The organism is Microcoleus sp. N3A4 (assembly GCF_036701805.1).
Taxonomy (GTDB): Bacteria; Cyanobacteriota; Cyanobacteriia; order Cyanobacteriales; family Microcoleaceae; genus Microcoleus.
In genome coordinates this window covers 1-57,671 of sequence record NZ_JAUBRJ010000008.1, presented here as the reverse complement: position 1 = coordinate 57,671, position 57,671 = coordinate 1, and the positions used below count along the sequence as shown (strand labels likewise).

The following is a 57,671-nucleotide window of genomic DNA, read 5'->3' as shown; positions in this document are numbered from 1 at the left end:
TATGCCGTAATTTTTCAATTGGAGGGCTTGTTGATTCAGCAAGTAATCAATTTCGCGATCGAGCATTGTTTCGGGAATTTCCACTTCTATTAGCTGCACGAGTGCTGCTGATATAGCTTTTTCCTTATTAGCTGATGTCTTGTTTTCTTGGTCTGCTTTAAACCGAGTTTCGAGGGACTCGCGCAGTTCTGCTAAAGTTTCAAACTCGCTGACTTCTTGGGCGAAATCGTCGTCCAACTCCGGCAATTCTTTTTCCTTAAGTTCTTTGAGGGTAATCGTAAAGACTGCCGGTTTTCCCGCTAATTCTTCACTGCTGTACTCCGGAGGGAACTGCACGGAAACTTCTCTAGTTTCTCCCGGATTCATTCCGATCATGCCTTGGATAAAGCCCGGTACAAACTGATTTTCCGACAGTTCTACTTGAAAGTCTTCTGCATCGCCGCCGGGAATTTCTGCGGGAGTTTCGCCTTCGGGTGCTTCCGCAAATCTACCGGAGAAATCAACCAAAGCCGTGTCTCCCAACTGAGCCGGCCGGCTTTCTACGGGGATTAAAGTAGCTTTGTCCGATCGATACTTTTCCAATACCTCATCTACCTGAGTCTCATCATACTTAGCTTCTTCTGCTTGAAGCTGCAAACCGGTGTACTGACCCATTTTCACTTCGGGTTCTACGTCAACCTTAGCCGAAAAAATCAGAGGCTGTTCTGGATCGAACTTAGCTAGTAATTCTTCAAACTCGGTGCGAAGTTCAAAACTGCCAATTGCCGGAATTTTTTCTTGTTCGAGGGCTTTTTGCAGCGAATCGTTAATCAAATTTTCCAAAGCCGTCGCCTTCAAGCGAGTCTGGCCTAGGCGCTGTAGCAAAACTTGGCGGGGAACTTTGCCTTTGCGGAACCCAGGAATATTGACCTCGCGAGCGAATTGTTTAATTACTTGCTCGTAAGCTTGTTTTGACTTTTCTGATGGAATTTCGATTTCCAGACCAATTTGGCTGGCTGGAAGTTTTTCCTGGGTTACTTTCATCGGCTTTTTTGATATTTAACAATAGTAATAAAATACATACAAATCTGACTTTGCCTGCATTTTAATTTTGTACGCTTTGACTCGTAACGGCACAACTACAAACACCTTTACCGGATGAGACTGTAAGTCGTTGCCGGCTACTTTTTTGGCTCTTGCCAAATAGTTTTGGTCTGAGGAAACTAGCTTTTGCTGCTAAGAATGTGGAGGTTAAGTCCACTAATTGCCGATGCACCATAGCACATATCGCTCTGTGATGTCAATCTTGCTGGCGGCAGCGATCGGTCAAAAGTCAATGGATGCGCCTGCTAAAATGCAGATATATCCCAAAACCTAACCGGATGCGGATTGGGCGCGGGCGATCCTCTTCAAGGGCTTCGCTAACGGCAAAAGATGCTAAACTTGTATTGGGTACGATCGCGCGTCGCAATTGGGAAGTCCGATCGCCCGTTTCAGTTAACTGCACCATTGCTATCCTCTCATGCTCCTGATATCGCATAACATTAATTAAGTTTGATATTGAGAATTGCAGTTATTTAAATTTTTGATTTGGATCGTTTAGACTCTAATTTGTGGAGGAAACTAATTTGTCTCAATCCTATCGAGTTGCCATTTTAGGAGCCACCGGCGCCGTCGGTGCCGAGTTGCTAGAACTCCTGCACAGCAGGAGTTTTCCGATTTCTAACTTGAAGCTGCTGGCTTCGGAACGTTCAGCAGGCACTACCTTGCCTTTTGGCGGCGAGATGCTGCCGGTCGAAGCAGTTTCGGCGCGATCGTTTGATAATGTAGATATAGTGCTCGCCTCCGCCGGTGGCTCTACTTCTAAATTTTGGGCTCCCAAAGCAGTAGCAGCCGGAGCAGTGGTAATTGACAATTCTAGCGCTTTCCGCATGGATGCGACCGTACCGCTAGTGGTTCCCGAAGTCAATCCCCAGGCGGCGGCAGCTCACCGAGGTATAATTGCTAATCCCAACTGCACGACGATTTTGATGGCAGTTGCTGTTTGGCCGCTTCACAAAGTTAGGCCGGTACAGCGCATAGTTGTAGCGACTTACCAGTCTGCCAGTGGCGCGGGCGCGAGGGCAATGGAGGAAATGAAAGCTCAAGCAAGAGCAATTTTGCAGGGGGAAACGCCCAAAACAGATATATTTCCCTACCCTCTAGCATTTAATTTGTTTCCGCACAACACCCCGATTAACGATTTGGGGTATTGTGAGGAAGAGATGAAAATGGTAAACGAAACTCGGAAGATATTTGGTACGGACGAGATTAAAATTACTGCAACTTGTGTCCGGGTTCCCGTACTGCGCGCTCATTCGGAAGCGATTAATCTAGAGTTTGCAGAGCCTTTTAGCCCGATCGAGGCCAGGGAAATCTTAAAGCAGGCAAGCGGGGTTAAGCTGGTAGAAGACTGGCAAGCAAATCATTTCCCGATGCCTGCCGAGGCCAGCGGTAAGGATGAGGTGTTAGTCGGCAGGATTCGCCAAGATATTTCTCACCCCTGCGGGTTGGAGATGTGGCTGTCGGGCGATCAAATCCGCAAAGGGGCAGCTTTAAATGCGGTGCAGATAGCTGAGTTGCTGGTAGACAAAGATTTGTTGCGAACCCAAGCGGCGGCGGCTTCTAATTAGGGGGAACCCTGGCAATTTGGAAATTGAAATTGGGGATTTTAGATAAACCTTTCATCTGAAATCAAAAATTTAAAATCAAACATCAACAGTCTAAAATCGGAGAAAGTGTGGTAAAGTTTGGACGGGTTCTGACTGCAATGATTACGCCGTTTAAGGAAGACGGCAGCGTTAACTATGCGGTAGCAGAACAATTGGCAGTTCATTTAGCCGATCGCGGTACGGATAGCTTGGTAGTGTGCGGAACTACTGGCGAGTCTCCCACTATGACCTGGGATGAAGAGTACGAATTATTTCAGGTGGTACAAAAGGCGGTGGCCGGTAAGGCGTTGGTAATCGCAGGAGCGGGATCTAATTCTACTTCAGAAGCAGTCGCAGCTACGAAAAAAGCAGCTAAACTAGGGTTAGATGGTTGTTTGCAGGTGGTTCCTTATTACAACAAGCCGCCGCAAGAAGGTTTGTACAATCATTTTCGGGCGATCGCGCAATCTGTTCCTGAATTGCCTATAATGTTATATAACATCCCCGGTCGCACCGGCCAAAATATGTTGCCGGAGACGGTGGCTCGATTGGCCGAAATCCCCAATATTGTGGCCGTAAAAGAAGCAAGTGGCAACTTGGATCAAGCAAGTCAAATTCGGTGCTTGACATCCCCTGAATTTGCCATTTATTCTGGAGATGATTCCCTAACTTTGCCGATGTTGGCGGTAGGAGGATCTGGTGTAGTTAGCGTAGCCAGCCATCTGGTAGGAGAACAACTGCAACAGATGATCGAAGCTTTCGAGACCGGTCAAGTTCAAGTCGCTACCCAGATTCACTTGCAACTTTTTGACCTGTTTAAAGCTCTTTTTCTCACCACAAATCCCATTCTGGTCAAGACAGCTCTTAAACTTCAAGGCTGGGATGTAGGTTCCACCCGTCTGCCCCTGTGCGATCCGCCCGTTGAGATGACTCAAAAGTTAAAGGACGTACTGAGCCAGCTAGCCGCAGTATCAGCTATCAAGAGGGGCGAGAACGAGTTTTCAGACAACTGAATATTGGTTGTGATAAGTCATTAGTTGTTAGTCATCAGTCATTAGTAATTAACTGTTAGTAATTAGCTAACAGTCAAAAATTCAAGACTGAGGATTAAAGACTGAAGGCAAAAGACAACTGACTGTACGGGATAGTAAAACCCGCTGGGGAGTTTTCCATAAATATTTGGAAAAATATTGCCCTACCAACGAACAGCAGACGACAGACGACAGACGACAGACGACAGACGACAGACAACAGACAACAGACAAATAACAAAAATAACTAACAAAGGATACGCATGATCAAAAATACAACTGCACCTGCTCTAAAAGTTATTCCCCTCGGCGGGCTGCACGAAATCGGTAAAAACACTTGTGTGTTCGAGTACGGCGACGAAATAATTCTTTTAGATGCAGGTTTAGCGTTCCCGACAGATGGAATGCACGGTGTAAATATTGTCCTCCCAGACATGACTTACCTGCGGGAAAACAGCCACAAAATTAAAGGTATGATCGTCACTCACGGTCACGAAGACCACATTGGCGGCATCCCCTATCACCTCAAACAATTTGAAATTCCGGTGATTTACGGGCCGCGTTTGGCGATGGCTTTGCTAGCCGGAAAATTGGAAGAAGCGGGAGTGTCTCACCGCACAGAATTGAGGACAGTTAGACCCCGCGACACGGTAAGAATTGGCAAGCATTTTTTAGTCGAATACATTCGCAACACTCACTCGATGGCCGACAGTTTCACGGTGGCAATTCACACTCCAGTGGGAATTTTGATCCATACCGGAGACTTTAAAATTGACCACACTCCTGTGGACGGCGAACATTTTGACTTGCAGAAACTGGCGGAGTACGGCGAAAAAGGCGTGCTGTGCTTGATCAGCGATTCTACTAACTCGGAAGTTCCCGGTTTTACTGCTTCAGAACGTTCGGTTGCTCCGAATTTAGACAGAATTATCGCTCAAGCAACGGGACGGGTAATGATCACGACTTTTGCTTCGTCGGTACACCGTTTGCAAATTGTTTTAGAATTGGCTAAGAAAAACAATCGGTATGTAGGAGTAGTTGGTCGATCGATGCTTAACGTCATCGCTCACTGCCGCAATCTCGGCTACATCAAATGCGAAGATAGTCTTTTCAAACCTCTCAAAGAAATCCGCAATTTACCCGATGACAAGGTTCTGATTTTAACCACAGGTTCCCAAGGCGAACCGATGGCGGCGATGACTCGCATTGCTAACGGCGAACATCACGAACTGAAGATCAGAAAAGGCGATACAGTCATATTCTCAGCTAACCCAATTCCGGGAAATACGATCGCAGTGGTAAACACGATCGATAAACTGATGATGCTGGGAGCAAACGTGGTTTACGGCCGCGACAAAGGCATTCACGTTTCGGGACACGGCTGTCAAGAAGACCAAAAGTTAATGATTAACATGACTCGTCCCAAGTTCTTCTTGCCGGTACACGGGGAACACCGGATGCTGGTTCAGCATTCCAAGACGGCTCAAAGCATGGGCATTCCCGCTAGCAATATGGTGATTATTGACAACGGCGATGTCGTAGAATTAACTGAAAATTCGATGCGACTTGGGGCTAAAGTGCCTTCAGGAATTGAATTAGTAGACTCTTCTCGATCGGGAGTTGTCAAAGCGAACGTCCTCAAAGAACGCCAGCAGTTGGCTGGAGATGGCGCCGTAACTGTAGCGGCGGCGTTGAACTGGGAAGGCAAGTTGGTTGCCAAACCAGAAGTCCACTTGAAAGGTGTAGTGACCTCAGCCGATCGCGAAGTTGTGATCAAATTAATCACTCAAACCATTGAAACAGTTTTGAGCGATCGCTGGTCAGAATTTGTAAAACCCGCAACTCCTGACTCACAAGTTGATGTTGACTGGGTAGGAGTTCAAACGCAAATAGAAAAAGCAATTGGGCGAGTGCTGCGCCGGGAACTGCAAAGCAATCCGATGCTGGTATTCCTGATGCAAATTCCTGAAGAAGCAGTGCGATCTGAAACTGTTCAAACATCTCAGCTTTCCATAGAAGCGCCTAAACTAGCATCATCAGTAGCATCACCAGTAGCAGCCCCAGTACCAGCCCCTGTGAATAAAGTAACAGGCCGCCGCCGTCCCCGGACTGCTGCAAAAGTAGCTTCCGTCGCCTCCTAGTTCGATCGTAATTTGCAACCGCAGATCGACGCAAATAAACGCAGATAGATTAAATTAAATCATTATCTGCGTTCATCTGTGTCGATCTGCCCCATCTGCAGTTCAAAAACAATCAGAGGAATTAAAACGGGAGCATCCCATTTTTGCTTTCAGATCGTGGACGGTTGCATCAGAATAATATATTTCGATGATATAGCAATCCTCGCATCAGCCGCCTCTCTCGAGCGAGACCAGAATCCTTGCAGTGCGAGCCAGAAAGCTCGCGTATAATGCAAGCAAATCATTTAGGATTGCTATATAGCGCGCTCACGTCGTCCATAGCGAACGGCATAGGTCGCGAGCGAGACGCTCGCACTCCTAAAAAACGGCTTTTTACCAAATTGGGATGCTCCCATTAAAACTTTGATTTGCAACTGCGGATAAACGCAAATGAACGCAGATAGATTCAATAACTATCTGCGTTCATCAGTGTTTATCTGCCTGCATCTGCGGTCACAAATCAACCACCAGCAACCGCCGGTACAATACTCACTTCATCGCCATCTTGAAGAGCAGTTTCTGTACCTTCCAAAAACCGGATGTCTTCACTGTTGACGTAGAAGTTGAGAAATCTGCGAGGTGTTCCTTGTTCGTCGCACAGGCTCTTTTTAATGCCGGGACAATTTGTTTCCAGCGATTCAATCAGTTCGGAAATATTGCCGCCGCCGCATTCTATTGTGGCTTGATTGTTGGTGAATTTTTGCAGGGGAGTGGGAATTAAAACTTTAACAGTCATTTTTTTAGTCCTTAGTCCTTAGTCAGTAGTCAGTAGTCAGTAGTCAGTTGTTAGTTGTTAGTTGTTAGTTGTCGGTTGTTAGTTGTCAGTTGTCGGTTGTCGATCCCAATAACCAATAACTAATAACTAATGACTAATAACTGTTAAACCGAAACTTGTTGCCATTCTAAACGTTCGAGTGTGCGGGCGCGCTCTAGGGCACGCTCGAAGGCTTCTATTTTTGGTTCGAGGGTGATGGGTTCGCCGATGTAACCTTGGACGGCTTCTTGGGTTTTTAAGCCGTTGCCGGTAATGTAGGCGACGGTAGTTTCGTCGGGGTCGATTTTACCTGCTTCTACGAGTTTCTTCAAGACTGCGATTGTCGTGCCGCCTGCGGTTTCTGTGAAAATGCCTTCGGTTTCTGCTAGGAGTTTCATGCCTTCGATGATTTCGGTGTCGCTGACGGATTCGATGTTGCCACCTGTTTTGCGGGCGATGTCGAGGGCGTACATACCGTCGGCTGGATTGCCGATCGCGATCGACTTAGCAATTGTATTCGGTTTCACCGGTTTGACGAAATCGCGGCCTTCGCGGAAGGCTTGGGCGATGGGGGAACAGCCGTCAGCTTGGGCGCCGCTGAATCTGACTTTCTTTTCATCCACTAAACCGACTTCGGTAAATTCTTGAAAACCTTTGTAAATTTTTGTGAACAAAGAGCCGGAAGCTAGGGGAGCGACGATGTGATCGGGCAATTGCCAGCCTAGCTGTTCGGCAACTTCGTACCCGAGGGTTTTCGAGCCTTCGGAGTAGTAGGGACGCAAGTTGATATTGACAAATCCCCAGCCGTGTGTATTGGCGACTTCGCAGCAGAGGCGGTTAACTTGGTCGTAGTTGCCGTGAACTGCCATGACAGTGGGATTGTAAATCAGAGTGCCTAGGACTTTGCCTGCTTCTAAGTCTGAGGGGATGAAGACTACGCAGTCGAGTCCGGCGTGGGCGGCGATCGCAGCCGTAGAGTTAGCTAAATTGCCGGTGCTGGCACAGGATACCGTTGTGAAACCCAATTCTCTCGCTCTGCTCAGGGCGACTGACACCACTCTGTCTTTAAAGCTGAGAGTGGGCATATTGACGGCATCGTTTTTAATATAAAGATTTTTTAGACCGAGGCGGCGCGCCAAGCGGTGGGATTTTAGTAGAGGAGTCATCCCCGTGCCGACATCGATGACGTTATCTGTAGCAACTGGTAAAAATGCGCGGTAGCGCCAGATCGAGTTGGGGCCGGCTTGGATGGTTTGGCGAGTGACGGTGCGGCGGATGGCGTCGTAGTCGTACTTGACTTCAAGCGGGCCAAAACAGCAATCGCAGACGTGCTTGGCTTGGAGTTCGTACTCTTCGCCGCATTCTTTACATTTGAGGGCTGTGAAGGTTGCTGCTGTGGATTGGGTTCTGGTTGCCTGGGTCATAGCTCAACTCTCTAGTTTTGCGATGTTTTCTTAGTCTTGTGCAAGATTAGCACGGTCAATTTACCCCGTCAACCATACCCGATTTTTTTAGTCGGGATTGATTTTTTAGTTAAACAGCGGTGTATTTAACTTTGATATTTGGGCGGGCGGGACGCCCAACCCCTACTCCCCACAAGGATTTGACTTGTTTTCAGGATCGGGCTGGGAATCCTGATTGTCAGGCCCGCACGCGAGCCCGATCGAACTCAAGGATGATTGGCCGACGGAATTGTTACAAAACTTAATAAATCTTTTTGGGGCTAACAATTGGGCAGTCGTGCGATCGAACACAACTACAAAACCTCGAATTTTTGATTAACTCAGATGTTGCAACATTCTCAAGAACAGGCAAGATGCCTGTGAAGCGAGAGATGAATTTTCTCGCTTCACAGGCCGAAAAGCCTGTTCATAAATAGCTTATTGAGAATGGTGCAACATTTCAGATTAACCAACTTAGCCTATCCACCGCTGACGGGGGGGATAAGTACAACTTCGTCGCCGTCTTGGAGGATGGTGTCGGGGGAGACGAATTCCAGGTTGATGCCGAAGCGGGTGCGCGATCGCCATTGTTCTAATTGAGGATATTGGGCGATCGAGCTTTCGAGCACTTGAGACACTGGGGTTTCGGGAGGAAGTTCTACTGTAAGTTCCGAAACGCCGTAGGCTTCACTGAAGGCGGCGAACAGTTTAACGGTGACGGTAATCGAAGAGTTTGACACGGCAGTTTAGTGCGATCGACAGTTTGGCAATTATCAACTACACCATACAATTAATTGGGAATTAGGCGCGCTGAGGCTTAAAATTGAAAGCGGCAATCTCTAGTTAAGTTTTACCCCATCCGGCAAAAATGACAGTTGATTGCAGCAAAAAGTCCGAACAGGATTGTATGCCGATCGCTCTCACCAACCGAGGGTTATAAGCCGTTGGCATCCACTTAGATGCAGCTAGCTAAGCTCTAGTTGGCTGCTGTTGATGCAACTGAGAGACTAATTTTTGACGTTGCGGTGTAAATACTTTACGGTAATTGTGGGATAGTACAAAAACCTCGCACTAAATTTAGCAGGCAACAACGCAGACAAGGCCCTGCCAACCGCTTATCTGACCACAAATCAGGTTTTAAAATGCGGCTTGGATTTTCCAAACCTTTCTCCTGCAAAGCAAGTATGCCGTTTTATCTAAGAATAATTCGGAAATAATTAACGCGATCGAGATATATATGGCAAATAATGATTTTAAAGTGCTTCAAATTATTGAAGCTAAAGGCTGGTATGCCTTTGGGAGTACGAAGCAAAACCAGCACGTTGAGAGGTGGGTAAGACCTGTCGTGTGTTGGGTTTTAATAGAAGATAAGAAAAAGCGGCGGATTGTGACTGCTACCGCTAGCTATCAGATCGAGATTGACGACAAAGAAGTCGAGTTTTTTGCCCACGAAAGCGAAATTCAAGATATGGAGAGTCTCCCGAAGTCTGTCTCGGTATCGGAATTTCTGAAAACAGAAGATTGAGAGAAGGGCAAAAGGAGATCGTTTAACAAGTTATTAATTATTCCTTAGTGCTTCCTTAAACTTGCTGTCGGATTCTATTTCAATTAGAAGCAGAAGCTCTAGATTGGGGAGAGGGGCAGATGCGGACAGGGGGAGAATTTATATTTTTGCCTTGCCTTTTGCATCTTGTGCCGAATGCCTGAAGTAGCCCAAAAAATAAAGAGGTCGGAAGATTGCAGGCAATGCCAACACGCTTCCGACCTTGCTGAATAACAGGGTATGCATATGTTTTTAAAGTATGGCAGCCAGGCTTTTGAGATATCAAGAGGACTATTGCAATCACCCACTTTTGCTTTCAGGATGTGTTTGCAAGGCTCCTAATATTTTAGACTGAAAATTTGAAAATTGAGAGGGGTGAGGGTTACAGGTTAAGGATTCTAGCTGTTTATCTGTAGCGGGTGCTACAAAAAATGGTGGCATTCGCGGACGATCGCACCTTCTCCCTAAATTGTTTGCACTCAAAGCTGAAAGTTCGATCGTCCGCTGCAACTGCTGCGACTTTAAACCCCAGTAGCGACAGGTTCCGGCCTCTGCTGCCGCATCCGCCGCCCCAGCAGGGCCATCCGCACGCCGCCGGCCGGCCCTAAAGTCACCCCTCGGCGTTTTGCCTGTACGGGCTTTTTCTCGGCCAATACTAGGTCAAAATTCCGCAAAATGGTTCCCAGCACCAGTTTCATCTCCAACTGCGCCAGCGCCAAGCCGATACAGCGGCGGCTGCCGCCCCCAAAGGGCAAATATTCGTAAGGCGAGAATTGCCTCTCCAAAAACCGTTCCGGTTTAAATTGCAGCGGTTCTGGATACAAATCTTCCCGTCTGTGGGTCAAATAAATCGAGCCGAAAACAACCGTACCCGGTTCGAGTTGATGTCCCATCAGTTCCACTGGCTGACGCACTACTCGCGGAAACGTCAGCATTCCCACCGGGTAAATTCGCAGCGTCTCCTGACAAACTGCACTCAGATAAGGCAAGCGGGAAATCTCCATCGGGTCGGGATTTTCCCCCAAACTGTCCAATTCTTGCAGCAACTTCTGGCGCACCGAGGGCAAACTGTGAATCCAGTAAAATGCCCAAGCTAGGGCCGTTGCTGTGGTTTCGTGGCCTGCAAACAGCAGCGTCATCAACTCGTCGCGCAATTCGACCTTCGTCATCGGTTGCCCGTTTTCGTCGCGCGCGGCCATCATTAAGCTGAGAATATCGGTGCGGTTTTCGTCTGGTTGCAGTCTGCGTTCGGCAATTTCCGCGTCCATCAGTTCGTTAATTTTTCGCTGCTGCTGTTTCATCCGTCCCCAAGGACTCCAAGATCCCCAATCTTGCTGCATCCAAGGCAGAAATAGCATACTCGATCGCAAAGGAGAGTCGATCGTATCAATAATCGCAGCCAGCAGCGGGGACAGTTGCTGCAACCGCGGGCCGTCATCCAGACCGAAGACAGCTTGCAAAATTACCCGCATGGTGACTTCCTGCATAGCGGTGCGGGCCACAAAAGGTCGATCGACCGACCATTTACTGGCGACATCAGCAGCGATATCGCAAATTTGTTGACCGTAATTCCGCATCCGTTCCCCGTGAAAGGGCGGCATCAATAATTGGCGGTCGCGTTTGTGCTTTTCTCCAGAGATCACAATCATGGATTGTTCTCCCAGCAAGGGTTTGAGAATACCGTTGATATCGCCTGGAGCGTCAAAAGCTTTGCTGTTGAGCATTTGCTCGATCGCTTGCGAGTTGTGAATCATCACAAATGGTTTGAGGTTGCTCCATCGAGCGGTGAAAATCTCCCCGTACTTTTTGGCACATACATCCAGGTATGTCAGCGGATCGGCAATCCATTGAATTAGCTGCACGAAGCGGGGGTTTTTGGGGCCGTCAGGTAGTGTCATAGAAATTGTGGTTGTCGTAGGACTTGAGGAACATCAATACTCTTAGGCGCAAAAACCGGGTTTTTCTAGGAAAAAACATCGCGCTTTGCGATCGGCCTTGGTTAGAAAAACCCGGTTTCTGGAGTTTTTGTGCGTAAGTCGCGATCGACAACAATCAAAGGCTTTGAACGTTTATTCAAAGTCTCCGAACTCCGCTTTTTTAAGCGGAAATTGGGTAAGTCCTATCTTCAATAATTTTAATAGATTATTCTCGAACGGTGTTCAAAATATCCTCTCCAAGCTCTGTAAAACGCACAGTTTTGATTTGCCAAGGAGCATAACTGGTTAAAGTTTGGCGCACGCCCCCGAACAAACCTAACATCTGACAACTCGACAGATTTTGCAATTTCTGGCGGGAAGTCCCGGAGGCTCGCAGATCCACGGTAGCTATTCCGAGGTCGCGATCGATCTTGAGGCGATAACCAGCCAAACCAAGACTATCGAAAATCTGCTGCTTTAACACTTCATTAACCGCCGATGACATTAACTGGTTCTCTGGGCCAGTAACTGTTTCCGGCTTCAGAGTTTGACACAGATTGTCTACCTTATAAACCCTAACGGTGACAGTATTCTCTGAGACTGCCGCACTGCCTAAAACTGACGCAACAGAGTTAGAAGGCTGCGTTAATTGACTCGATCGAGCCTCAATTTGATTTCCCGTTAGCTGTAGGTGTTGGAACTGACGGGCGCTTGCTGGGAGTCGGCTCTGGTTTTCGGTCGAGGTAGCTGCATCTGAGCTAGAACAACTGCTACCGCCCATCAAAATTAACCACACGCCTAAATATCCGAACTGTTTGCAGATACGATTCATAGTTTTTAATACTCTACTAAATGTCAGTGTATGGAGGGTGAATTTTGGTGGTAGAAAGCACTTAATCCCTGATTACACTCACTTAGAAGTATTTCCCGCAGTACGGAGATGAAAACAAGTTAAGAGTTCTTGTTAATACCTTGATTTTAGTGTTAGATAAACTATGAGGGGTTTTACCCCCTCATAGGTGCAACCCTACAGTCTTCGTATCTCAGCAGATCGAGCTCGCGACTCAGCTCGCAAGTGATATCAAATACCTTGTCAGTGGTGTGATGTACCGTTCCAACTCGAGCCGTCCCAAGGTCTGAGGTGAAAAGCCTCTTTCCGGTTGGTAAAAGCCTGAGTTTGATTAGTAGTAATCAGGACAGAATTCAGACTGGCGCGCGTATTTTAAGCTCGCCTTTGGCGCGGTTTTTGAACGGCGTCGAAAGCGCGGTTAGAGGGAATGCGCCAGTCGCGAACAATATCAAAACTTACGCATCAAGAGCGAAGAAACCGGGTTTTTTAACCAGGCATAAGGGCTGCAACGAAGTGTTTTCGTAAAAAAACTGGTTTCTGGTCAATCGATTTGAGATTTGAGATTTGAGATTTGAGATTTGAGATTTGAAGCATTCACCCCACGAATAAATTCGGGGGCTCCTCGATCGGATACAGGTTTTTTATTTCTGGACGGATGAATCCGGGGGCTTATATCCTGGATGCTTTCGGTCAAGTCGCGAATAACATTATTCCGAAGTCAGCGGATCTTTCACGAACAGGCGTGTCAAGAGGGTTATCGCAGCATTCGGTGATTTTTGTCCCGAATCCTCTAAAAAAGAGTCAAAATATCATGAAACAGCAATTATTGACAAAAGTTTTGGTGGCAACAGCGATCGGCCTCAGCGGCCTGACGGTTGCTTCTCAACCGAGTTACGGTCGGCGAGCACCGGGGGAAAGTGGATTTCGGTGCAGCACCTCGACCGGTGCGCCGGTGACGGTGTACCAAAACCCTCAAGGTGCCGTAGAGCCTTGGATTGAGTGGACTTCGGATTATTTCTCCGGTTCTGGCTACAATCCGGCAACTCGGTGCCAATTAGTCAGCCAACGCCTCGAAACCTATCGCCGCCAACGGGTGCTCAAGTACATTACTGCAGGCCAGATGAACGGCCAGAACGTCATCTGCACGGCGAATCAAGTCAATGGGCTGTGTCAAAATTTGATTTATACCCTCAGACCCGGCCAAGACCCGATCGGCTCTTTGTATAATTTGTTGGCTTGGCGCCAAGGATATGTCGGGATGCCGTCTTTTGATGAAACCAGTAAAATTCCTTACATTGATGTCAGGGAAAAACTAGGGGAAAACACTGCCGATGGGGCGCAGCAGCCCCCTTTTTCCCCGCCGTCCGAACTGCCTTAAGGATTGGCGAATTTTCCATCCCATCGCCAATTCCAAGGGTTGAGGTGGAAAACTTGGCGCGTCAAACAGCGGTACGCATCCAGACGGGGAAATCTTCTGGTTCTGGGACGATCGTCCGGCGGCAGGGGCAAACCTATACGGTGCTGACTAATTGGCACGTTGTGGCTTTCAACAGGGGCGATCGGACAATTGTCACAGGCGACGGCCTGATTCACCGATCGCTGGGAGTTCCGAAGCGGCTGGGCGATACCGATCTGGCGATCGCTCTGTTTCGCAGCGCGATCGAGTATAAAGTAGCACCGATCGGCGCCTCGCCGGCAGCGGTCGGAGAGCCGCTGCTGGCGGCCGGATTCCCTGCGGGTGCTGAGGTGTTGACTGTAGCGCGGGGGTTCGTAGAACTGCTGCTGTCGAAATCTTTACCTCAAGGCTATAGCTTGGGCTATACAAATGAGGTTAAAATCGGCATGAGCGGCGGCCCGATTTTTAATGCCAAAGGTTTTTTGGTTGGGATTAACGGTCGAGGCAAGTATCGAGAACCCGATTTTGGCGTCTATGCTTTTGAAGATGGAAGCGAACCGACGCCAGAATTATTGGAAAAAATGGTTAAATCCAGTTGGGGAATTCCTATCAGTATATATTTGCAGTTTGTCTCGTCCGATCTAGGAGTTAGCGATGAATTCGTGGGGTTTGCGGTTTGACGCGCTGACAGTCATCTTGACAGGTGCATTAACGGTGACGGCGGTTGTTGGCCAACAATATGCTGCTTGTGCCAAAACAGCCCAAGAAATTGCCCAGCTAGCGATGTTCACAACGGTGGAAGTCAATAATACGCTGGGTTTTTCTACTAGCGGCTCAGGAGTAATTATTGCTAAACAGGGCAATATTTACACTGTTCTGACGGCGAATCACGTAGTGGCAAGCCTCGCCCAAGAATACAGCATTCGCACTCATTTAGAAAAAGATTATACTGCCATCAGAATACAGCGACTGCCGAAAAACGACCGGGATATAGACTTAGCTTTGATACAGTTTCAGAGCCGAGAACAGTATCCAGTAGCCCCAATGGGCGAGTCGGAACGTGCTGTTGTCGGTTCTACTATTTACGTTGCTGGCTATCCGCTGCCCATTGCCTTTGGATCTGAAAGAAAACTGGAGTTTACTGGTGGTATTGTCTCTTCTCGCCTCGGCAGCGCATCATCGGGGTACGGACTGCGCTATCAAGCTGTGACAAGGCGCGGTATGAGCGGCGGGCCTGTATTTGATGCTGATGGGAGAGTTGTGGGAATTCACGGCCAGGGAGATACTGTCGGCACGGTGATCGGCCAGTGGAACGGTCAGATAGAGGAGATTAAAACCGGGTTGAATGCAGCAATCCCGATCGATGCTTTTACGGTGTTGCTGTCACAAACTAAGCCTAGCGGGTTTGATATTCTCAGCAATATTTCTATCAGCCGCGCCTCTAGCCAAAGCCAACCGAACCTCAGTCAAGGGGGCTTTGTGTGCGATACCTCGACGGGCGATCCGGTGACTGTATATCAAAATCCGCAAGGGTTCAGGGAGCCTTGGATTCGCTGGAATTCTAATTTCTTTTCTAGTTCTGGTTACGATCCTCTGACTCGCTGCAAACAAGTGACTCAGCGCCTGGAAAATTACAGCCGCAACCAACAGCTAAATTATGTAACTGTCGGTATAGTCAACAATCAGAAAGCTATTTGCACGAGCAGTCGCGTTAACGGGCCTTGCGAAGGTTTGATCTACACCCTCCGCCGCGATCAAGATCCTGCTCCTGCACTCAGCAGTTTTTTTGTTTGGCTGACTAATCAAAAGGCTAGACCTTCTCTTTTTGAAAGCAGCACTGTGATTTATATTAATGTCGGGGAACGGCTGGGGTTAGATATTAGCAAACCCTAATTGGTACTGGGCAATGATTTTTTTTTGCGGAATTGCTCCGATTGTATTGTTGAAATACGGGGCGCTCTCACCTTCAAGTTTGAGATATTTTAATTATTTATCATTCGATATAGCAGAAGTGATGATTTTTTGCAACAAGAAAGCTATAAAATTACTGTTACATTAATCTAATTCAAAATTTTCAGGTATAAAGCATGACTGCAACTACGCCGAAGGCAACGTCAGCAATTCCCAGTTTTTGCGAAGGAATCCAGTATTTCTCCGAGAGTGTGCCTGGTTTTGAGACTTACGGGAAAGCACCTGCGATCGCCGAGGGAAACAAGTCGATCGCCGATCCTGCCGATCCTGCAGCCGTCTTTCAAACGATGCTGGGAGCAGACGCCCTGCGTTACCTGACACTGCAAGTCACCGCCAGCAAGGCATCGGGACATCCAGGGGGTTTTGCTAGCCAAGCTGAGGCTTATGCCGCTTTGGTGATGCTCGGACACAAGAACATTGTCACCGAAGTCGGCCATCACGCGCCCGGATTTTACAGTGCCATGTTTCTCGATCGATCTTTGGAGGATATGGGAATTGTTAACGTGCAGCAAGTGCGCGATAAATTCCGAGAAAAAGACGGTTTGTTAGGACATCTTTCCGGTTTCATTCCCGGCCTTTTAGCGCCGGCCGGGCCCCTCGGACAAGGGCAGCATTTCGCAATGGCAGGAGCGCTTTTGCACCGCGAAAAACTGTTTGCTTTCACAATGGGCGACGGCGGCATGGGCGAACCCTATCCGATGAGCAGCATGGCGCATTTTCACACTGCTTATCCGAGCGTTACTAACTTTTTGCCTGTGTTGGTTTGGAACGGATATTCTCAGGAACATCACAGCATGGTTTCGACTAAAACTAATGCTGAAATGATTGCTTATTGGCAAGGAAACGGTTTTGAAGAAGTTATCTTAGTTGATGCTAAGGAATTTGACGATCAAAATCAAACGGAAGATTATGTTGACAGCACTGCTTTTTCGCTCGAACAGCGCATGGCATTTACCAAAGCTGTTTTACAAGGAGTTGACAAAGCGGCAAAATCTGCTCTCGGCGGCAAATTAACTGTATTTATCATCAAACAGTTGAAAGGTGCCGGTGTCCACGCGCGCGGCGCAAAATCTCACAACCTTTATCCGAAAGATACGCTGGATGCTCCGCACATTATCAGTGCTTTAAAAGAGCGCGCTTTGACTGTGGAAGCTTGGCAGTTGGTGCGGACAAATGCTGAACGCGCCGGCGGCGGGCCGGCGGCGAAAACAGTTGTTACTGAGTTTACATTGCCGCTGGCAGATTTAGGCGAATTGCCTTTAGAAGAATTTGCAGTTGGGGGAGAATCGAAGATTTCGACAACAGCAATGGGGGTTTTGGTAGGGAAAGTTGGCGAGCGCGATCGTACTTTTCTTGTCACTAATGCTGACGGCAATGAAGCATCGGCAATTGCCAATATCAACCAAGCTCTCAAAATTATTCACCCGACGACAGATGACCTGTACAATCAATCGCCAAACGGTCAAGTTTACGAACCTTTGAGCGAAGATGCTTGCGCGGGTTTAGCCGTAGGTTTGTCGCTATTCGGAGCGCGGAGTTTGTGGTGTTCCTACGAATCTTTTGCCATCAACGGTTTACCAATTTGGCAAACTGTAACCCAAGCAATGGCAGAATTGCGCCGTCCAACTCCGGCAACAGTCACCTTATTTACAGCGGGTGCATTGGAACAAGGCCGCAACGGTTGGACGCACCAACGCCCGGAAATTGAGGCTTATTTTGCGGCGATGATGCGGAACGGAAATGTGTTTCCTTTGTTTCCACCGGATGCTAACAGCATTCAAGCTTGTTACGAGTGGGCTTTGACTGCTAAGAATAAGGGAGTTGTGATTACAGCGAGCAAGTCGCCGCTGCCAATTCGCACCACATTTGAACAGACTCGCCAAGGTTTGCAAGACGGTGCAATAGTGCTGCACGAAGTCGATTCTCCTCAAGCTGCCCACAATCAAGGAGAGAGCAAGAAAGTTGTGTTTGCTGTTGTCGGCGACATGACTTTAATACCAGTGTTTGAAGCGGCGGCATTTTTGGAAACAGAAGGCATTGGAGTGCGGATTGTTTCTATTATCAATCCCCGGCGTTTGTACCGCCCAACAGACGTTGCTTGGGATACTTGTTCGGAAGCTGACGGCGGCTTTTTGAGCGATGAGAAATTTGCCGAAATGTTTGGCGGAGATGCTTTGATTGGCGTGACAGGCGGTGCTTCTGGGATGCTGGAACCTGTGATGCTACGCAGCAATTGCCAGCGGGATACTTTCGCTTGGAAGCGGGGGGAAACTACTGCTAGTGCTGGTCAATTAATGGCGTTTAACGGGTTGACTGCTGAGGCGTTGACTAAAAGGGCGATCGAGCTAGTTCATTAAGTTAGAATGTGAGTGAATGCCCCTGCCTGGTTTGTGCTAGGTAGGGGCTAGCAATATTTAAAATAGGATGGTGATACCTGTGACTGCAAAAATTTTAGAAGAAATAGGTACGCTTGCAGAACAGCGATTGATTCTCCCCGCTTATTATACTTGGGAGCAATTTGAGGATCTCGACTCTTTGATGGCAGACTCTCCTGGTTTGCGGATAACTTATCTTGATGGGTGGATCGAGTTTATGACAGTGGGCGAAGCACATGAAAGCTTTAAAAAAGCGATCGCTATATTACTGGAAGCATACTTTTTTGAACTTGGAATTGAATTCTTTCCTGTAGGGAGTGCAACTCGCAGAGACCGGGCAAGAAATGTATCATTTGAACCAGACGAGTCTTATTATATAGGTTCAAGAAAAGAGCATCCCGATTTAGCCGTCGAAGTAACCATTACTAGCGGTAGCACAAATAAACTAGCTAAGTATCTGCGACTTCGCATTCCTGAAGTTTGGTTTTGGGAAAATAATCGGCTTGCTGTCTATCGGCTGCGCGAGGATGATTACGAGCAAGTTTCAAGAAGTGAGTTTTTGCCGGAGTTGGATTTAGCATTGTTGGTACGCTGCGTTTTAATGCCTTCAATAATTGAGGCAAGGACAGAGTTTCTTAATGGGGTTAGGCAAGTGGGTTGAATGCTGAGGAGTTGGTAAAAAGTGCGATCGTCTACGAGGGCTTCGCTAACGGCTTGATTGGTTAAGCTAAAATGTGACAGACAACCATTCGCTCTCACAAACAACCTTTGCGCGATCGGCTCCAACGATTAGTTAGACTTGTAAGTATAAAGTTACTAAGCTCAGAAGTATGAAAATTTATAGCTTTGATACGATTCTAGAGCTAGTCACAGAAATGTCTGATGAGGAGCAAATAGCTTTAATCGATTTGATTAAGCGACGACGCACAGAAAAAGGGAGAGATGAGATTGCTCTCAATATCGCTCGTAGCAATGAGTAATACCTATACGAACCTTCTGCTACCAGAAAATCATCCTTTTTCTTGCTTGGATATCTGGATTATAGCGCAGGGAAGACACGGGCAATGCCCCTACCGTGGAACTGGCGGCTGCAAAACTTCAGCCTCCTTTGCTATTTCCGTTTCCTCCAAAACCTCCTCTAAAACCGGAGGAGGAATCGGCACTTCTTCAACTACCTGATGCTTTTCCAAAGTCAAGCGAGACTGCGACGAACCCGACAATCTTTTCAACAATTTCGGTGTCGGATCGTACAGCAAATAAATAATTCGATCGCCCGCTTGCCAAATCTGGGTCGCCGACACTACTTGCAAGTACCCCTGCCTTTCCAGCAGCAGCGGTGCCAACTCCCCGGCTTGAACCAAAGCTTGCAAGTGAGCAATCTGAAACTGCAATCCCTCACTTTTTAACTCAGTTTCCCCCAATTTTACTTCGCCGTCGCTCAGATATTCGTTCCAATCCTTCAGCGACAAATCCGAGACAAAAGCTTGATTGATTTTATTCTGATTTGCAGGCGTATTTGCTTGCGGATCTTTGGGGAATATTGCCAAAACCCTCGGCGGTGCAAACTCTTCGGCCGCTCGCTGAGCTAACACTAAGTTTACCTCGCCGTTGTTAGTCATTGCCAAAAAAGTTCCCATCGATTCCAGTCCGGCTTCTTCTAACACGCTGTGGTCGAGAGCACTGCTCAAAAACACCCGCAAACCCTCTCGTTCTGCTTGTGCACAAGCTTCCGGGTTGGTGTCGATAATTGCCACCGATTCTCCGCGTTCTTGAAACAAGCGAGCAATTAATCTGCTCAAAGGATTTGACCCCACAATTGCTGCACCGGTTACAGATTTTGAGGTGATGCCCAAAAGTTGAGCCATCCGTCCGGCCGTCAGCCCCTGCACGAAAACTGTCATAATAATTGTTAGGAAAACTAAGGCTTTAATCGAGTCGCCGCCGTTGATTCCCCGCTGGGTGAGCAAAATTGCAAATAAAGATGCGATCGACGCTGAGACAATTCCCCTCGGCGCTACCCAACAAATAAATAATTTCTGCCGCCAATTCAGTCCGCTGTTCCAAGTACAAAGCCAAACGTTGATCGGCCGCACTACCCACATTAAAGCTAAAACTGTAAACAAACTTCCCCAACCGAGGGCGACCACACTAGCGAGGGATAAATCGGCCGCTAGCAGCACGAACAGCACAGAAATAGCAAGGACTGTAAGTTGACCTTTAAACCTCCTCAGCAGCCTTTCTTCCGGGATAGCAGCGGCTTTGAGGACGATGCCGGAGAGGACTGTTGCCATCAGTCCCGATTCGCTGCGGATTTCTTCTGCTAAGCCGAAAAATCCCCACAAACCCGCTAAAACGACTAAGTTTTTGAGGTCTTCTGAGAGAAATTGCGATCGCTTGAGAATGAATCCCAGCAGCCAACCGCCTGCAACTCCGACGACTGCGCCAACGAAGAGCCGCACGATTAAATCTCGGAACAAAACCAGCAAATCAGGATTGCCGTTTAAAATAATATTCAGTACCAATACTGCCAGAATTGCTCCGACAGGATCGATTAAAACGCCTTCAGCTTCTAGCAAAGCGGCGACTTGTTTGTCAACGGATACTTGTTTGAGCAAAGGGCCGATTACTGTCGGGCCGGTGACAACTACTAGAGAAGCATACAGAAATGCGATCGGCCAGGGAAATTCTCCCAACCAGTGTGCGGCCATTCCGCCACCAATTAGCGTAATTAAAGTGCCTACCGTAACTAAATTGCGGATGCTGCCGGAAACTTTGCCCAAATCTCGCAATTCCAAATTCAAGCCGCCTTCAAACAGAATTAACGCTACGCAAAGCGATACCATAACTTCCAAACCGCTGCCCAGCAGATTGGGGTGCAGCACTCCCAAGCCGTCTGGGCCGGCTAAAATGCCGAACAGCAGCAAAAATACGATCGCCGGAACTTTCAGATAAGCGGCCAGAACTTGAGCGCTGATACCACAGGTGACGGTCATGACCATCAACAGGGTGATGTTAAAGGGGATTTCCATAGATATAATTGTTACAGGCTGCCCGCTGGGTTTTAAATGTTCGATCGCGGGTAATTTGAGTGCAGGCGCTATATTCGGCGCAGCTTACAAACTCGGCACGGCCTTGGATTTTTGCGAATAAGATTAAAAAACCTTGATATTGGCTACAACTTTATCAGATAATTCTCTTAGCGTCAAAGATTGGAGCCGCCCCTTCAGAAGGTAGAAGCTAGAAGGCTCAAAGGTGAAGACTTTTAGGCTGAAGAGTAAAATCTCAATTACCAATTACAAATTATCAATCTGTACCTCACGCAAAAGAGATTCGTTTGTATTGAGGACTTGATTTCTCAAAGTTTTTATGAGGAATCAAGTCCTCAATACAAACCTTACAAGAGTTATTTTACCGGACATATAGCAGTCCTAAATCTGTCGCAAAATCGAGCGAGATCGGAATCCTTGTAGTGCGAGCATCTTGCTCGCGTACTATTTTTCAAATCATTTAGGATTGCTATAATATTACTTCCCGTCACGGCTGGCATTCTGCCACCTGCGAAAAAACTCCGAGAGAATTGCCGGCGAAATTTGCCCTTCCAGCCAATCTAAAGACTGGTTTTGCTGGGGTGCGGCTCGATAAAATTTGCACGCATCTATCAGCCGAATCGGAGAATTAGTGACAGTAGATTGAGAGCGCCACTTTTGTGCAAACTCGGCAATAATAGCCGGAGAAATTTGTTTTTGCAGCCAATCTAAAGCTTGGTCTTGTTCTGCTAAACCTCGATAAAATTTGCCCACATCTATCAATCGCAAATTAGCGTCTTGAGGTAAGGCAGTTGCCCGCCATTTTTGAGCAAATTCCCCTAAAACAGAGGTAGAAACTTGACTTTGCAGCCAAATTAAGGCAATATCCTGGGTAGCGCTAGCTTGATAAGACGAGAATACCTGAGTCAGCCGCGGGGCGGGTGTGGGAGTGGGAGTCGGAGCGGGAGTCGGCTGCGGGGCGGGTGTCGGCGCTGGAGGGGGGACAACTACTTTGGGAGATTTTCGCATCAAAGCGGCCCAGGTTTTGATGCCTGCAATGCCATCTGCATTGAGACGTTGAGATTTCTGAAACGAGATGAGCGCCGCTGTGGTGGTAGCCCCAAATTTACCATCCATCGCGCCTTGATAGAAACCTTTAATTCTTAATTCCCTCTGGATGTCTGCAACTTTATAACTTACGGCGCCTTCTCGGACGCTTTCAAAAATATTGGTGTCTACATTGCCCGATACGCCGGACACGCTGCCGGTGTCGCTGTACTGCCAAAAAGTCCAAGTTTTCCAGCCGCCGGGCACCCAAGGTTCCTCAGCACTGGTATAGTGAGCAATCCACAGCGGGTAATCGGCAAACCGTTTTGTCCCCAGGTTGTCCCAGAAACCCGGGTAAGTGTAGATAATCGGCCGCATCAAGGTGGCTTTTTCGACGGCTTCTAACCAAATTGCGGCTCGATCGCACAATTGAGTCACAGTCAAACCGCCTGTAGTTTCTAAATCCAAGACTGCCGGCAAATCCCCCGCTTCGAGTTTTACAGTTTTCAAGAATAAATCTATTTGTCCTTGAACGCTGCTTGCAGGTTGAAAAAAGTGGTAAGCACCGCGTTGAATCCCCGCCGCTTTCATAGCTGCCCAATTGCGGGCAAAAGTTTGGGACACTAAAGTTGCACCCTCCGTCGATTTGACAAAAGCGAAGACTGTGCCTCCCTGGGCAACTGCTTGCCAATTGACATTGGGCTGGTAGTCGGAAACATCGATACCGCGAATACTCATATTACCGAGAGTTGAGAAAAGCTGGTTTTGTCTGAAGCTGCGACTAGATTAAGGGTACATTAAATTGTAATGCTAAGTCGCTAAGTGTTTTGTTTCAGGGAAGATTGTGCAAATGAACTTCGATCGAATAGAGCCCGGCCCCGGTCAAGAGTCTGTTTGGGATTACCCGCGTCCCCCTCGCCTTGAGGAATTGACCAAACACGTACAGATAATTTTTAATGGAGTGACGATCGCCGACACGCGCCACCCTCAGCGGGTATTGGAGACAAGCCACCCTCCTGCCTACTATATCTCTCCTGAAGATATCCAAATGGAATATTTGCACAAAACTTTACGGGGTTCTTGGTGCGAGTGGAAGGGACAAGCCAGTTATTACACTGTGGCGGTGGGAGAAAAGGAAGTAGTAAATGCTGCTTGGTTTTATCCCAATCCCACCCAAGTCTTTGAGGCTATTAAAGATTATGTAGCTTTTTATCCGAGCAAGATGGATGCCTGTTATGTGGACGGGGAATTAGTGCAATCTCAACCAGGGGATTTTTACGGCGGCTGGATTACCAAAGATATTGTCGGCCCGTTTAAGGGAGGGCCAGGAACTTGGGGGTGGTGAGGGAATGTGGAGTTTTGAGTTTTGAGTTGATAACAGGGGCAGAAACCACGTTTTTTTTTACGCCAAGCCTTGTTACAGCTTCGATCGGTTTAAAAACCTGGTTGCTTGAGTTTGTGTCTGCCGTGAATGAGTTGAGGACTTGCCCAGAAACCTGTTTTTTTTACTACGCAAAAAGCCTACTATCAAAATATGAGTAATAATTCAATAAATCTATAATTGAGTGAAGATGAATCAATGCAGTGCAGCAGGCGCTGCAGAAGCTAACGCAGCAGGTTATCCCTTGAAATAAACAGTGTCGTCAAGAATACAGTCACTGCTAATAAATAAATGTTAGTATAAGTTTATACCTGACACTAGCTTTATTGCTTCTTTATTATTTATTCGGATCAGCGCTGTGTCTGTTGAATTTATCCCGCCATCTAACTCGCCAGAAAAACCACCTGAAAATTTATCTTTAGAGTCTACTCTTAAGGATCTAGCTGTATTCAATTTTCAGGTTGACTCCTCATATCTTGCCAAAGAAGTAGCCCGGTTTTTTCAAGCTCACCCGCTGCTTCCGGGAGTTATATTGACCGTAAATGGCGAATTTTTAGGGATGATATCGCGTCGGCGATTTATGGAACGCATGAGCCGCCCTTACGGAGTAGATATATTTGCTTGCAGACCGATTATAGCCTTGTATCAAATAGCTCAAACCGATATTTTAATTTTACCAGGAGTAGCCTTAATTGTCCTGGCAGCTCAGCGAGCCGTGCAGCGACCGCCGGAACTGCTTTACGAGCCAATTGTTGTGCAGTTAGAACCTCAAGTTTACCGATTGTTAGACGTGCATCAACTGTGGGTAGCTTTATCCCAAATTCACCAACAAGCTACTTGGTTTATGAGCGAACTTTATTACAACTTAGCGCTCACGAAATGCGAGCTAGAAGCAGCTAATTCTCAATTAAAAGCAGCTAATTCGGAATTGTATCGCCTTGCCAACTTAGATGGCTTAACTCAGGTTGCCAACCGCCACTGTTTTAACGAATACTTAGAGAAAAAATGGCAAGAATTGGGAGAAGCAGCAGCAGAAATATCTTTAATTTTATGCGATGTTGACTTTTTTAAGAAATACAACGATACTTACGGACATCAGGCGGGAGATGCTTGCTTGCAGCAGGTAGCCCAAGCTATTTTGGAAGCCGTAAATTACTCAACAGGCGAAGTTTCGGGCGAGACTCTGGTAGCCCGTTACGGAGGCGAAGAATTTGCAGTGATTTTGCCTCGGACTTCGCCTGAAATAGCTGTCTGGATTGCAGAGAAAATTCGAGTGTGGATCAAAGAACTAGAAATCGAACACGTTAATTCGGAGGCGTGTTCTCTCGTGACGCTGAGTTTGGGGGTAGCGAGTACGTTTCCTCGATCGTCCGCAGCACAAAAAAACTTGATTGCAGCGGCAGACCGCGCGCTTTATCAAGCTAAAGACCGAGGGCGCGATCGAGTGATTTTAGATTTTAGATTTTAGATGGGAAAATCGTTTCCATCACAGATTATCTGGCAAGTCGCCGATCGACCTCCCGATGCTAGCCAGCAATTTCTCCAAAGCTTTCATCTGCTTGACGGTGAACGTGGGTACGTTCTTCCCCAACTCCCAACGGCTGATTGTTTGCGACGAAACGCCAAGCTCTCGCGCCAAATCTTCCTGACTCATCTCCAGTTCTTCCCTGAGCTTCTTCAAATGCGACTCTTCATCTTCAGGTCGCGGAACGGGCTTTTTCGGCATATCCTCGATCGCACATTTTTTATATAAGATGCTTAAGCATCTTGACTAAACAATAAATTGATTAGACAATATGTTTAATAGCCAGTCCAGAACCGTGGAAAGTACAAGGACTGGCTCTAAAACCCCTTTGGAAAGGAGCATGAATCGATTATGCCTTACAAACAGCGTCTGAATTCCTGGATTATTGTTCGCCTGCTTCCCAATGTACAAAGAAGCGTTGTGGGTCGGTTTCGCAGTTGGTCGGATGCAGACGGTCAGATCCGCATTTTGCGGCAGTTACTGCCGGAGGCTCGCCTAATAGTCGTGTTCGATCCGGGCGATCGCTCGTAAATTAGTTTTGAGTTTGGAAGCGATCGCGCAACGGTACGGCCCATACCTGGAAAGGCGCGATCGCTCCTTTCCAGCAATCTTTGCGATAAAATGTGGAAAAGTATTTAGCTGTGACGCATTTTTAAGCTATGGATCTCGCTGGTACTCTTGCAGAAATTATTAGTTTGAGCGTTAATGACAGAATTCGCTTAGTACAAGCGATATGGGACAGCATAAGCGCCGATCCCGAACATCTTGAATTAACTGAATCTCAAAGGATAGAGCTATCTCGCCGCCTGCTAGACCACGAAACAAACCCCAGTGCCGTTATTTCTTGGCAAGAAGTAAAAGCTAGAACAATGGCGAGGTTGCAACAGTGAGCCTTTCTATTGTGCTCTATTGTGCTTTGAAATTCGATCGCGGTATGGTGCGTCGCTATGGGCTCAATGCTTTCTTGGCGAGAACTTTCGGGGCGACGCACCCTACGTTAACTTTGAAATTCGATCGCGGTAGGGTGCGTCGCTATGGGCTCAATGCTTTCTTGGCGAGAATTTTCGGGGCGACGCACCCTACGTTAACTAAAGAGTTTGGACGCGATCGAGTTATTCTAGATACCTAAGCATCTTACTCCCTTCGCAATAGAAGACTATCTACTTCTTGTTGATTCTTCCTGATTCTTGCTTCGTGTCCTTCGCGTCTTCGCGGTTCAATCATACTAATTATTAGGGCGCGAAAAAAGTAATTAAACAACAAAGCGATCGCGCAGTGAAAGCTAAAACAATGGCTAGGTTACAACAGTTAGCCTTTCTACACAGTCTCGCACCAAGCACGTTCTGCCGTCCAGTGTCTGTCGGAAGATTCATAAATCCTCAACCCATCCAACCCGGCATTTTGCATCATCTCCTCAACTTCACCCAACGTAAAAGCCGCTTGCAGCGAATCGCTGAATAACTGTTTCTGATGCGCGTTGCAATCTCCCGCATACAGCTTGACTAAATTATCCCTGATTTCCGCTTTTTCCGGCCGCAGTAAATCCCGCAAAAAAATTGCTCCCTGCGGTTTCAACACCCGCTTGACTTCCTGCAAAAACGGCAGCGGATCGGGCAAATGGTGGATAATGCTGTTGGAAATCACCATGTCAAAATAGTTGTCAGGGTAAGGCATTGCCTTAGCATCAATTAATTCGAGACTGATTTGCGATCGCACGCCGGCCTTTTCCACATTTTGGGCCCCGACTTTTAGCATATTTGCCGACAAATCGATGCAAGTCAATTTCCATGCTGGCCGGAGTTGAGAAAGGGCGATCGGAATTCTCGCCGTACCCGTCCCCGCATCCAAAACGTTTCCAAAAACCGGCCCCAACGCCGCAGCACTCTGAGCAAAAGCAGCATTAACCTCAGTAAAGTCCATCGAATCGTATTCGATCGCCTCTTCCAAGGAATCCATCACTTCCGGTTCCAAAACTCGCTGCATAAAATTTATGTCGTTATCTGGCATTTCCATATAGGGGTTCAGTTTCGCCTGCAAAAGCTCGACTAACTCCGGTTCCATATATTGGTAATTGTCCGGGATTTGCAGGCAAATAACTTTCTTGCCTTCGAGACTTTCGGGAAATTTGCTGCGAAGTCGATCGCCGTGCTTCTTCTCCATCACAAATATCAAATCAGCCCAACCGACCAGACCCTCAGTGACTCTAATTCTTGCACCTTTTTCCGTTCCAGCCGAGCGCACGCTGTAGCCGCTAACTTTCTCGCATATTCTCTCGGCAGTCAAACTTCTCCACTTATTCTGACTGCACACAAACAATATCTTGATTTTATCCATCAGACGCAAGTACAAAATTCTATGTTAATTGTGGCACGGGCGTCCCGCCTGTGCTTCCGAAGCGGTTAAAAAGCTCGATCGAATTTCCCCCCATCGCACCTTACATACCACAAATCATGTATTTTGTCAAATCAAGCAAAATCTCTGTTACAATTCTTAAACCACAAAATGCGGATTTTGCATAAACTATTGTACTTATTACATTTGCGAGTTCGTTAATTTTACGATTTTAAAGGCTTTCAGCGTTAAAAAGTCAAATTAGTCATAATGCCCCTGGATTGTGAAAATCGTACCACAAGCCTCAAAGCAAGTAAATAGGTAAAATAATTGAGAATGAAGTCAATAATTTTGGTCGTCTTTAGATTTTCTTAAGATTTCAGCGGTCAAAATAGATCGAACATTTAAAACTAAATCGACTTTTAGATTGTTTTTGCTTATAAAACAAGCTGGAGTTGCCCCGAAGACCGATCGACCCTCAAAAATAGATACAGATGCTCGATCGCGCAATGGCATCAAACCAAACTCGATCGAACTCTGCTAGAATTAGTAAAACGAAGTCGTTATGAGTTTGACTAAATAGCTATGACCGAACAAACCGTAGAAAACTTAGTGATTATCGGCTCAGGCCCAGCAGGCTACACAGCAGCCATCTACGCCGGGAGGGCAAACCTGAAACCCGTAGTGTTTGAAGGCTACCAAGCGGGAGGCGTCCCCGGCGGTCAACTGATGACCACCACAGAAGTAGAAAACTTCCCCGGTTTCCCCGAAGGCATCACCGGGCCGGAGCTCATGGATCGGATGAAAGCTCAATCAGTGCGCTGGGGTGCCGAATTATACACAGAAGATGTAATTTCGGTAGACTTGAGCCAGCGGCCGTTTACAGTGCGATCGGAAGACCGAGAAATCAAAACCCACACGATAGTAATCGCTACAGGCGCGACGGCGAAAAGGCTGGGGCTGCCTAGCGAACACGTATTTTGGAGTCACGGCATTTCTGCCTGTGCGATTTGCGACGGCGCTACCCCTATTTTTAAAGGAGTAGATTTAGCTGTCATCGGCGCGGGCGACACCGCAGCGGAAGAATCTATTTATTTGACAAAATACGGCTCTCACGTACATATGCTGGTGCGGCGCGGCCAAATGCGCGCCAGCAAAGCCATGCAAGACCGAGTGCTGAGCAATCCCAAAATAACCGTGCACTGGAACACCGAAGCAGTGGATGTCTTGGGCGAACCGGGCGCAAAAATGGACGGGGTGAGAATTAGAAATATCGAGACGGGTGCCGAAAGCGATTTGCTGGTGAAAGGATTGTTTTACGCGATCGGTCACACTCCCAACACTCAACTGTTCCAAGGTCAGCTAGACCTCGACGAAGTAGGCTATATCGCCACCAAACACGGTTCGGTAGAAACCAGCGTCGAGGGAGTTTACGCCGTCGGCGACGTGCAAGACCACGAGTTTCGCCAAGCCGTCACTGCGGCCGGCAGCGGCTGCATGGGGGCGATGCTGGCAGAACGTTGGCTGTCACTCAACGATTTAACGCAAGAATTCCATCAAACCGAGGAATCCGAGCAACCCGCAGCAGCGCCGGAAGCTCAAAAAGTTCGCAAAACCAGCGAGAACTTTGATATCACAGACACGCGCCACGAAGGAGGTTATGCTCTGCGGAAGTTGTTCCACGATAGCGATCGGCTGATTGTGGTCAAATATTCCGCTCCGACTTGCGGCCCTTGTCACAGCCTCAAGCCGATTTTGAGCAAAGTAGTAGATGAGTTCGAGGGCAAAATCCACTACGTGGAAATCGACATTGAAGAAGATCCAGACATTGCTGAAAATGCTGGCGTGATTGGTACGCCGACGATTCAGTATTTCAAAGACAAAGATTTGGTAGCTGAGCTCAAAGGAGTTAAGCCGAAAAGCCAGTACCGCGAGTTAATTGCCAGTAATTTGTAGAAAGGCAAATTAGCGAAGACTTTTTAACCGCAGATGTCAGCGGATGAACACAGATAAACGCAGATAAGATTACATCTGCGTGTATCTGCGTTTATCTGCGGTTAAAAAGTCTTCCTATGGTTTTCGGTAAATATTGATATGCTGATGAAAACAAATCTGACGCACCAACTATCAATTATGGCTCAAAGCCGCCTCCGACTGCCGCGATTTCTCAACAGTGCCTCACCGTCAAGCCTGTCAATGAAAATGATGTGGGCAGGTTTGACAATAACTGCCGTGTTTGTATTGGTAGCCACCTTGTCTCCAGCTATGCAAGCTTGGGGATGGCTGCAAAATCCTACCGAGGCTTTGATTAACCCCATCCACGAACCGCCGTCGGCGAATTATTGGTTCGGTACTAGCCGCAGCGGCTACGATGTGTTTTCCCGCACGCTGTTTGCTTCTCGGGCGGCTTGGCAAGTGGTAATTTTAGCCACTGCTTTGAGTTTGTTTATCGGTGTGCCGCTGGGTTTGGTTAGCGGTTATTTGGGCGGCAAGCTCGATCGAGTGCTGTTATTTTTAATGGATACAATTTATACTTTGCCGGGGCTGCTGCTTTCTCTGACGCTAGCGTTTGTAGTGGGAAAAGGAGTTTTGAATGCTGCGATCGCCCTGAGCATTTCCTACATCCCTCAATACTACCGCGTCGTCAGGAATCACACCGCCAGCGTCAAAACCGAATTATTTGTCGAAGCCGCGCGAGCAATGGGTGCTGACACTTGGACAGTGCTTTCGCGCTACCTGTTTCTGAATGTGATTCAGAGCGTACCGGTGCTGTTTGCGCTCAACGCTGCCGATGCAATTTTAACATTAGGAGGTTTAGGATTTCTCGGATTAGGACTTCCCGAAGCAACTCCCGAATGGGGACACGACTTGCGTTTAGCTTTAGATGCGCTACCTACCGGCATTTGGTGGACGGCTTTGTTTCCCGGTTTGGCGATGACTTTAATGGTGGTGGGACTGTCTTTGGTGGGGGAAGGATTAAACGAATTTGTTAACCCTCGGCTGCGGAATCAGCAGTAATTTGTCTCGCGGTTAAATTAAGTTCGCAGTCAGGACTTTAGTTTTTTATTCTTCTCTTTTCTTCCTTCGCGCACTTCGCGTCTTCGCGGTTCGTTAAAGGATAAATTAGGATGGAAAAAACCGAGATTATAATTGAGGAGGTGAAATGATGAAAAATATTCCCCGTATAGAATATCTAAAAGTCCAAAATTACCGTGCTTTGCACAATCTAGAACTCAAAAATCTCACCCCCTTAACTGTCTTCTTAGGCCCCAACGGTAGCGGAAAGTCAACTATTTTCGATGTTTTCGCTTTCCTATCCGAATGTTTCACCGAAAGCCTAAGAAAAGCCTGGGATAGACGGGGCAGATTTCGAGAATTACGTACCAGAGACACTGAAGGCTGCATTATCATTGAATTAAAATATCGAGAGACATCCGCATCGCCTTTAATTACCTATCATCTCGCTATAGATGAAGAAAATAATCGTCCCTTCATTGCTGAAGAATGGTTGCAGTGGCGACGCGGAAAATCTGGACAACCCTTTCGCTTTTTAAACTTCAAAAAAGGGGAAGGACAAGTCATTAGTGGCGAAAGTCCTGATGAAGAAGGTGAAAGGATAACCGAAAAACTAGAATCATCTGAATTTTTAGCAGTAAATACATTAGGACAATTTGCCAAACATCCCCGTGTTAGTGCTTTAAGACGTTTTATTACAGGCTGGTATTTATCATATTTAACCGCAGATCATACCCGCAGCCTTACCGAAGCAGGCGCACAGGAAAGATTGTCCCCTACTGGTGACAATTTACCCAATGTTATCCAATACCTCAAGGAACAACATCCCCAACGTTTAGGAGACATATTAAAAACCCTTTCCTATCGTATTCCACGCCTCGAAAAAGTCGAAGCATCTATCATGCAGGATGGCAGACTTTTGTTGGAGATTAAAGATGCTCCTTTTTCTCATCCTATTCTGGCAAAATTTGCCTCCGATGGTACGTTAAAGCTCTTAGCTTATTTGATAGTATTATTTGACCCAAATCCCCCGCAATTAGTGGGGATAGAAGAACCAGAAAATCATTTACACCCGCGATTATTACCTCAGCTTGCAGAAGAATGTCGTTCTGCTTCTGCGAATACTCAATTAATGGTGACAACGCATTCTCCCTTTTTTGTGGATAGTTTGAAGCCAGAGGAATTATGGGTATTATATCGAGATGAGAAAGGTTTTACTCAAGCAAAAAGAACCGCAGATATGCAGGGAGTCAAAGAATTTATGGAACACGGTGCATTACTGGGTTCGCTGTGGATGGAAGATTTCTTTGATGTGGGAAATCCGCTTAAAAATGCGGGTGCACCGCAATTATTTTAAACTTAAAATAAAGAGAAGGTGAGGATTTTGCATCTTGAGTTTTTAGTGGAAGAAGCATCCCTAGAATCAGCTTTGACCCAGCTTTTGCCGAAAATATTGCCACCGACTGTTAGCTCTAAGATTCATGCTTTTCGAGGAAAACGAGATTTACTTGCTAACTTGCCTAATCGTTTGAAAGGTTATCAAGCATGGCTTCCCCCGGATTGGAAAATTGTTATTTTAATAGATGAAGATCGAGAAGATTGTCTAAATTTAAAAAAGCAACTAGAAGATATAGCAAGATTAGCCAGATTAATAACTAAATCTTCCTGTCAAAGAGATAAATCATTTCAAGTCTTAAATCTAATTGTGGTAGAAGAATTAGAAGCATGGTTTTTTGGAGACGTTCAAGCAATTTGCCAAGCTTATCCTAAAGTCTCTGCCAATTTAGCTAATCAACAACCGTATCGCGACCCCGATGCTATTAAAGGGGGTACATGGGAGGCTTTGGAAAGAGTCCTGCAAAAAGCTGGATATCATCCGGGAGGACTAGAAAAATATAAAGCCTCTAGCGATATTTCTCAATATATGAATCCTGAATTAAATCGCTCTAAAAGCTTCCAAGTCTTTTATCAAGGTTTATTAGAAATCATCAATAGTAAGCAGGTATAATCCACTTTATAGACAATTTTCGCTCTCGTCATTGCTGAGCTAGGAGGGCGATCGATGATTTAGATATCAAAGCTAGATCCGCGCTTTCGGAGGACACGCTGTAAATAAATGTAACAAAAGTTTGAGCGATCGCACCAGCGTCCTACCGTTCAACATCTTTAAGCGCATCCTGCAGCTTATGCCTTCTCCAACAATAGCAAGCACATCGCTAAGTCGGTAAATTTTCCTTCCCTTGGGGAGTTATCATCTGCCGGCAGTTGCAGCAACGTCGGCTGTGGATTTTGTTCCGTCTGCTTGAAATTATCAAGACAATTTGGGAAGGCTACCTAAAATTGATGGAAGGGCTTTATTGAATCTTTACACTGTCACGATATATTTCAAGCAATTGTGAAGTTATACTTCCGCCAGATGGCAAATTGTGTTGTTTGTGAGAATGTGCGATCGCGCAAGCCAACAAATTTTAGAGAAGTCTGCTGCCGGGAGTTGCGCGGTCGGTTAACTCTCAGTAGAATTTATCCAGGTGGTTTTTGTCGCTGACGCGACAAACTCGTGTCGAACTGCTTAAATGAGAATGTGACGTTAAGAACTTAATGTGATTTAACGTCAAAATTAAACCCAATTTCTGAGATTTGAGCTAACTTAACAAAGAAAGCCCCTGTTGCACTACTAAACCCGCAACGCTTCATTTGGGGTCATCGTCGGTCTCTAATCCAGAGCGGCCGGCTTTACAACTAAAGCTACGAGCTTTATTCAATCGCAGATTGCGTATGATTCAATTCAGGGAAACAGGGTAAAGATGGGTGCATCTACACGGATTGTATTGGTCCTAATTCCGGCAAGTCAAAAATTGTCTGCTAACTGTCTGGCCAACTACGCCGCAGATGTTCACCCAGATACGCGCAGAAAACAGCGCCGTTCGATCGTGCCAAAGTTTTTGCGGGCCGTTCTCAGGATTTAGCAGAGCCGGACATGAGTTAGTATTGTCAAGCTAAGCTGACAAAGTTTTCCTAGTTCTTGACAAAAAACGGAAAACAACTTCCATTTTTTGTGAGAAAGGCTACAATCGGAAAGGTCTTTGCAAGATCCGATTCTCAACGTTTGGTACTTCGACCCTCTGCTGTTGCATTTGAGGCAGCAGACCCGCATCCAAGGTGGCGAAAGTTTTCCGTGCAACTGTGATGTCTGACAACCAGAGTGAAAACAGCAGGCGAATCAAAAGTTCGACACCTCGAACACAAAAGTTAGAGGGTTCCGTGCCGAAAAACTTGTACGGGTAAAAGATCGAAGTACCGAGTAAAAAAGCCAGTATTTTTCGAGGTGCGATCGCTCGCATCTCTGGGTTCGCTTCCCTGGGCAAGCTATCGCAGATGATGCGGTAACTCGCTGCGAAAGAAAAAGCCGCACGCTCAATTCGATGTCGCGACGTTCAAGTCTGCGATCCATTGAACGCGATCGCTAATTCAAACCAGAACTTGAACTTTGACTCGTCGTAAAAACTGGTGCAATTTCGGTAACAGATTCAGCGATCGGACCGAAAATCTCACTATTTTTTCCTGCGGGAATGTCAATACTGGCTAACTTGTCTAAACTACAAACAGACACTATTCCACTGTTATTTATTCTTCAATTCAGGAGCATGAGGAAGGCGGCATGATCCAGGCTAACACCGTACTCGAAACCAAAATTAAACCCGAAATGGAAACAATCGAGTTGCTTCGGAACGCCGAAAGCGTTCTACCTGAGAGCGAGTTGGAACTCTTTATCGACGAAGAAGACGATCGAGAAGATTTTCTAGACTCTCAATCTGAGGAGGACGACACTAAATCTGGCAAAGGCGTCAAAGCCCGCCGTCGGGCTCAGGCAAAGAAAAAGCATTATACCGAAGACTCTATTCGTCTTTACCTGCAAGAAATCGGTCGGATTCGGCTGCTGCGAGCCGACGAAGAGATTGAACTGGCCCGCAAGATTGCAGATTTGCTGGAATTAGAGCGAGTTCGAGAACAATTGCTCGAAGAGTTAGACCGCGAGCCCAAAGACAACGAATGGGCGAATGCTGTAGATATGGCACTACCTGCATTCCGTCACCGACTTCACGTCGGTCGGCGGGCTAAGGAGAAAATGGTGCAATCAAACCTGCGTTTGGTGGTGTCGATCGCCAAAAAATACATGAATCGCGGTTTGTCTTTCCAAGATTTGATTCAGGAAGGCTCTTTGGGTCTGATCCGGGCTGCTGAAAAATTCGATCACGAAAAAGGCTACAAGTTTTCTACCTACGCAACTTGGTGGATACGTCAAGCCATCACCCGGGCAATTGCCGACCAATCCCGGACTATCCGCCTGCCGGTTCACCTTTACGAAACCATCTCGCGGATCAAGAAAACCACCAAACTCCTGTCTCAGGAAATGGGTCGCAAGCCTACAGAAGAAGAAATTGCTACTCGCATGGAGATGACGATCGAGAAGTTGCGCTTCATCGCTAAATCCGCACAGTTGCCCATCTCTCTAGAAACTCCGATCGGCAAAGAGGAAGACTCGCGTCTGGGAGACTTTATTGAATCTGACGGGGAAACACCAGAAGATCAAGTCTCAAAAAACTTGCTCAGGGAAGACTTGGAAAGCGTTTTGGATACTCTCAGCCCCCGAGAACGGGATGTACTGCGGCTGCGCTACGGCTTAGATGACGGACGGATGAAGACCTTGGAGGAAATTGGTCAAATCTTTAACGTCACTCGCGAGCGGATTCGCCAAATCGAGGCTAAAGCCCTGCGGAAGTTACGCCATCCCAACCGCAACAGCATCTTAAAAGAATATATCCGCTAGAGTAATTTGCTAGCATCACCCAAAAGAGTGATTCGCACTCTTTTTGGGGGGGCAACCCCCCGCCCGGGTTTGAGCTATAGCTGTTAAACTTTGTGCTGCTAACTGCACGGAGCAATTGGCTATTTGTTGCCCAAACCGCGCTGCCAAAATTTAGGGAGTCCGTTACGGAACTCCCAAGCTTTGCAGTGTGACAAAAGTCTTAACTAGAAAATTACATCAAGCCCCAAAAGTGAAGCACGCCTTGACCGGAAACCAATTCGATGATGACAGCGGCAGAGAAACCAATCATCGCCAAACGACCGTTCCAATTTTCGGCTCCTTCGCTGAAGCCCCAGTTCCAAGCGTTGCGTTTTTGTTCTTGCATAGTGCGAACTCCTTTCGTTAACTTTTGTAAGGCTTATGTAAATAAATATAACATTGAATTGAAAAAAGTGCGAACTTGTGAAAGTGATATCGGTCACAAGGGTCGATCGACCTTAATGATTTTACCTAACGAGGAAAAATAGCCAACTCGGTATCGGGGTCAAACAAGTGAATTTTGTCATGGGCGATGGCCAACCAAAGCTCCTCGCCAACTCGGATCGATCGCTCAGGAGGAACCCGCACTTGCATCCGCACGGCCGGAGCATCCGTCAAACAGACCCGCAAATAAGTTTCGTGTCCCAAAGCCTCTACAATTTCCACTTGTACCGAAAGATTTTTCGTAGCCGGAGGGTGAATGCTCAGATGTTCCGGCCGAATGCCCAAAATTAGCCCTCGCCCGTCATATTGTTGTAGACTTCTTGCCCAAATATCGGGTAAAGTAAAGCGAAATTGCGGGTGAGAAATCAACAGCGGAGCACTAAATTCCACAGACAAAAAATTCATCGGCGGAGAACCGATAAACTCAGCAACAAACAAATTAGCCGGCTTGTTGTAAAGCTCTAGAGGTTGAGCTACTTGCTGAAGCTGACCTCTATTCATAATAGCAATCCGATCGCCCATAGTCATCGCCTCAGTTTGGTCGTGAGTCACATAAATAGTTGTAGTTCCCAACTGTCGCTGCAACTGCACAATTTGCGATCGAGTTTCCGCCCTCAATTTCGCATCAAGATTCGATAGCGGTTCGTCCATCAAAAAAACTTCAGGATTTCGAGCCATCGCCCTACCCAAAGCTACCCGCTGCTTTTGCCCTCCCGAAAGTTGTTTCGGCAAGCGATTTAAAAGAGATTCTATTTGCAATAATTCAGCTACCTCTCGCACTCGTTTTCCTACAGCCTTTTCCCGTTCCGACAAATAGCGCAAACCGGGAGGCAGCTTCCGAGTTGCTCCTCCTAAAAAGTCCTCAAACAAAGGATAGACTTGATGATTATTTAAAGAATTAGAAGCTAAATAATTAATAACCTCTTCTACCTTATTCCTAATTTTTTCTATCTTCTGGATGTTTCCTTCTTCTCCTTGTATCTTCCCCTTTATCCCTTCTACTTTCTTCCCTCTTCCTTCTTCCTTCTTCCTTCTTCCTTCTTCCTCCTTCCTTCTTCCTTCTTCCTTCTTCCTTCTTCCTTCTTCTTTCTCTCTTTCCGAGCGGCGCAATCCAAAGGCGAGATTATCGTAAACTGTTAAGTGAGGATAGAGAGCATAATTTTGAAATACCATAGCGATATCTCGGTCTTTAGGAGGCAAATCGTTAACCACCCGATCGCCAACCCAAATATTGCCGGCCGTCAAAACTTCCAAACCGGCGATCGAGCGCAGCAAAGTGCTTTTTCCGCAGCCCGAAGGCCCCACCAGCACCATGAATTCCCCATCTTCGACCGTCAGGTTAATGCGCCGCAAAACGCTGTTAGACGAAGGGCGATCGACCGCAGGCGAGACACTTTCTGCGACGCTGTTTGCTTCTTTTTCCTGTTCTCCTTGGCGGAGCGGAAAACTTTTGTAGATATTTTCTAATACAACTTGCGCCATCAAACAATTTTAGATTTTAGATTTTAGATTTTAGATTGGGCATGGGGCATTGGGCATTGGGCATTGGGCATTGGTAATTGAGATATTCAAGGAAGGAGGAAGTTCGGTAACGAGCAGTGTACAGGATTTAAATGATTTAACGGATGGATGTTGAAGTCAGATGTCAGATGGAAAAAGTCAGATTAATTCCCCAATGCCCAATGCCCAATGCCCCATGCCCAATGCCCAATGCCCAATGATTATTGACTGCTGATAACTTTGATGATTTTTTCACCCGGATTGAGGTCAAAAACTCGATCGCCCGCAGCATCTTTCCCCCAAAAAGCTATAGCATCAGTAGCCGATCGCAGCAGGCGGCCAGAATTAGTAAAAAGTTTGACATCCGTACCCGGAACAGCCTGCAGCAAGCCAACTAAAGCATCTTTAGGTTCTGCGAAGCGAAAAGCTTGAGTGCCAATTTCGCCGCGGTTAGTAAGTCTGACAGAACCCGCAGGCATTCGTTTTGCCCAACCCAACTCCGAAAATAGCACCAGACTGTCGTCCGGGTCGAGAGTGATGCAGCCCACCAACTCTTCCTGCTTCCGCAACCTGGTTACTTGAGATCCCTGGGCCGCGCGGCCCATTGGCGGCAGTTGTTCGTCATCGATATCAAACCGGAGGACTCGGCCTCCTGAAGTTGCGATCGCCACTTGCTCGCCGACTTTGCCCAGACTCGCGCAGCGCAGCCGATCGTCATCCTTGAGTTTAACAACAGTAACGCCGCGATTAGTCAAATCAACAAATTCCTGCATCGGCAAGCGCTTAATTTTCCCTTGCTGAGTCAGAGTTACTAAATCCGCTGCTTCCGAATTGTCCGGCAAAATAAAGTGTGCAACTGTGATTTCCGACAAAGCGCGACCGGCACTTTCTTTAGTAGCACTCGGGGACAACAAACTAACGATCGGCGTTCCCCGGTCTTTGGCGCTACTACTAGGAATATCGGCGACTTTCAGCGGATAAGCTTTCCCGTTAGGAGTTAAGACGACCAAAGTGCGATCGGTTTTCGTCAGCTTTGCCGTCACAATAAAATCTTCATTTTTTTCTAAAGCTGAAACCGATTTTTCGCGACTTTTGGAGCGCGGCTTTTCTCCAGCCGGCAAGCGCCGCACGTACTGCTTGTGCGAAAATTCAACAATAGTTTCCTCTGGCTCTAGAGCGGGCAATAAGTTAGGCTGAATCGTTGCCGGCGACAACTGCTTTACCGCAGAATTTTTCTTACCAGAAAATTGTGGTTCGGCGTTGGCTGCGCGTCCGGTTCCATTGGCGAATTTAGTGCGGCGGGGGTCAGCGTACTTGCGTTTGAGCGATCGAAATTCCTTCTTTAAAGCCTTCAAAAGTTCGCGCCTGTCGCTCAACAACCGCTGCAATTCTTGAATGTTAGCCATCAACTCATCAAACTCAGACTGCAAATTTTGCCTTTCCAAACCAGTCAGCCGGCGCATCGGCATCGCCAAAATCGCATCAGCTTGACTTTCGCTCAAATTGAGGCGAACTTGCAAAGTTTGCTTAGCAGTAGTGCCGTCAGGAGAATTTCTGAGAATGTCGATCGCTGTATCGAGATTTGTCAAAGCCAACATTAAGCCTTGGACAATATGACAGCGGCGTTCTGCAGCTTGCAACTCGTAATTGTAGCGGCGGGTAAGAGTCACTTCCCGGAAATCCAGAAATTCCTGCAACAATTGTCTGAGCGTCAACTGTCGCGGTTGACCGTTAACAATTGCCAGCAAAATCGCGCCAAAATTTGTTTGCAGGTCAGTTTGTTGGTAAAGGCGAGCCAGAACCGCTTCTGGGGTAAATTCCCGCTTGAGTTCAATCACAACTCGAATGCCTTCGCGATCGCTCTCGTCACGCAAATCAGAAATACCGTCGAGGCGGCCGGCATTGACCAACTCCGCCACCTTTTCAATCCAAGCCGCCTTATTGACCTGAAACGGAAACTCCGTCACCACGATCGCCGTTTTAGTGCGAACCTTGCGATTACCTGGCACCTCTTCCACCCCGGCCACACCCCTGACCGCAATGCTGCCTCGACCCTTAGTGTAGGCGTCAACAATGCCCTCTGTAGCGACGATTTCCCCTCCGGTCGGGAAATCCGGCCCCGGAATCAGTTCTATCAACTTCTCGTCAGATAGTTCCGGGTTTTCAATCAAAGCAATTAAACCGTCTACCACCTCCCCCAAATTGTGCGGCGGGATATTAGTTGCCATCCCCACAGCAATGCCAGTACAGCCGTTGAGTAACAGAAACGGCAACTGAGCAGGCAGCGCCGTCGGTTCCTGCTGCGAACTGTCAAAGTTAGCAGTAAAATCAACAGTTGCATCGCCGACTTGGGTTAGCATAGCTTCGTGGGCGATCGGTGCCAGCCTAGTTTCCGTGTAGCGCATAGCAGCCGCCGGGTCATTGTCCACCGAACCGAAATTGCCGTGACCCGCAAGCAAAGGATAGCGGCTCGAAAACTCCTGAACCATGCGTACCAGAGCGTCGTAAACCGATTGGTCGCCGTGGGGGTGATATTTTCCCAAAACATCTCCAACGACCCGGGCGCACTTGCGGTAAGGTCGGTCTGGCGTCAGACCGAGTTCGTGCATCGCGTATAAAATTCGACGGTGAACTGGTTTTAAACCGTCGCGGACATCAGGCAAAGCTCGCCCGACGATCACACTCATGGCATATTCGAGGTACGATTGCTGCATCTCGGCGTGCAGAGGCGTAGAAATTACTTGCCCGGAAAGTAGGTTGAGTTGTTTAGCCATGAGTCCTTGTGTCCGTTAATTCCTGAGTGAAGACAGCCTCTGTCAATAATGCCGAGGTTGCCTGTCTCGAGTGAAAAGCGTTTGCCGCAGGCGAACCGAAAGTTCGACCCAACCGCCCAGTTGGAGAATAAAAATAAATTTAACTTGTGAAACAAGAATCAGAGTGCCGAAGACTGGCAACAGTTGCCTCTTACTCTCCACTCTTACCCTAACCTCTATGTTGCCTTCATTTGCGCCTACCTGTCTATTTACCGCCCGCCGTGAGAAGGTTGATTCACAGTCCTACTTTTCCTTATAATCGCTCACAATGCCGATCTTTAAGAATTCAGCAGTCAAAAGCTCTCCTCGCGAGCGGGAGAGTCTGACCGCAGCTTGATGAACAAAAGCGTCGATCTTTTAAGCCGTCTCGATCGGTCCAAACTGAGAATTGGGCATCCCCAAAAATCCCCCGCTATATTCGCTACGCCGAATGCTGCTGCGGGAGTATGTGAATAAACATTGCTTTATTCTAAGAGCAGGAAACAAAATAATTGTCACACATCCCCGACTCTAAACGAGAGGCTCGATCGAAAGAGAGGATACTAGAAACCGCCTAGCTGGGAATCTTGAGACTCTCGCCAGTGTCAGGTCTAGTTCTAAAAAAACAACTAAACTGTCTGTGTGTAGTAGTCTAAATGATGGTACTGGATGCTTCTGGGCATCTGTACACCCTCTCACAGCTAGTAGCTCAAGGATATAAATACGGGTTTTGCAGGGTTCCCGGCTGATGGCGCTAAAAACTCTGCATTTTTGACGGGGAATGTAATCCCCGTGCCGTGTTCTTCTTTGGACTAAAGTCGCAAAGTTTCCATACTTCCCATATTTATTTATGAAAACCGTTCTGATTGTAGAGGACGATTTGGTTAATGCTCGGGTTTTTTCCAAAATTCTGACTAAGCGGGGGGGCTTAGCCGTGAAGCACACGGAAAATGTTGAAGAGGTGATGCAGATTGCTGCGAACGGCGAAGCTGATTTGATTTTAATGGATGTGTCTCTTTCGCGCAGCGTGTATCAGGGAAAAGCTGTTGACGGCATCAAGATTACTCAACTCCTTAAGGCTGACCCGCAAACGGCCTCGCTGCCGATTATTTTGGTGACAGCTCACGCGATGGCCGGTGATAGAGAAACTTTTCTGAATCAAAGCGGTGCCGACGGTTACATCTCTAAACCTGTGGTAGACCATCAAGAGTTTGTCGATCAGATCAAGGCTTTGCTCCCTGAGTAAGTTGGACTAAACGGTCAAAAACTTTACTAAACTTAGTCATACTTTAGTCGATCGGTCAACATTCTGGGCGGTATGATGACATCAGTGCCGAAAACAAAGGCTTAATTATCTGGGAGAGTAAACCGAGCGTGCAAGTCAAAACTGACCAGCCTGTTACAATGTCGAACGGGAGTCCGCGTTTAGTTAAATTGGTTGAAAATATTGGATGACTCATGGCTAAAAGCTTCAACTAAAATTAATTCAATTAGGGCGTTGCTCCATCCGAATTAACGCCTGCGGACAAGAAGGAGCCGACTCCCTTGGCTGAAGCAAGAAGCATACTCTTCAGGAGCAATCCTGATTGAATGGTAAGACTTAAATAAGTTTAGCCAAGTTTTGTGCTGCAGTGAACGATACATACAGACAGAAGAAGGAAGAAGGAAGAAGGAAGAGTAAAGAAGGAACAAAGAGTTTTTTGTTTGAACTAACAAACCATTAAAACTCTTGAATTATAAATTTTTCTGGAATTCTAACTTATGCCTTCTGACGAATACCTTCTTCCTTCTTCCTTTGGATGTGCCGATGGCACAATGCTATGAGTTCTGAGTTTTAAGTTTTGAGAAAAAGAATTTAAGATTTTTCAACTCATGTGCTTAGGGGCGTGCGATCGCGAAAAACCAAAAAATCTCCGCGCAGCTCACTATTATTGCTTGCTGCGCGGCAATCTCAAAACATGAGATTAGTCTTCGTCCTCGTCGAAATCGTAACCGAGATCGTCATCCTCGTCGGCCACTTCACCTAGGGAATCATCATCAGTCTCGGCGACAAAATCGTCCTCATCAACCTCAACTTCCTCAAAATCCTCATCAACCTCAATGTCAGACCCGCGCCCAATCTCAAAACCGCTCTCGATCGTATAAGCGCGGCGCGCCGATCTATCGTCGAGCACCACATCCTCCTGCAAATCGTGGATTTCGTCATCAAACACAGCACCGTCAAAAGCCGCATCCTGAACCCCAGCATCCTCATAAGCATTGAACCCAGTCCCCGCAGGAATCAGGCGGCCGATGATCACATTTTCCTTCAAACCGCGCAGCCAGTCGGACTTACCCTCGATCGCAGCCTCAGTCAGCACCCGGGTAGTCTCCTGGAACGAAGCAGCCGAAATAAAGCTATCAGTATTCAGCGAAGCCTTAGTAATCCCCAGCAGCACCGGAGTGTAGTCAGCCGGAGCCCCGCCAGTAATCGACATCGCCTCATTCACCTGTTCCACCTGCCGCAGTTCCACCAACTCGCCCGGGAGCATAGTAGTATCGCCGCCGTCCTCCATCCTCACCTTGTTAGTCATCTGGCGGACGATCACCTCGATGTGCTTGTCAGAAATATCCACACCCTGAGACTGGTAAACGGACTGTACCTCATTCACCAAAAAGGTCTGCACCTGTTGGAAACTCTCCAAAGCGGCCTCAAAAGTAGGCTGCCGCTCTTTGAGCACGTGGAAGAACACCTCCAGAATTTCGTGAGGATTAGCAGGCCCGTCCGTCAAAGCTTCGGCGACGCCGACGCGCTGGCCGTCGGAAACGATCGGGTTTTGACCGGGTAACAAAGGATACTCCTCAATCCGGCCGTCATCCTCAATCACCGCCAGCTCGACAACATCGTCATCCGTAACTACCCTCGCCGTCCCCGGCCGCTTGGCTAAAATACAAGCTTCCTTGGGCTTGCGCGCCTCCAGAAGTTCCTCGATTCTCGGCAAACCCTGAATGATATCCCCGGTTTTTGCCCGCTCGAACACCAGAATCACCAAATTGTCGCCCCGCTGTACCAAATCGCCGTCCTCTACGTGCAGCACCGCACCCCCGGAAACCCGGTAAGGGCGAGCCACCCTGAGCACAATTTTCGCCGGTTCGGAGCCGTTGGCAGGTACAACCTTGACCACTTGACCGGACTCTTCCAAAATAATTCCCGGAGCTACTTCGGTACCTGCAACCAGCAGTTGACCGTCCCTTACTGCTGGCGTACCCGCCACAGAAATGGAAATAGAATCGGCATCGCGCATCACCAGCAGGCGGCGCACCGGTTCGTTGTGCCCTTCCCGGATGCCCCGGACGATGCCCGCTTCTTTGCAGAGAATCTCGGTGCGGGCCACGACTGCGCCAGGGGCGATCGACTGGCCGTCTTCTACCAACAGCCGCGTGTGAGTGCTGCCCTGAGTCGGGTCTGCGGACACGTCGCGCCGAATTACTAGCGATTCCAAAATCACCAACTGCAAGCGGAAAATCCTCGAAGGCGACTCGTTCTCGCCGTCAACAGGCAGCGCCAGTTCTTGCGACGCCACAACCGGCTCCGGCGTTGCCCAAGCAGGCCCGGAACCGTCGGCTCCAAAAGCCAGAGCTTCGGGTTCATCCGGCAGCAGCTCGATATCTGCTGCCAGTTGCGGAGCCCCGGAACCGATTTCCAAAATAAGCTGAGTCCGCAGCAATTCCAATCCCTCCACCGACTTGACGCGCTCCCCGTCCTTGTAGGGCAGCCGCTGGACTGCTTTGAGGGAGATCGACTCGTTGAGCGCCGTCTGAGAAGGTACGGGCGGCTTGTCGGGCACTGGAAATTCCACGACCGGCCGCAGCAGCAAAGCGGGGCCTTCGGGAGTTTCGATATATTCTGCATAGCCCAATTTGTCGGCAACCAAGCCGGGGAAAATTTCCTGACCGGCGCTGACAATTTGACCTTCCCCAAAAGTCAGGGGCGGGCGATCGACTGCGTGGAGTTCCCCGGGCTTGATCACAATCTCCCGCAAGATGTCGTTTTTCTGAGTGACTTCCACCGCCCCGCTGGTTTGGCAGAAAATATCCTTAACTACTTCGGTACCGGCCTCGACGTACTGGCCGTCTTCCACCAGCAGCAGGGAAATATCTTTGTTGACCTCGTGGCACTCTTCGGGTATCCACAGCAGGGTGCCGCCTTTGACTACTTCGTAGCCGAGTTTGGCCTTGCCCCGCTTGTGGACTTCCACCCCCGCGTACTTGACAATGCCTCCGGTAGCGGTGCGGTAGCTGTCGTCGAGCAATTCCGCGACTACTTCGCCGTTGATGACTTTGCTTCCGGGAGCTGTTTTGAGCGAAAACCGCTGGTTAGAAGCCGTTTCGATCGTGTAGTGGTCGCGGCCGCCCGCGCTTTCGGCGCGCACGATGGCTTGGTCGAGCAGGACTTGGGCGGTGATAATTTCGATTTCTCTGGGGTCAGCGATGCGGACTACGCCGCCGTGTTCGGAGACGAGTTTAGTTTCGGCGATGACGCTGTTTGCGGGAATCCGAGAGCCGTTTTTGACCGCAGGTTCGGCACCGGGGGGCAAGTTGTAGACTTCTCCCGAGAGAATCCAAATCAGCCCGCCTTTGCTGGCGGTGCGGGTGGTGTTGCCTTGGCGGTCGGTTTTTTCTTCTGGCACCAAGTCAGCAAATTTGGCTTCTCCCGCCAAGTCGGAGGCTACGTCGGTAGTGACTTTTTCCGTAGTTTTGCGGGCGGCGCGACCGGCGATGGGCACTTCGGCCAAAACTTGACCGGGAATGGCGTGCTGTCCGTCTTTGACCATCAAAGTAGAACCCTGGGCGATCGCCAGCTCAATTTTCAGTTTTTGATTTTTGGCCCCGGATTTGCCTTCTTCAAAGCCCTCGCCTTCAAATACGAGCTTGCCGCTGTTTTCTGCTACCAGTGCTTCTTCGCCGTGTCTGGTGCGGAAAGAGCGGGTACGCAAGTTCTTAAACTTGACTGTGCCGCTTGTAGGCGCTCGTTCTTGTTTGGCGACTTCGCCGGTGAATACGCCGCCGGTGTGGAAAGTCCGCATCGTGAGCTGGGTTCCCGGTTCCCCGATCGACTGAGCCGCAATAATCCCGATCGCCTCTCCCATGTCCACCATTTGCAAGTGGGCGAGACTCCAGCCGTAGCAGTGCTGACAAACCGAGCGCGTTGATTCGCAAGTCAGGGGCGATCGCAAATACACCTCTGCCACCCCTGCTTTACCGATTTCCCCCGCCAACTCTTCAGTAATCGGCTGATTTCGGACGGCTTTTTCGCTGCCGTAAGCCACGATTTCCCCGGTTTTGGGATGCACCGCATCTCGGGCAAAAACGCGCCCCAGCAGCCTGTCCTTCAGGGGTATGAGCACTGTTGCTCCGTCCGTCATCGGCCGCACTCGAATTCCCCGCTGGGTGCCGCAGTCTACTTCGCGCACGATTACGTCTTGGGATACGTCCACCAGTCGGCGAGTGAGATAGCCGGAGTCTGCCGTCCGCAGGGCTGTATCTACCAAGCCTTTGCGCGCTCCGTAGGAGGAAATAATGTATTCGGTGACTGTCAGTCCTTCGCGGAAGTTGGTTTTAATGGGCAAGTCGATGATTTCTCCTTGGGGGTCAGCCATCAATCCGCGCATTCCCACCAACTGCCGCACTTGAGAAATGTTCCCGCGCGCGCCGGAGAAGGCCATCATGTAGACCGAGTTGAGCGGGTCTGTGGCTCGGAAGTTTTTGACTACTTCGTCTTTGAGGTCTTCTGAGGTGCTGTTCCAGGTGTCGATTACTTTTTGGAAGCGTTCGACTTCGGTGATTTCGCCTCTGGTGTATTTTTGTTCGGTAATGCGGATTTCTTCTTCCGCTGCATCTAGGAGCGATCGTTTTGACGGCGGCACTTGCAGGTCGTCTACGCTGATGCTGACTCCGGCTTTTGTGGCGTAGCGGAAACCCAAGTCTTTGAGTTTGTCGGCCATTTGCGCTGTACGGGCCGTTCCGTAGTGCATGAAAGACCAAGAGATTAATTTTTTGAGCTGACCTTTGTCAACAACTCGATTGCGAAAAACAATTTCCTTATTTTCTGTCATTTCTCTGCTGTCCTTTATTAGTTCACCGATCGCTGTTGACAGTTGACTGTTGACGGTTGACGGTTGACTGTTCGCTGTTCGCTGTTCGCTGTTCGCTGTTGGCCCGAAAGCTCACCACTGACAACTGTCAACTGTCAACCGTCAACAACACCGCTAATTGTTAATTACCGATTCGATCGTTTGGTGATAGATAATCCTGCCCGGAGTAGTGCGAATGAACTGATTGATCAACTTGCCCTCTCCGTCTTCCCGAACCCGGCGGAACTTGTATTCTTTCGTCACTATACCGTCGGTCGAGCGTTCCACCTTCAGCGGTTCTCCCTCGGGTTCTATGTTTTCTATGGCGCCTTGAAACCTCACCCACACGTATGAGTGCAAGTCAACGACTCCTTGTTCGTAAGCGACAACCGCATCGGTAAGGTTGGAGAAATAGTGACCGGCTCCTTTTTGAGCGTCAGGATTTTCGGCTGTCAAGTAATAGCAACCGAGCACCATATCTTGAGAAGGAGTGACGATCGGTCTTCCGGTTGCCGGCGACATAATGTTGTTAGAAGCCAGCATCAGCAAGCGCGCTTCCGCCTGAGATTCCAAAGACAAAGGCACGTGCACGGCCATTTGGTCTCCGTCAAAGTCAGCGTTAAAAGCCGGACAGACTAGCGGGTGAAGCTGAATCGCCCTCCCATCCACCAAAATCGGTTCAAAGGCTTGAATCCCCAAACGGTGCAGTGTCGGCGCCCGGTTCAGCATTACCGGGTGTCCTTCAATCACCTCCTGAAGCACGTCCCAAACGCTGGGATCGTTGCGCTGGATCAGTTTTTTCGCAGCTTTGATGTTGTTGACTAATCCTTGGCGGATCAAACGGTGGATGACGAAAGGCTGGAAAAGTTCGATCGCCATTTCCCTCGGCAAACCGCACTGGTGAATTTTCAGTTTCGGCCCCACCACAATCACCGAACGCCCGGAGTAGTCAACCCGTTTCCCCAGCAAGTTTTGCCGGAAGCGGCCTTGTTTCCCTTCAATGATGTCCGACAGGGACTTCAGCGGGCGGTTGTTTGCCCCCACCACTGTCCGGCCCCGGCGCCCGTTGTCAATCAGCGCATCCACAGCTTCTTGCAGCATCCGCTTTTCGTTGCGGATGATAATCTCCGGTGCCAGAATTTCTTGCAGTCTCGCCAAACGGTTGTTGCGGTTGATGACTCTCCGGTAGAGGTCGTTGAGGTCGCTCGTTGCAAAACGCCCGCCGTCTAGCTGCACCATCGGCCGCAAGTCCGGGGGAATCACCGGAATCACATTGAGCACCATCCAATCGGGTTGAGAACCCGTAGCGATGAAGTTGTCAATTACCCGCAAGCGTTTAATTAACTTTGCCCGTTTTTGACCTTTAGCATTGGCAATATCTTCCCGCAACTTTTCCGCTTCACTTTCTAGCGGAATATTTTGCAGCAAAACTTGCAAAGCTTCAGCACCTATGCCTACTTCTACGCCCGTCAGCGTGGAATCTTCGCTGTAAAGTTCGTCTTCTATTTCCAGCCAAGCATCTTCCGTGAGCAATTGCTTGTATTGCAGCTTTTCTGCATTACCTGCATTTAGGACAACGTAGGCATTGAAATAAACGATTTGTTCGACATCTCGGAGCGGCATATCTAACAGAATTGCCATGTAACTCGGGATGCCTTTGAGATACCAAACGTGAGCTACTGGAGCTGCTAATTTGATAAATCCCATCCGGTGACGGCGGACGCGAGATTCAGTGACTTCAACACCGCATCTCTCGCAAACAATGCCTCTATGGCGAACTCGTTTGTACTTGCCACAATGACATTCCCAATCTTTTGCCGGCCCAAAAATGCGCTCGCAAAACAAGCCATCCATTTCAGGCTTTAATGTCCTATAATTAATTGTTTCGGGTTTTGTCACTTCTCCAGTTATCTGACCGTTGGGTAAAGTCCTCTCTCCCCACTGTCGAATTCTTTCTGGTGAAGCTAACCCTATCTTGACGTAATCAAATCGTTGTTCTATCTTAGCCATTTTGACTCCAATTGATGATTTACAGTCGATTACTTGTGGTAATTTATTTTTTTTGTTGGATTGTTTTGCGGCTTAAATCAATTTAATTCTCCTCTATATGTGACATTCCTTTTGATGTCAGAAATGACATTTCTGGACACTCCCAATTCCTGAGCAATTTTAGCAATGGATTCTCCTGCTTGAATTCTTTCTCTGATTTCAAGAGCTTGAGCAAAAGTAAATTTGCGCTCGACATGTCCACCCATCCGAGGAAGTGGAACCTCTTGACCTACTTCCTTCCAAGTGACGTGATATTTAATATCGTGTATGGTTTTGCGGCCGACACTGTATTCCTGTGCTACATCCTTCACCCTCTCTCCTGCTGCTAGCTTTTGTCGAATTTCTCGCACCTTTTCCCAATCTAATTTGGCATTGGAAAGAGGATGACTTTTTCCTTGAGTGCGTCCTTTCTTAGAAGCATCTAACAAATTTTGAGTGCGAGTACCAGCCCAAAGGTGTTCTGGATTGATGCAACTGGGATTGTCGCAGGTATGACAAGCATCCATCGAAGTCGGAAGTTCATATCCTAATTTCTCGGCTAAAACAGCACGGGTAACTGATTTTAATTTCCCATTTTTCCAGTATCTGCCATAACCTTGACCGTCCTTTCCACCTAGGAAAATAATACAGCCGCTGTCTTGAATTTCTCCTAAAAACTTGGGTGAAACTGTAGTGAAGTTATCCGGAATATTTGTCTGAAGTATCTTAGTAATAGTTTCATGTTGTACTCCATACTCTTTTACTAGGTGGTTCTTGATGGTTCCAGATAAATATTTAGTCTGAATTTCCCGCAGTTGTGCGATCGACAATATGCCAATACCCGGAATACTTTTGCGTCTGGGAGTTTTGCGATCGCGCTCCATCATCTGCCCGGTATTTTCAGCGGCAGTTCCAGCTACGAGATGTGCTGGGTTGATGCAGCTTCGATTGTCGCAGGTGTGGCAACCAAAATAACCGGAACCGAGGAACCCTGCTATTTTCGATTCGAGGACTAAACGGTGGACTAATACTGTTTTGCCATCGATCCACTTGCGCGCGTAACCGTTGCCAAACTTGCTCCCTTGCCAATTAATACAGCCCGTCGCCCGGTCAACTTCTCCTTGAATTCCTGGGACAACTGTTACAATATTCATGTTCAGCGTCTCTCCTGTTTAGAGCGTTGATTGGCCTCAGCAGTGGTACGAACACTGCCGAGGCATTTTAATTGGCACTTCTCGATTTTAGATGTGAGATGTGAGATGTAAGATTGAATGCTGTCAAACAATTCTTCAATCTAAAATCTAAAATCTAAAATCTAAAATCCCTAATCCTCCTCAAGTTCGTCACGAGAAAGCGATTCGTAAGTAGGCCGGGAGGGCGATCGCTTGCCCCCGGCATCGGCCATCAAATCCACCTCAACGTGTTCGCTGCCCTCGTCGGAGGTATTCACCTTGTGCACGGCAATATCCAAGCACAGGGATTGCAACTCCCGCATCAACACCTTGAAAGATTCCGGCGTACCGGGGCGCGGAATAGCTTTGCCTTTAACGATCGCATTGAGCGCTTCATTCCGCCCCTGCATATCATCCGACTTGACAGTCAGCAACTCCTGCAAAGTATAAGCTGCGCCGAAGGCTTCCAAAGCCCAGACTTCCATTTCCCCGAACCGCTGACCCCCCTGCTGCGCTTTGCCGCCCAAAGGCTGCTGCGTTACCAGCGAGTAAGGGCCTGTGCTGCGGGCGTGGATCTTATCGTCTACCAAGTGCACCAGCTTCAGCATATAGGCGATGCCGACTGTGATGGGGCGATCGAACGCCTCCCCAGTTCTGCCGTCGTAGACAATCGTCTTGCCGGGGTGCTTTTCGTTAAACACCCACGGCTTGCCGGTTTTTTCGCGCGCCTCCTGCAGCTTGCCGTGAACCGTTTCGCGAGACTTTTCGGCCCCGTGCATTTCGTCGAAGGGAACCATTTTGAACCGCATCGACAGATTTTCGCCGGCCCATCCGAGCAAACACTCGAAGATTTGACCGACGTTCATCCGCGACGGCACGCCCAAGGGATTGAGCACGATGTCAACCGGAGTCCCGTCGGGCAAGTAGGGCATATCCTCCATCGGCAGAATCCGGGACACGATGCCTTTATTCCCGTGGCGGCCGGCCATTTTGTCGCCGACTTGAATCTTCCGCTTTTGAGCGACGTAGACGCGGACGACCATGTTGGCGCCGGGGGGCAGTTCGTCGCCCTGTTCCCGGGTAAAAACCCGCACGTCCACCACGCGGCCTTTTTCGCCGTTAGGCACTCGCAGGGAATTGTCGCGCACGTCGCGGGCTTTTTCGCCGAAGATTGCCCGAAGCAGTTTTTCTTCTGGCGGTTGGTCGGATTCGCCTTTGGGGGTGACTTTGCCCACCAAAATGTCGCTGGCTTCCACCCAAGCACCTTTGCGGATAATGCCCTGTTCGTCTAACTGGCGCAGCGCATCTTCGCCGACGTTAGGAATTTCGCGGGTGATTTCTTCCGGGCCGAGTTTAGTTTGGCGGGCTTCGATTTCGTACTTCTCAATGTGGATCGAAGTGTAGACATCTTCGTACACCAAACGCTCGCTAATTAGCATCGCGTCTTCGTAGTTGTAGCCTTCCCAAGGCATATAAGCGACGAGGATGTTGTGGCCCAGAGCGAGTTCTGCCCCTTCGGTGGAGGAACCGTCGGCTAGCACTTGACCTGCTACGACGCGATCGCCCTCATAAATCAGCGGACGTTGATTTAAGCAAGTATCCTGGTTAGAGCGCTGATATTTTTGCAGTTCGTGTTCGATGCAGCCAGCATATTTTTGCTTCCAAACCGAGGGCTGTTTGATTTTGAGCTCGTCGTATTCCCGAATCAGGAAATGTTCTTCGCTCGAATTCGATTCGGCATCCTCAGCCAGGGGTCTGACAATAATCCGGGTGGCATCGATGTAAATCACCTCGCCGTTAATCCGGGAAACCACAACCATCCCCGAATCTCGCGCTGCCTGAGCTTCCAAGCCCGTACCGACTAGGGGCCGTTCCGGTTTCAGCAGCGGCACAGCTTGCCGCTGCATATTCGAGCCCATCAGAGCTCGGTTGGCATCGTCGTGTTCCAAAAACGGAATCAGAGAGGTGGCGACGGAGACGATTTGCACCGGCGAAATCGCCATGTAGTCCACCTGCATGGGTGTGGTGGTTGTAAATTCTTGGCGGTAGCGGACGGCTACGGTTTCGCCTAAGAGGTTGTTGTTGGAGTCGAGGCTGATGTCTCCGGGGGCGACGCGCAAATCATCTTCTTCATCGGCTGTCATGTAGACGGGGGCTTTGTCGCGCAGCACCTGTCCTTTTTCTACTGGATAAAAAGGAGTTTCGATGAACCCGTATGGGTTGACGCGGGCGTGGGTTGCCAAGGAACCGATCAGGCCGGCGTTGGGGCCTTCTGGTGTTTCGATCGGGCAAATCCGGCCGTAGTGAGACGGATGAATGTCCCGCACTGCAAACCCGGCGCGTTCCCGAGTCAGACCTCCAGGGCCCAATGCCGAAAGCCGGCGTTTGTGCGTCAGTTCTGCCAGAGGATTGGTTTGATCCATGAACTGCGATAGCTGGGAGGAACCGAAGAATTCCTTGATTGCTGCTACCAGCGGTTTCGGGTTGACCAGAGAAGCCGGGCTCAAGGAGTCGGCATCCGAGACTGTCATCCGTTCGCGGATGATCCGTTCTAAGCGGTTGAGACCGACTCGGACTTGGTTTTGCAGCAGTTCTCCGACACTGCGGACGCGGCGGTTGCCTAAGTGGTCGATGTCGTCTGTCGAACCGATGTCGAATTCGAGGTTGATCAGATAGTCGATCGCCGTCAAGATATCTTGCGATGTCAGCACCCGCACGGTATCGGGCACGGAGAGCCGTAGTTTTTTGTTGAGTTTGTAGCGGCCGACCCTCCCCAAATCGTAGCGTTTGGGGTCAAAAAAGCGGGAGTTGAGGAGCTGTTCTCCCCCCGCGACGGTGGGGGGTTCGCCCGGGCGGAGTTTGCGGTAGAGCTCCATCAGAGCTTCTTCTTCGCCGAACTGTCCTTCTTTCTCGATCGTTTTTTGGAAGTATTCCGGGTGGCGCAGCGAATCGTAGATTTCGCCGTCGGTGAGTCCGAGGGCTTTGAGCAGCACCTGGGCTGAGAGTTTGCGGGTTTTGTCGATTCTGACCCAGACTAAATCGTTTTTGTCTGTCTCAAATTTCAGCCACGCGCCGCGGTTGGGGATGAGCGAGGCGTTATACGAGCGGCGACCGTTTTTGTCGGTTTCCGATTTGTAGTACACTCCGGGCGATCGCACGATTTGGTTGACAATCACCCGTTCGGCGCCGTTGATGATGAAAGTGCCGCGCTCGGTCATCAAGGGCAAATCGCCGATGAAGACTTCTTGCTCTTTGATTTCCCCTGTTTCTTTGTTAATCAGGCGGGTGGGTACGTACATTTGCACCGAGTAGGTGCTGTCCCGGCGCTTGGCTTCGTCCACGTCGTATTTCGGGCGCTTGAGTTTGAAGTCTTTGCCCATAAAGTGGAGTTCCAGCTTGCCCGTGTAGTCTGTAATCGGGGAGAAGCTGTCGAGTTCTTCAATCAGTCCTGCTTCTAGGAACCAGCGAAAACTTGCCCGCTGGATTTCGATTAGGTCAGGCAAGGTGAAGGCGAATTCTGTGTAATCTTTAGTGGTCATGGGTGTCCTTTTTCCGCAGTGGCTCTAGCTTTTTACATGGCGCCAAGGCTGGGCGTTTTTACCTTGTTGCGTTTTTTTGATGGATTGTGTGAGAGAATTTATATGATGTTTTCGATCGCCTGCCAACTGCTGCAACGGTTATTTGTGCGGGTTGCTCGCAGTAGTTTTGTGCGGATTTTGGCTTCGCTTGAGATGCTTTTAGTTCTGATCTCTTGGTGTTTCCGGGTAAGTTCCCTACACTTTTGACTCCTAAAATTGACTTGACAGCTCTTGCCAAATTGCTGAGGTTCCAAGTTTCTTCTGATGTATAAGTTTGAGGTATTGCGTGAAGTTTTTCCCGGCTCCGAAGCTTAGCGTGCTGGGGTTATGCTGGCCGGGACTGGGCGACTGCTATGGCGCCGATAGCTAGCCAACGCCCGAGCATCGGTTGGTTCTTTTTATTATAGGACGCAAATCCGATCGCAGCAGGCAAGGCCAAAAGAATCTGAAATAAAGGATGAATCCGGTTTTTCATGCAGGATACAAATGGGATTGTCCCTATCGCTCGGCCCTAAATCGACCTTTTTTCCTCGTTTCTTTGTTCTTCTATAGCTAAACTGAAAAACCGAATAGCTGACAGGCATTTTCGGTTGTCTGCTGGGACAAAGTTAAGAGAGAAACTCCTCTCAATTTAGCAACTTGCTCGGCTACGTAGTAGACGTAAGCTGGCTCGTTGCGTTTTCCCCGTTGGGGTACGGGGGCGAGAAAAGGGCAATCTGTCTCGATTAGGATGCGATCGCTATTTACCATACAAGCTGATTCTTGTATTTGCAAGGCTTTTTTAAAGGTGACTGTTCCGCTAAAACTGATGTAGAAACCTAGGTCTAAAAACCACTGGGTTTCTTCGGCGGTACCTCCCCAGCAGTGCATGACCCCGCGCACTGGCCCGCGTGTTTGCCAAAAGTTCCTCAGCATTTCGGCCATTGGGGCGGCGGCGTCGCGACAGTGGATAATGACTGGTTTGTCAAGTTCCTGGGCGATTGCAAGCTGTGCCTCAAACACTTTAAACTGGTGTTCTCGATCGTCAGCTTTATAAAAGTCCAGTCCGGTTTCGCCGATCGCCACTACCCTCGAATCCGAACTCGCTAATTCCTTAATCTGGCTCGCCGTCTCGTCTTTCCACTTGTCGGCATCTAGGGGGTGGAGCCCAACCGCAAACGAGACTTCTGCAAACTGATTGGCGATTGCTTGAATTCCGGCAAACTCTTCTGGCTCTACGCAAGAATGAACCAGCCGAACTACACCAGCTTCGCGCCAGCGTTCTCTAATTGCCTCTAACTCATCTTTGTAAGTATCAAAGTTGATATGAACGTGAGTGTCGATGAGCTGCATCAGCGAGAAAAGTGTAGGAGAAAGGAGAGATTGTCAGAGCGGGAGATTTAGATAGGGGTAGATTGGGGCAGGAAAGGGGAAATTGGCAGGGGCGGAGCATTTTTTTTGCCTTCTGCCTTCTGCCTTCTGCCTTCTGCTGTCTACCTTCTGCTTTCGGATGCCTTCTGCCTTAAGATGCTACCGATACTTCGTGCGGCTTGAGTGTTCTCGCCAACCGGGACTTTTTGCGAGCGCCGTTGTTTCTGTGGAGTACACCTTTTTTGACAGCTTTATCGATTTTGCTGTAGGCCTCAGACATTCGCTGTTGGACTTCTTGCATTAATTCAGGGCTCGGAGCTGCGGCGTACTTGTCAACGGCCGCGAAATATTTCTTGATCAGGGTTTTGACCGCTGACTTGTAAGATTTGTTGTACAAGCGGTTGCGCTCGGCGATTTTGACTCGTTTGACGGCGGACTTAATATTTGCCATAGTTCAGTTGCTGGAAGTAGGTATTCATTGATACACCCTAGTCTAAAGACAAGGGGATTTTGAAGGACAACCTTTTCGGGAGCGATCCACAAAAAGCTGAGTCAGAGAGCCACTACTCGCTCGCTCAATCTGAGCTGAGTCTGCGGCTACTTTTTGGCGACGATCGCGCAATAATTTTTTATTGACTCATTTAACGGCCTATTTTTAGCCCCCGATGATACCCAAAGGTATGACACGGGTAGTTACGGAGGCGTGTTTCGGGTTTCCACCGTCACCACTTAAAGTCACGGTTTCTTGCGCGCAATTTTTAAGTATACAATAATTTGGCGTTTTTTATAAAAAAAATATCAGGTGTTTGAAAAACTAATATAGCATCTATTCTGCTTAAAATCCCATTCCCTGAAAAATCCAAGTTAAGCTATAACAAAGAATACGGGTTATTTGGGCTTCGGCAAGAAGCACTTAGGGAAGGTAGAAGGCACTTAGGTAGAAGGTAGAAGGCAGCCGGAGCTGAAGGTAGAAGGTAGAAGGCAGAATGAAAATTCTCCCGCACACTCTCCCCCTCGGATACTCTCCCGCTAGAACACTCTCCCCCTATGCTTTCGAGCCCTATCCCTCCGCACCCGGTTCTCTGGCGGGCAATTTCTAAGGAAGGTTGTGACTTGTCACCAGTGTTGCAAAATTCTCGACAGAGATTTAAACGCTGCACTGAAGCCTTGGAAAATGTTTCGAGTCTCGCGGTTTAAGTTTGTGGACTGGTGGTCGCCGACTTCTCCAGAATATCCCCACAAAAATTCCCAATTGTCAAGAAAATGTTAGTGAATTATTGACGGCATTCCTAATCTCCATGCTGCGAATCATTACTCAGTGGGTTGAGGCACAAGCTGAACTGCGACGGATCTGCGATCGCACCCATGACGAACTTGTCGTTCACAAAGAAGCCACCGTGCGGGAGGTGCTGCAAGCTGTAAGGCGCAGAGGCGATCGGGCTGTGCTGCACTACACTGCTGAATTTGACCGCATGACCCTAAATGTGGAAGATTTACGGGTGAGCGGCGCCGAATTGGATGCTGCTTACCAGCAGGTGTCGAAAGAATTATTAAATGCAATCCGGCTGGCTTGCAAACAGGTAGAAGCGTTTCACCGACAGCGCGTCCCGAAGTCTTGGGTGCAGTTTGGCGATGACGAGATTGTTTTGGGCAAACGCTACACGCCGGTCGATCGAGCGGGAATTTACATCCCTGGCGGTCAAGCGTCCTATCCGAGCTCGGTGATCATGAATGCGGTGCCAGCGAAGGTCGCCAAGGTTCCGAGACTGGTGATGTGTACTCCCCCCGGACAAGAGAAGAAAATGAACCCTGCCGTGCTCGTAGCGGCTCAGGAAGCGGGAGTTGATGAGATATATCGGGTGGGCGGGGCTCAGGCGATCGCAGCTTTGGCCTACGGTACGGAAAGTATTCCGAAAGTGGATTTAATTACTGGGCCGGGGAATATTTACGTCACCCTTGCTAAAAAACTGGTTTACGGGACTGTGGGGATCGATTCTCTGGCGGGCCCCTCGGAAGTGCTGATTATTGCCGACGGTTCGGCAAATCCCGTACACGTAGCTGCGGATATGTTGGCTCAAGCTGAGCACGATTCGATGGCGTCGGCAATTTTGCTGACGGCGGATTCGGTGCTGGCTAGAAAGGTGGTGGCTGAGGTGGAAAGACAACTGGTAAATCACCCGCGCCGAACTTTAACAGAAAAGGCGATCGCGAATTACGGTTTAGTTGTAGTGGTTGATTCTCTGAAGGCGGCAGCGGAACTGTCTAATGAGTTTGCTCCCGAACACTTGGAATTGCAAGTGGCAGATCCCTGGGCTTTGCTCGACCAAATTCGGCACGCAGGGGCGATTTTCTTGGGCTTATCGACGCCGGAAGCTGTGGGAGATTATTTGGCGGGCCCGAATCACACTTTGCCGACTTCTGGGGCGCCGCGCTATGCTTCGCCGCTGGGGGTGGAAACTTTTATGAAGCATTCGAGTTTGATTCAATATTCGCCGGCTGCACTGAAGAAGGTGGGTAAGGCGATTAATGTGTTAGCCGAAGCTGAGGGTTTGCCTTCTCACGCTGATTCGGTGCGGCTGCGGACTGAAAATGAGGGTGAGGGTGAGTTTTAGATGGTAGATTTGAGATTGGCGATCGAGATTTAAATAGATGAGCGGGAAAATACACAAGCAGTCAAAAGCGAGTGAAACGCAGTGAAACGAAGCAATTCGGTGGCGATTACGGTAGCTTTACATTCTGTCAGAAGTGGCAAAGTTTATTTGCACCTACCTACTTACGCACTGCGGGCTTAAGAAACCCGGTTTCTTCAAGTATCTTGCTTAAATGACGCAATTATGTTAAGAAACCGGGTTTCGGCGTAGGTAACGATCGTGTTGGTGGGAAGCGCGAAATTGTCGAAAGTAGGCGACAATCAACAAGAAATTTAAATTCTAATATCTGAGATTTAAAGGTGCATGGTATTAGACCTCTCCAAGAATTGCGAAATCTTTTGTCAGAGCGGATGAGAGCAGTTTTTCATTACTTTTTAATGGCCAGCTCAAAGAACGGAATTATAAGGGTTTTCAGCATTTATTGTTGAAAACTTGCTCAATTATAGGAGGTTGAATACTAATTTTATCCAGTTGATTTACTCACCATATTAACTCGAAAGAACTAAAGCTCCTATGCGGAGTCTTACTAATCCACACACAATTAAAATAACTTTGTTATAACTCTCTGGTCTCAGTCTAAATCTTTCTTTTGCGATGCGGAATATTTTCACTAATCTAATCATATGTTCCACATAAATACGTTGCTGTGCAGATTTTTTATTCTGCTCTTTTTGCTGCTCCGTTAATTCACCATTTTTCGGTTTTTTCTGAGGAGTAGACATTTTTTCTGCTCCTATATAAGCTT

44 protein-coding genes (1 of these 44 running past the window's edge) are annotated in these 57,671 nt (G+C 48.3%); 23 read left to right on the top strand and 21 right to left on the bottom strand.

The window, feature by feature from the left end; translation table 11 throughout:
• Positions 1-1,023, bottom strand: partial view of a trigger factor gene (tig, locus tag QUA56_RS07060; protein ID WP_333355017.1) — the 5' portion only. Its footprint begins 396 nt before the window's first position; 1,023 of the gene's 1,419 nt are visible here — the first part of the coding sequence; the start codon lies at positions 1,021-1,023; its stop codon lies off the left edge, out of view.
• A 289-nt stretch (positions 1,024-1,312) separates the two neighbouring features.
• A complete protein-coding gene (locus QUA56_RS07055) occupies positions 1,313-1,489 on the bottom strand; it encodes a hypothetical protein (protein WP_333355016.1) in 177 nt (58 codons plus the stop codon).
• Positions 1,490-1,607: 118 nt separating this feature from the next.
• On the opposite strand from QUA56_RS07055, the gene QUA56_RS07050 reads away from it, so the two are divergent.
• From QUA56_RS07050 to QUA56_RS07040, 3 genes are all read left to right on the top strand, one after another.
• Entirely contained in the window at positions 1,608-2,651 is a 1,044-nt protein-coding gene (locus QUA56_RS07050) for an aspartate-semialdehyde dehydrogenase (RefSeq protein WP_333355013.1), read from the top strand.
• 107 nt (positions 2,652-2,758) lie between these two features.
• Positions 2,759-3,682 carry a 4-hydroxy-tetrahydrodipicolinate synthase gene (dapA, locus tag QUA56_RS07045; RefSeq protein WP_333355010.1) on the top strand — a complete coding sequence of 308 codons (924 nt, stop codon included), beginning with the start codon at positions 2,759-2,761 and terminating at the stop codon, positions 3,680-3,682.
• Positions 3,683-3,963: 281 nt separating this feature from the next.
• Complete coding sequence (locus QUA56_RS07040) at positions 3,964-5,841, top strand: ribonuclease J (RefSeq protein ID WP_333355006.1); 1,878 nt, start codon at positions 3,964-3,966, stop codon at positions 5,839-5,841.
• Positions 5,842-6,340: 499 nt separating this feature from the next.
• On the opposite strand, the gene QUA56_RS07035 is transcribed toward QUA56_RS07040, so the two are convergent.
• The 3 genes from QUA56_RS07035 to QUA56_RS07025 all read right to left on the bottom strand — a co-directional run bounded on the left by QUA56_RS07035 (position 6,341) and on the right by QUA56_RS07025 (position 8,816).
• Positions 6,341-6,616, bottom strand: a complete 276-nt coding sequence (locus QUA56_RS07035) for a MoaD/ThiS family protein (RefSeq protein WP_333355004.1) — start codon at positions 6,614-6,616, stop codon at positions 6,341-6,343.
• 143 nt (positions 6,617-6,759) lie between these two features.
• Complete coding sequence (thrC, locus tag QUA56_RS07030; RefSeq protein WP_172188037.1) at positions 6,760-8,058, bottom strand: threonine synthase; 1,299 nt, start codon at positions 8,056-8,058, stop codon at positions 6,760-6,762.
• A 497-nt stretch (positions 8,059-8,555) separates the two neighbouring features.
• Entirely contained in the window at positions 8,556-8,816 is a 261-nt protein-coding gene (locus tag QUA56_RS07025) for a MoaD/ThiS family protein (protein ID WP_333355001.1), read from the bottom strand.
• A gap of 497 nt (positions 8,817-9,313) precedes the next feature.
• Between QUA56_RS07025 and QUA56_RS07020 the strand changes: the two genes are divergently transcribed.
• On the top strand, positions 9,314-9,601 hold the full coding sequence (locus tag QUA56_RS07020; RefSeq protein WP_333354999.1) for a hypothetical protein: 288 nt from the start codon (positions 9,314-9,316) through the stop codon (positions 9,599-9,601).
• Between the two features lie 539 nt (positions 9,602-10,140).
• Here QUA56_RS07020 and QUA56_RS07015 read toward each other — a convergent pair.
• Positions 10,141-11,517 (bottom strand): cytochrome P450, encoded by a 1,377-nt coding sequence (locus tag QUA56_RS07015; protein ID WP_333354996.1) that lies wholly within the window; start codon positions 11,515-11,517, stop codon positions 10,141-10,143.
• A 244-nt stretch (positions 11,518-11,761) separates the two neighbouring features.
• Positions 11,762-12,367 carry a hypothetical protein gene (locus tag QUA56_RS07010; protein WP_333354993.1) on the bottom strand — a complete coding sequence of 202 codons (606 nt, stop codon included), beginning with the start codon at positions 12,365-12,367 and terminating at the stop codon, positions 11,762-11,764.
• An 829-nt stretch (positions 12,368-13,196) separates the two neighbouring features.
• Between QUA56_RS07010 and QUA56_RS07005 the strand changes: the two genes are divergently transcribed.
• The 6 genes from QUA56_RS07005 to QUA56_RS06980 all read left to right on the top strand — a co-directional run bounded on the left by QUA56_RS07005 (position 13,197) and on the right by QUA56_RS06980 (position 19,107).
• Positions 13,197-13,763, top strand: coding sequence for a COP23 domain-containing protein (locus QUA56_RS07005; RefSeq protein ID WP_333354989.1), 567 nt, complete (start codon positions 13,197-13,199; stop codon positions 13,761-13,763).
• 44 nt (positions 13,764-13,807) lie between these two features.
• A complete protein-coding gene (locus QUA56_RS07000; RefSeq protein ID WP_333354986.1) occupies positions 13,808-14,461 on the top strand; it encodes a serine protease in 654 nt (217 codons plus the stop codon).
• Complete coding sequence (locus QUA56_RS06995) at positions 14,436-15,674, top strand: COP23 domain-containing protein (protein ID WP_333354983.1); 1,239 nt, start codon at positions 14,436-14,438, stop codon at positions 15,672-15,674. Before QUA56_RS07000 ends, QUA56_RS06995 begins: the two co-directional genes overlap by 26 nt.
• A 194-nt stretch (positions 15,675-15,868) precedes the next feature.
• Positions 15,869-18,109 carry a phosphoketolase gene (locus QUA56_RS06990; RefSeq protein ID WP_333354980.1) on the top strand — a complete coding sequence of 747 codons (2,241 nt, stop codon included), beginning with the start codon at positions 15,869-15,871 and terminating at the stop codon, positions 18,107-18,109.
• Between the two features lie 79 nt (positions 18,110-18,188).
• On the top strand, positions 18,189-18,788 hold the full coding sequence (locus tag QUA56_RS06985; RefSeq protein WP_333354976.1) for a Uma2 family endonuclease: 600 nt from the start codon (positions 18,189-18,191) through the stop codon (positions 18,786-18,788).
• A 169-nt stretch (positions 18,789-18,957) separates the two neighbouring features.
• Entirely contained in the window at positions 18,958-19,107 is a 150-nt protein-coding gene (locus QUA56_RS06980; RefSeq protein ID WP_333354973.1) for a hypothetical protein, read from the top strand.
• 90 nt (positions 19,108-19,197) lie between these two features.
• Here the strand turns inward: QUA56_RS06980 and QUA56_RS06975 are convergent, their stop codons facing one another.
• Together QUA56_RS06975 and QUA56_RS06970 are read right to left on the bottom strand one after the other, a co-directional pair.
• On the bottom strand, positions 19,198-21,156 hold the full coding sequence (locus QUA56_RS06975; RefSeq protein ID WP_333354970.1) for a cation:proton antiporter domain-containing protein: 1,959 nt from the start codon (positions 21,154-21,156) through the stop codon (positions 19,198-19,200).
• Between the two features lie 495 nt (positions 21,157-21,651).
• Complete coding sequence (locus tag QUA56_RS06970; RefSeq protein WP_333354966.1) at positions 21,652-22,938, bottom strand: GH25 family lysozyme; 1,287 nt, start codon at positions 22,936-22,938, stop codon at positions 21,652-21,654.
• Between the two features lie 112 nt (positions 22,939-23,050).
• Between QUA56_RS06970 and QUA56_RS06965 the strand changes: the two genes are divergently transcribed.
• Together QUA56_RS06965 and QUA56_RS06960 are read left to right on the top strand one after the other, a co-directional pair.
• Positions 23,051-23,545, top strand: coding sequence for a DUF427 domain-containing protein (locus QUA56_RS06965; protein WP_333354963.1), 495 nt, complete (start codon positions 23,051-23,053; stop codon positions 23,543-23,545).
• 394 nt (positions 23,546-23,939) lie between these two features.
• Positions 23,940-25,049, top strand: a complete 1,110-nt coding sequence (locus QUA56_RS06960) for a diguanylate cyclase (protein WP_333354960.1) — start codon at positions 23,940-23,942, stop codon at positions 25,047-25,049.
• A gap of 18 nt (positions 25,050-25,067) precedes the next feature.
• Here the strand turns inward: QUA56_RS06960 and QUA56_RS06955 are convergent, their stop codons facing one another.
• Positions 25,068-25,307 (bottom strand): helix-turn-helix transcriptional regulator, encoded by a 240-nt coding sequence (locus tag QUA56_RS06955; protein ID WP_172186452.1) that lies wholly within the window; start codon positions 25,305-25,307, stop codon positions 25,068-25,070.
• A 150-nt stretch (positions 25,308-25,457) separates the two neighbouring features.
• Here QUA56_RS06955 and QUA56_RS06950 point away from each other — a divergent pair, with 150 nt between their 5' ends.
• From QUA56_RS06950 to QUA56_RS06940, 3 genes are all read left to right on the top strand, one after another.
• Entirely contained in the window at positions 25,458-25,637 is a 180-nt protein-coding gene (locus QUA56_RS06950; RefSeq protein ID WP_333354957.1) for a hypothetical protein, read from the top strand.
• A 128-nt stretch (positions 25,638-25,765) separates the two neighbouring features.
• Complete coding sequence (locus QUA56_RS06945) at positions 25,766-25,996, top strand: addiction module protein (protein WP_333354954.1); 231 nt, start codon at positions 25,766-25,768, stop codon at positions 25,994-25,996.
• Positions 25,993-26,235, top strand: a complete 243-nt coding sequence (locus tag QUA56_RS06940; protein WP_333354951.1) for a hypothetical protein — start codon at positions 25,993-25,995, stop codon at positions 26,233-26,235. Before QUA56_RS06945 ends, QUA56_RS06940 begins: the two co-directional genes overlap by 4 nt.
• A 188-nt stretch (positions 26,236-26,423) precedes the next feature.
• Here QUA56_RS06940 and QUA56_RS06935 read toward each other — a convergent pair whose 3' ends face one another.
• Complete coding sequence (locus tag QUA56_RS06935; RefSeq protein WP_333354949.1) at positions 26,424-27,440, bottom strand: methyltransferase domain-containing protein; 1,017 nt, start codon at positions 27,438-27,440, stop codon at positions 26,424-26,426.
• Positions 27,441-28,022: 582 nt separating this feature from the next.
• Between QUA56_RS06935 and trxB the strand changes: the two genes are divergently transcribed.
• The 6 genes from trxB (at position 28,023) to rpoD (ending at position 35,280) form a co-directional block, all read left to right on the top strand.
• Positions 28,023-29,393 carry a thioredoxin-disulfide reductase gene (trxB, locus tag QUA56_RS06930; protein WP_333354946.1) on the top strand — a complete coding sequence of 457 codons (1,371 nt, stop codon included), beginning with the start codon at positions 28,023-28,025 and terminating at the stop codon, positions 29,391-29,393.
• A 177-nt stretch (positions 29,394-29,570) separates the two neighbouring features.
• Positions 29,571-30,455, top strand: coding sequence for an ABC transporter permease (locus QUA56_RS06925; RefSeq protein ID WP_333355259.1), 885 nt, complete (start codon positions 29,571-29,573; stop codon positions 30,453-30,455).
• A gap of 145 nt (positions 30,456-30,600) precedes the next feature.
• Positions 30,601-31,809 (top strand): AAA family ATPase, encoded by a 1,209-nt coding sequence (locus tag QUA56_RS06920; protein WP_333354943.1) that lies wholly within the window; start codon positions 30,601-30,603, stop codon positions 31,807-31,809.
• A gap of 18 nt (positions 31,810-31,827) precedes the next feature.
• On the top strand, positions 31,828-32,460 hold the full coding sequence (locus tag QUA56_RS06915; RefSeq protein ID WP_333354940.1) for a DUF4276 family protein: 633 nt from the start codon (positions 31,828-31,830) through the stop codon (positions 32,458-32,460).
• Between the two features lie 796 nt (positions 32,461-33,256).
• Positions 33,257-33,418 (top strand): hypothetical protein, encoded by a 162-nt coding sequence (locus QUA56_RS06910; protein WP_333354937.1) that lies wholly within the window; start codon positions 33,257-33,259, stop codon positions 33,416-33,418.
• Positions 33,419-34,110: 692 nt separating this feature from the next.
• Positions 34,111-35,280 (top strand): RNA polymerase sigma factor RpoD, encoded by a 1,170-nt coding sequence (rpoD, locus tag QUA56_RS06905; RefSeq protein WP_333354934.1) that lies wholly within the window; start codon positions 34,111-34,113, stop codon positions 35,278-35,280.
• Between the two features lie 211 nt (positions 35,281-35,491).
• On the opposite strand, the gene QUA56_RS06900 is transcribed toward rpoD, so the two are convergent.
• From QUA56_RS06900 to QUA56_RS06890, 3 genes are all read right to left on the bottom strand, one after another.
• Positions 35,492-35,644, bottom strand: a complete 153-nt coding sequence (locus QUA56_RS06900) for a chlorophyll A-B binding protein (protein WP_194063436.1) — start codon at positions 35,642-35,644, stop codon at positions 35,492-35,494.
• Between the two features lie 125 nt (positions 35,645-35,769).
• Entirely contained in the window at positions 35,770-37,224 is a 1,455-nt protein-coding gene (locus QUA56_RS06895; RefSeq protein ID WP_333355257.1) for an ABC transporter ATP-binding protein, read from the bottom strand.
• Between the two features lie 239 nt (positions 37,225-37,463).
• Positions 37,464-40,016 carry a DNA topoisomerase (ATP-hydrolyzing) gene (locus tag QUA56_RS06890; RefSeq protein ID WP_333354931.1) on the bottom strand — a complete coding sequence of 851 codons (2,553 nt, stop codon included), beginning with the start codon at positions 40,014-40,016 and terminating at the stop codon, positions 37,464-37,466.
• Between the two features lie 868 nt (positions 40,017-40,884).
• Here QUA56_RS06890 and QUA56_RS06885 point away from each other — a divergent pair.
• Positions 40,885-41,280, top strand: a complete 396-nt coding sequence (locus QUA56_RS06885) for a response regulator (protein ID WP_333354928.1) — start codon at positions 40,885-40,887, stop codon at positions 41,278-41,280.
• Positions 41,281-41,998: 718 nt separating this feature from the next.
• Here QUA56_RS06885 and QUA56_RS06880 read toward each other — a convergent pair.
• The 6 genes from QUA56_RS06880 to rpsT form a co-directional block, all read right to left on the bottom strand.
• A complete protein-coding gene (locus QUA56_RS06880) occupies positions 41,999-46,147 on the bottom strand; it encodes a DNA-directed RNA polymerase subunit beta'' (RefSeq protein WP_333355254.1) in 4,149 nt (1,382 codons plus the stop codon).
• 135 nt (positions 46,148-46,282) lie between these two features.
• A complete protein-coding gene (locus QUA56_RS06875; protein ID WP_333354925.1) occupies positions 46,283-48,157 on the bottom strand; it encodes a DNA-directed RNA polymerase subunit gamma in 1,875 nt (624 codons plus the stop codon).
• A 77-nt stretch (positions 48,158-48,234) separates the two neighbouring features.
• A complete protein-coding gene (locus QUA56_RS06870; RefSeq protein WP_333354922.1) occupies positions 48,235-49,329 on the bottom strand; it encodes an HNH endonuclease in 1,095 nt (364 codons plus the stop codon).
• Between the two features lie 170 nt (positions 49,330-49,499).
• Positions 49,500-52,886, bottom strand: a complete 3,387-nt coding sequence (gene rpoB, locus QUA56_RS06865) for a DNA-directed RNA polymerase subunit beta (protein ID WP_333354919.1) — start codon at positions 52,884-52,886, stop codon at positions 49,500-49,502.
• Between the two features lie 591 nt (positions 52,887-53,477).
• The gene (locus QUA56_RS06860; protein WP_333354917.1) at positions 53,478-54,257 is read right to left on the bottom strand and encodes a TatD family hydrolase; all 780 of its coding nucleotides are present in this window, start codon (positions 54,255-54,257) and stop codon (positions 53,478-53,480) included.
• 169 nt (positions 54,258-54,426) lie between these two features.
• Positions 54,427-54,726 carry a 30S ribosomal protein S20 gene (gene rpsT / locus QUA56_RS06855; protein ID WP_333354914.1) on the bottom strand — a complete coding sequence of 100 codons (300 nt, stop codon included), beginning with the start codon at positions 54,724-54,726 and terminating at the stop codon, positions 54,427-54,429.
• 847 nt (positions 54,727-55,573) lie between these two features.
• On the opposite strand from rpsT, the gene hisD reads away from it, so the two are divergent.
• Positions 55,574-56,887: a histidinol dehydrogenase gene (hisD, locus tag QUA56_RS06850; RefSeq protein WP_333354911.1), complete on the top strand. Its 1,314-nt coding sequence runs from the start codon at positions 55,574-55,576 to the stop codon at positions 56,885-56,887.
• Between the two features lie 527 nt (positions 56,888-57,414).
• On the opposite strand, the gene QUA56_RS06845 is transcribed toward hisD, so the two are convergent.
• A partial coding sequence (locus QUA56_RS06845; protein WP_333354908.1) for a transposase family protein occupies positions 57,415-57,671 on the bottom strand: 257 nt, incomplete at its 5' end.

Coding starts and splice junctions, on each gene's coding strand:
- QUA56_RS07055 (WP_333355016.1), bottom strand. CDS start 1,489: ATGGTGCAGTTAACTGAAACGGGCGATCGGACTTCCCAATTGCGACGC.
- QUA56_RS06875 (WP_333354925.1), bottom strand. CDS start 48,157: ATGGCTAAGATAGAACAACGATTTGATTACGTCAAGATAGGGTTAGCT.
- rpsT (WP_333354914.1), bottom strand. CDS start 54,726: ATGGCAAATATTAAGTCCGCCGTCAAACGAGTCAAAATCGCCGAGCGC.
- rpoD (WP_333354934.1), top strand. CDS start 34,111: ATGATCCAGGCTAACACCGTACTCGAAACCAAAATTAAACCCGAAATG.
- rpoB (WP_333354919.1), bottom strand. CDS start 52,886: ATGACCACTAAAGATTACACAGAATTCGCCTTCACCTTGCCTGACCTA.
- QUA56_RS06950 (WP_333354957.1), top strand. CDS start 25,458: ATGCCTTACAAACAGCGTCTGAATTCCTGGATTATTGTTCGCCTGCTT.
- QUA56_RS06910 (WP_333354937.1), top strand. CDS start 33,257: ATGGGTGCATCTACACGGATTGTATTGGTCCTAATTCCGGCAAGTCAA.
- thrC (WP_172188037.1), bottom strand. CDS start 8,058: ATGACCCAGGCAACCAGAACCCAATCCACAGCAGCAACCTTCACAGCC.
- QUA56_RS07040 (WP_333355006.1), top strand. CDS start 3,964: ATGATCAAAAATACAACTGCACCTGCTCTAAAAGTTATTCCCCTCGGC.
- QUA56_RS06935 (WP_333354949.1), bottom strand. CDS start 27,440: ATGGATAAAATCAAGATATTGTTTGTGTGCAGTCAGAATAAGTGGAGA.
- QUA56_RS06890 (WP_333354931.1), bottom strand. CDS start 40,016: ATGGCTAAACAACTCAACCTACTTTCCGGGCAAGTAATTTCTACGCCT.
- QUA56_RS06870 (WP_333354922.1), bottom strand. CDS start 49,329: ATGAATATTGTAACAGTTGTCCCAGGAATTCAAGGAGAAGTTGACCGG.
- QUA56_RS07015 (WP_333354996.1), bottom strand. CDS start 11,517: ATGACACTACCTGACGGCCCCAAAAACCCCCGCTTCGTGCAGCTAATT.
- QUA56_RS06900 (WP_194063436.1), bottom strand. CDS start 35,644: ATGCAAGAACAAAAACGCAACGCTTGGAACTGGGGCTTCAGCGAAGGA.
- QUA56_RS06955 (WP_172186452.1), bottom strand. CDS start 25,307: ATGCCGAAAAAGCCCGTTCCGCGACCTGAAGATGAAGAGTCGCATTTG.
- QUA56_RS06965 (WP_333354963.1), top strand. CDS start 23,051: ATGAACTTCGATCGAATAGAGCCCGGCCCCGGTCAAGAGTCTGTTTGG.
- QUA56_RS06925 (WP_333355259.1), top strand. CDS start 29,571: ATGGCTCAAAGCCGCCTCCGACTGCCGCGATTTCTCAACAGTGCCTCA.
- QUA56_RS06990 (WP_333354980.1), top strand. CDS start 15,869: ATGACTGCAACTACGCCGAAGGCAACGTCAGCAATTCCCAGTTTTTGC.
- QUA56_RS06920 (WP_333354943.1), top strand. CDS start 30,601: ATGATGAAAAATATTCCCCGTATAGAATATCTAAAAGTCCAAAATTAC.
- QUA56_RS07020 (WP_333354999.1), top strand. CDS start 9,314: ATGGCAAATAATGATTTTAAAGTGCTTCAAATTATTGAAGCTAAAGGC.
- QUA56_RS07005 (WP_333354989.1), top strand. CDS start 13,197: ATGAAACAGCAATTATTGACAAAAGTTTTGGTGGCAACAGCGATCGGC.
- QUA56_RS06975 (WP_333354970.1), bottom strand. CDS start 21,156: ATGGAAATCCCCTTTAACATCACCCTGTTGATGGTCATGACCGTCACC.
- QUA56_RS06980 (WP_333354973.1), top strand. CDS start 18,958: ATGAAAATTTATAGCTTTGATACGATTCTAGAGCTAGTCACAGAAATG.
- QUA56_RS06970 (WP_333354966.1), bottom strand. CDS start 22,938: ATGAGTATTCGCGGTATCGATGTTTCCGACTACCAGCCCAATGTCAAT.
- QUA56_RS07035 (WP_333355004.1), bottom strand. CDS start 6,616: ATGACTGTTAAAGTTTTAATTCCCACTCCCCTGCAAAAATTCACCAAC.
- QUA56_RS07010 (WP_333354993.1), bottom strand. CDS start 12,367: ATGAATCGTATCTGCAAACAGTTCGGATATTTAGGCGTGTGGTTAATT.
- QUA56_RS06860 (WP_333354917.1), bottom strand. CDS start 54,257: ATGCAGCTCATCGACACTCACGTTCATATCAACTTTGATACTTACAAA.
- trxB (WP_333354946.1), top strand. CDS start 28,023: ATGACCGAACAAACCGTAGAAAACTTAGTGATTATCGGCTCAGGCCCA.
- hisD (WP_333354911.1), top strand. CDS start 55,574: ATGCTGCGAATCATTACTCAGTGGGTTGAGGCACAAGCTGAACTGCGA.
- QUA56_RS06885 (WP_333354928.1), top strand. CDS start 40,885: ATGAAAACCGTTCTGATTGTAGAGGACGATTTGGTTAATGCTCGGGTT.
- QUA56_RS06995 (WP_333354983.1), top strand. CDS start 14,436: ATGAATTCGTGGGGTTTGCGGTTTGACGCGCTGACAGTCATCTTGACA.
- QUA56_RS06945 (WP_333354954.1), top strand. CDS start 25,766: ATGGATCTCGCTGGTACTCTTGCAGAAATTATTAGTTTGAGCGTTAAT.
- QUA56_RS06895 (WP_333355257.1), bottom strand. CDS start 37,224: ATGGCGCAAGTTGTATTAGAAAATATCTACAAAAGTTTTCCGCTCCGC.